Source organism: Variovorax flavidus, from assembly GCF_030317145.1.
In the GTDB taxonomy this organism is placed as follows: Bacteria; Pseudomonadota; Gammaproteobacteria; order Burkholderiales; family Burkholderiaceae_C; genus Variovorax; species Variovorax flavidus.
Genome location: NZ_JASZYE010000005.1, coordinates 113,018 through 167,624, shown reverse-complemented (window position 1 = coordinate 167,624; position 54,607 = coordinate 113,018). Strand labels below are relative to the sequence as shown.

61 protein-coding genes and 1 tRNA gene (2 of these 62 cut by a window edge) are annotated in these 54,607 nt (G+C 66.6%); 36 read left to right on the top strand and 26 right to left on the bottom strand.

The features are described from left to right. A protein-coding gene (gene kefC / locus QTH90_RS22525; protein ID WP_286666799.1) for a glutathione-regulated potassium-efflux system protein KefC crosses the window boundary here: on the bottom strand, nt 1-512 show its 5' portion. Its footprint begins 1,333 nt before the window's first position; 512 of the gene's 1,845 nt are visible here — the first part of the coding sequence; it begins with the start codon at nt 510-512; the stop codon falls past the left edge of the window. 2 nt (nt 513-514) lie between these two features. After that, complete coding sequence (kefF, locus tag QTH90_RS22520; RefSeq protein WP_286666798.1) at nt 515-1,156, bottom strand: glutathione-regulated potassium-efflux system oxidoreductase KefF; 642 nt, start codon at nt 1,154-1,156, stop codon at nt 515-517. A 67-nt stretch (nt 1,157-1,223) separates the two neighbouring features. Here kefF and QTH90_RS22515 point away from each other — a divergent pair, with 67 nt between their 5' ends. Continuing rightward, nucleotides 1,224-1,844 carry a ParA family protein gene (locus QTH90_RS22515; protein WP_286667008.1) on the top strand — a complete coding sequence of 207 codons (621 nt, stop codon included), beginning with the start codon at nt 1,224-1,226 and terminating at the stop codon, nt 1,842-1,844. 69 nt (nt 1,845-1,913) lie between these two features. Then, nucleotides 1,914-2,372 carry a MaoC family dehydratase gene (locus QTH90_RS22510; protein WP_286666797.1) on the top strand — a complete coding sequence of 153 codons (459 nt, stop codon included), beginning with the start codon at nt 1,914-1,916 and terminating at the stop codon, nt 2,370-2,372. Between the two features lie 125 nt (nt 2,373-2,497). On the opposite strand, the gene trmL is transcribed toward QTH90_RS22510, so the two are convergent. Together trmL and QTH90_RS22500 are read right to left on the bottom strand one after the other, a co-directional pair. After that, nucleotides 2,498-2,959 (bottom strand): tRNA (uridine(34)/cytosine(34)/5-carboxymethylaminomethyluridine(34)-2'-O)-methyltransferase TrmL, encoded by a 462-nt coding sequence (gene trmL / locus QTH90_RS22505; protein ID WP_286666796.1) that lies wholly within the window; start codon nt 2,957-2,959, stop codon nt 2,498-2,500. 21 nt (nt 2,960-2,980) lie between these two features. After that, nucleotides 2,981-3,697 (bottom strand): ComF family protein, encoded by a 717-nt coding sequence (locus QTH90_RS22500; RefSeq protein WP_286666795.1) that lies wholly within the window; start codon nt 3,695-3,697, stop codon nt 2,981-2,983. A 22-nt stretch (nt 3,698-3,719) separates the two neighbouring features. Here QTH90_RS22500 and QTH90_RS22495 point away from each other — a divergent pair, with 22 nt between their 5' ends. The 8 genes from QTH90_RS22495 to QTH90_RS22460 all read left to right on the top strand — a co-directional run bounded on the left by QTH90_RS22495 (nt 3,720) and on the right by QTH90_RS22460 (nt 10,063). After that, nucleotides 3,720-4,634, top strand: a complete 915-nt coding sequence (locus QTH90_RS22495) for a methyltransferase domain-containing protein (protein WP_286666794.1) — start codon at nt 3,720-3,722, stop codon at nt 4,632-4,634. Between the two features lie 122 nt (nt 4,635-4,756). Continuing rightward, nucleotides 4,757-5,233 carry a DUF2244 domain-containing protein gene (locus QTH90_RS22490; RefSeq protein ID WP_286666793.1) on the top strand — a complete coding sequence of 159 codons (477 nt, stop codon included), beginning with the start codon at nt 4,757-4,759 and terminating at the stop codon, nt 5,231-5,233. 66 nt (nt 5,234-5,299) lie between these two features. Beyond that, nucleotides 5,300-6,478 carry a cytochrome c oxidase subunit II gene (coxB, locus tag QTH90_RS22485; protein WP_286666792.1) on the top strand — a complete coding sequence of 393 codons (1,179 nt, stop codon included), beginning with the start codon at nt 5,300-5,302 and terminating at the stop codon, nt 6,476-6,478. A 41-nt stretch (nt 6,479-6,519) separates the two neighbouring features. After that, on the top strand, nt 6,520-8,160 hold the full coding sequence (gene ctaD / locus QTH90_RS22480; RefSeq protein ID WP_286666791.1) for a cytochrome c oxidase subunit I: 1,641 nt from the start codon (nt 6,520-6,522) through the stop codon (nt 8,158-8,160). Nucleotides 8,161-8,173: 13 nt separating this feature from the next. Continuing rightward, complete coding sequence (locus QTH90_RS22475) at nt 8,174-8,284, top strand: cytochrome oxidase small assembly protein (protein ID WP_444814753.1); 111 nt, start codon at nt 8,174-8,176, stop codon at nt 8,282-8,284. Between the two features lie 8 nt (nt 8,285-8,292). Next, on the top strand, nt 8,293-8,925 hold the full coding sequence (locus QTH90_RS22470; RefSeq protein WP_286666789.1) for a cytochrome c oxidase assembly protein: 633 nt from the start codon (nt 8,293-8,295) through the stop codon (nt 8,923-8,925). Next, a complete protein-coding gene (locus QTH90_RS22465; RefSeq protein ID WP_286666788.1) occupies nt 8,922-9,131 on the top strand; it encodes a DUF2970 domain-containing protein in 210 nt (69 codons plus the stop codon). Before QTH90_RS22470 ends, QTH90_RS22465 begins: the two co-directional genes overlap by 4 nt. 50 nt (nt 9,132-9,181) lie before the next feature. Next, a complete protein-coding gene (locus QTH90_RS22460; protein ID WP_286666787.1) occupies nt 9,182-10,063 on the top strand; it encodes a cytochrome c oxidase subunit 3 in 882 nt (293 codons plus the stop codon). Between the two features lie 71 nt (nt 10,064-10,134). Here QTH90_RS22460 and QTH90_RS22455 read toward each other — a convergent pair whose 3' ends face one another. Beyond that, entirely contained in the window at nt 10,135-10,365 is a 231-nt protein-coding gene (locus QTH90_RS22455; RefSeq protein ID WP_286601275.1) for a twin transmembrane helix small protein, read from the bottom strand. A 27-nt stretch (nt 10,366-10,392) separates the two neighbouring features. Here QTH90_RS22455 and QTH90_RS22450 point away from each other — a divergent pair, with 27 nt between their 5' ends. The 6 genes from QTH90_RS22450 to QTH90_RS22425 are packed head-to-tail and all read left to right on the top strand — an operon-like array spanning nt 10,393 to nt 15,421. Further along, a complete protein-coding gene (locus tag QTH90_RS22450; protein ID WP_286666786.1) occupies nt 10,393-11,187 on the top strand; it encodes an SURF1 family protein in 795 nt (264 codons plus the stop codon). Beyond that, nucleotides 11,129-11,854 carry an SCO family protein gene (locus tag QTH90_RS22445; RefSeq protein ID WP_286666785.1) on the top strand — a complete coding sequence of 242 codons (726 nt, stop codon included), beginning with the start codon at nt 11,129-11,131 and terminating at the stop codon, nt 11,852-11,854. The genes QTH90_RS22450 and QTH90_RS22445 overlap by 59 nt, the downstream gene beginning before the upstream one ends. A gap of 7 nt (nt 11,855-11,861) precedes the next feature. Next, nucleotides 11,862-13,049: a COX15/CtaA family protein gene (locus tag QTH90_RS22440; protein ID WP_286666784.1), complete on the top strand. Its 1,188-nt coding sequence runs from the start codon at nt 11,862-11,864 to the stop codon at nt 13,047-13,049. After that, a complete protein-coding gene (gene cyoE, locus QTH90_RS22435; protein ID WP_286666783.1) occupies nt 13,046-13,951 on the top strand; it encodes a heme o synthase in 906 nt (301 codons plus the stop codon). Before QTH90_RS22440 ends, cyoE begins: the two co-directional genes overlap by 4 nt. A gap of 8 nt (nt 13,952-13,959) precedes the next feature. After that, complete coding sequence (locus QTH90_RS22430; protein WP_286666782.1) at nt 13,960-14,577, top strand: SCO family protein; 618 nt, start codon at nt 13,960-13,962, stop codon at nt 14,575-14,577. 10 nt (nt 14,578-14,587) lie between these two features. Beyond that, on the top strand, nt 14,588-15,421 hold the full coding sequence (locus QTH90_RS22425; RefSeq protein WP_286666781.1) for a DNA alkylation repair protein: 834 nt from the start codon (nt 14,588-14,590) through the stop codon (nt 15,419-15,421). Nucleotides 15,422-15,472: 51 nt separating this feature from the next. Here the strand turns inward: QTH90_RS22425 and rpoH are convergent, their stop codons facing one another. The 3 genes from rpoH to ftsY form a co-directional block, all read right to left on the bottom strand. Next, entirely contained in the window at nt 15,473-16,414 is a 942-nt protein-coding gene (rpoH, locus tag QTH90_RS22420; RefSeq protein WP_286666780.1) for an RNA polymerase sigma factor RpoH, read from the bottom strand. 147 nt (nt 16,415-16,561) lie between these two features. Then, complete coding sequence (locus QTH90_RS22415) at nt 16,562-17,023, bottom strand: Mpo1 family 2-hydroxy fatty acid dioxygenase (RefSeq protein ID WP_286666779.1); 462 nt, start codon at nt 17,021-17,023, stop codon at nt 16,562-16,564. Nucleotides 17,024-17,093: 70 nt separating this feature from the next. Further along, on the bottom strand, nt 17,094-18,353 hold the full coding sequence (gene ftsY, locus QTH90_RS22410; protein ID WP_286666778.1) for a signal recognition particle-docking protein FtsY: 1,260 nt from the start codon (nt 18,351-18,353) through the stop codon (nt 17,094-17,096). A gap of 29 nt (nt 18,354-18,382) precedes the next feature. Between ftsY and QTH90_RS22405 the strand changes: the two genes are divergently transcribed. From QTH90_RS22405 to pcp, 8 genes are all read left to right on the top strand, one after another. After that, on the top strand, nt 18,383-19,840 hold the full coding sequence (locus QTH90_RS22405) for a M16 family metallopeptidase (protein ID WP_286666777.1): 1,458 nt from the start codon (nt 18,383-18,385) through the stop codon (nt 19,838-19,840). A 17-nt stretch (nt 19,841-19,857) separates the two neighbouring features. After that, nucleotides 19,858-21,213, top strand: coding sequence for a M16 family metallopeptidase (locus tag QTH90_RS22400; protein ID WP_286666776.1), 1,356 nt, complete (start codon nt 19,858-19,860; stop codon nt 21,211-21,213). Nucleotides 21,214-21,243: 30 nt separating this feature from the next. Then, entirely contained in the window at nt 21,244-21,888 is a 645-nt protein-coding gene (locus QTH90_RS22395) for an RsmD family RNA methyltransferase (protein ID WP_286666775.1), read from the top strand. 42 nt (nt 21,889-21,930) lie between these two features. Next, nucleotides 21,931-22,434, top strand: coding sequence for a pantetheine-phosphate adenylyltransferase (coaD, locus tag QTH90_RS22390; RefSeq protein WP_286601294.1), 504 nt, complete (start codon nt 21,931-21,933; stop codon nt 22,432-22,434). 85 nt (nt 22,435-22,519) lie between these two features. Beyond that, complete coding sequence (gene pxpB / locus QTH90_RS22385) at nt 22,520-23,182, top strand: 5-oxoprolinase subunit PxpB (protein WP_286666774.1); 663 nt, start codon at nt 22,520-22,522, stop codon at nt 23,180-23,182. Then, nucleotides 23,182-24,225, top strand: coding sequence for a 5-oxoprolinase subunit C family protein (locus tag QTH90_RS22380; protein WP_286666773.1), 1,044 nt, complete (start codon nt 23,182-23,184; stop codon nt 24,223-24,225). The genes pxpB and QTH90_RS22380 overlap by 1 nt, the downstream gene beginning before the upstream one ends. After that, nucleotides 24,215-24,955: a 5-oxoprolinase subunit PxpA gene (gene pxpA / locus QTH90_RS22375; RefSeq protein ID WP_286666772.1), complete on the top strand. Its 741-nt coding sequence runs from the start codon at nt 24,215-24,217 to the stop codon at nt 24,953-24,955. The genes QTH90_RS22380 and pxpA overlap by 11 nt, the downstream gene beginning before the upstream one ends. Nucleotides 24,956-24,969: 14 nt before the next feature. After that, on the top strand, nt 24,970-25,617 hold the full coding sequence (gene pcp / locus QTH90_RS22370; RefSeq protein WP_286666771.1) for a pyroglutamyl-peptidase I: 648 nt from the start codon (nt 24,970-24,972) through the stop codon (nt 25,615-25,617). 12 nt (nt 25,618-25,629) lie between these two features. Here pcp and QTH90_RS22365 read toward each other — a convergent pair whose 3' ends face one another. Continuing rightward, nucleotides 25,630-26,340, bottom strand: a complete 711-nt coding sequence (locus QTH90_RS22365) for an alpha/beta fold hydrolase (RefSeq protein WP_286666770.1) — start codon at nt 26,338-26,340, stop codon at nt 25,630-25,632. A 63-nt stretch (nt 26,341-26,403) separates the two neighbouring features. Here QTH90_RS22365 and QTH90_RS22360 point away from each other — a divergent pair, with 63 nt between their 5' ends. The 7 genes from QTH90_RS22360 (at nt 26,404) to glxR (ending at nt 33,795) form a co-directional block, all read left to right on the top strand. Beyond that, nucleotides 26,404-27,075 (top strand): histidine phosphatase family protein, encoded by a 672-nt coding sequence (locus QTH90_RS22360; RefSeq protein ID WP_286666769.1) that lies wholly within the window; start codon nt 26,404-26,406, stop codon nt 27,073-27,075. A 119-nt stretch (nt 27,076-27,194) separates the two neighbouring features. Then, nucleotides 27,195-28,577 (top strand): amidase family protein, encoded by a 1,383-nt coding sequence (locus QTH90_RS22355; RefSeq protein ID WP_286666768.1) that lies wholly within the window; start codon nt 27,195-27,197, stop codon nt 28,575-28,577. A gap of 39 nt (nt 28,578-28,616) precedes the next feature. Next, nucleotides 28,617-29,648, top strand: coding sequence for a LacI family DNA-binding transcriptional regulator (locus QTH90_RS22350; RefSeq protein ID WP_286666767.1), 1,032 nt, complete (start codon nt 28,617-28,619; stop codon nt 29,646-29,648). Between the two features lie 96 nt (nt 29,649-29,744). After that, complete coding sequence (locus QTH90_RS22345) at nt 29,745-30,707, top strand: Bug family tripartite tricarboxylate transporter substrate binding protein (RefSeq protein ID WP_286666766.1); 963 nt, start codon at nt 29,745-29,747, stop codon at nt 30,705-30,707. Between the two features lie 27 nt (nt 30,708-30,734). Beyond that, entirely contained in the window at nt 30,735-32,066 is a 1,332-nt protein-coding gene (gudD, locus tag QTH90_RS22340) for a glucarate dehydratase (protein WP_286666765.1), read from the top strand. Between the two features lie 42 nt (nt 32,067-32,108). Further along, entirely contained in the window at nt 32,109-32,897 is a 789-nt protein-coding gene (locus QTH90_RS22335; RefSeq protein ID WP_286666764.1) for an HpcH/HpaI aldolase family protein, read from the top strand. 19 nt (nt 32,898-32,916) lie between these two features. Beyond that, nucleotides 32,917-33,795: a 2-hydroxy-3-oxopropionate reductase gene (glxR, locus tag QTH90_RS22330; protein ID WP_286666763.1), complete on the top strand. Its 879-nt coding sequence runs from the start codon at nt 32,917-32,919 to the stop codon at nt 33,793-33,795. Nucleotides 33,796-33,806: 11 nt separating this feature from the next. Here the strand turns inward: glxR and QTH90_RS22325 are convergent, their stop codons facing one another. Then, nucleotides 33,807-35,162, bottom strand: a complete 1,356-nt coding sequence (locus QTH90_RS22325; RefSeq protein ID WP_286667007.1) for a tetratricopeptide repeat protein — start codon at nt 35,160-35,162, stop codon at nt 33,807-33,809. Nucleotides 35,163-35,220: 58 nt separating this feature from the next. After that, nucleotides 35,221-35,619, bottom strand: coding sequence for a tautomerase family protein (locus tag QTH90_RS22320; RefSeq protein WP_286666762.1), 399 nt, complete (start codon nt 35,617-35,619; stop codon nt 35,221-35,223). A gap of 110 nt (nt 35,620-35,729) precedes the next feature. Between QTH90_RS22320 and QTH90_RS22315 the strand changes: the two genes are divergently transcribed. Continuing rightward, nucleotides 35,730-36,605: a LysR family transcriptional regulator gene (locus tag QTH90_RS22315; RefSeq protein ID WP_286666761.1), complete on the top strand. Its 876-nt coding sequence runs from the start codon at nt 35,730-35,732 to the stop codon at nt 36,603-36,605. Between the two features lie 24 nt (nt 36,606-36,629). Here QTH90_RS22315 and QTH90_RS22310 read toward each other — a convergent pair whose 3' ends face one another. The 6 genes from QTH90_RS22310 to QTH90_RS22285 all read right to left on the bottom strand — a co-directional run bounded on the left by QTH90_RS22310 (nt 36,630) and on the right by QTH90_RS22285 (nt 43,316). Next, nucleotides 36,630-38,042 (bottom strand): amidase, encoded by a 1,413-nt coding sequence (locus QTH90_RS22310; RefSeq protein ID WP_444814752.1) that lies wholly within the window; start codon nt 38,040-38,042, stop codon nt 36,630-36,632. After that, a complete protein-coding gene (locus QTH90_RS22305) occupies nt 38,033-39,523 on the bottom strand; it encodes an ABC transporter substrate-binding protein (protein WP_286666760.1) in 1,491 nt (496 codons plus the stop codon). Before QTH90_RS22305 ends, QTH90_RS22310 begins: the two co-directional genes overlap by 10 nt. 84 nt (nt 39,524-39,607) lie before the next feature. Continuing rightward, the gene (locus tag QTH90_RS22300; protein WP_286666759.1) at nt 39,608-40,441 is read right to left on the bottom strand and encodes an ATP-binding cassette domain-containing protein; all 834 of its coding nucleotides are present in this window, start codon (nt 40,439-40,441) and stop codon (nt 39,608-39,610) included. Further along, the gene (locus QTH90_RS22295; RefSeq protein WP_286666758.1) at nt 40,438-41,427 is read right to left on the bottom strand and encodes an ABC transporter ATP-binding protein; all 990 of its coding nucleotides are present in this window, start codon (nt 41,425-41,427) and stop codon (nt 40,438-40,440) included. Before QTH90_RS22295 ends, QTH90_RS22300 begins: the two co-directional genes overlap by 4 nt. Nucleotides 41,428-41,434: 7 nt before the next feature. Further along, nucleotides 41,435-42,316, bottom strand: coding sequence for an ABC transporter permease (locus QTH90_RS22290; protein ID WP_286666757.1), 882 nt, complete (start codon nt 42,314-42,316; stop codon nt 41,435-41,437). A gap of 49 nt (nt 42,317-42,365) precedes the next feature. Next, a complete protein-coding gene (locus QTH90_RS22285; protein ID WP_286666756.1) occupies nt 42,366-43,316 on the bottom strand; it encodes an ABC transporter permease in 951 nt (316 codons plus the stop codon). Nucleotides 43,317-43,466: 150 nt separating this feature from the next. Here QTH90_RS22285 and QTH90_RS22280 point away from each other — a divergent pair, with 150 nt between their 5' ends. Further along, on the top strand, nt 43,467-43,778 hold the full coding sequence (locus tag QTH90_RS22280) for a YfhL family 4Fe-4S dicluster ferredoxin (protein ID WP_286666755.1): 312 nt from the start codon (nt 43,467-43,469) through the stop codon (nt 43,776-43,778). Here the strand turns inward: QTH90_RS22280 and QTH90_RS22275 are convergent. The 8 genes from QTH90_RS22275 to QTH90_RS22240 form a co-directional block, all read right to left on the bottom strand. Next, nucleotides 43,775-44,089: a hypothetical protein gene (locus QTH90_RS22275; protein WP_286666754.1), complete on the bottom strand. Its 315-nt coding sequence runs from the start codon at nt 44,087-44,089 to the stop codon at nt 43,775-43,777. The genes QTH90_RS22280 and QTH90_RS22275 overlap by 4 nt on opposite strands. 185 nt (nt 44,090-44,274) lie before the next feature. Further along, nucleotides 44,275-44,907, bottom strand: a complete 633-nt coding sequence (gene pth, locus QTH90_RS22270; protein WP_286666753.1) for an aminoacyl-tRNA hydrolase — start codon at nt 44,905-44,907, stop codon at nt 44,275-44,277. 162 nt (nt 44,908-45,069) lie between these two features. Continuing rightward, on the bottom strand, nt 45,070-45,726 hold the full coding sequence (locus QTH90_RS22265) for a 50S ribosomal protein L25/general stress protein Ctc (RefSeq protein WP_286666752.1): 657 nt from the start codon (nt 45,724-45,726) through the stop codon (nt 45,070-45,072). Between the two features lie 97 nt (nt 45,727-45,823). Next, a complete protein-coding gene (locus QTH90_RS22260; protein ID WP_286601412.1) occupies nt 45,824-46,801 on the bottom strand; it encodes a ribose-phosphate pyrophosphokinase in 978 nt (325 codons plus the stop codon). Between the two features lie 77 nt (nt 46,802-46,878). Next, a tRNA-Gln gene (locus QTH90_RS22255) sits at nt 46,879-46,955 on the bottom strand. A gap of 67 nt (nt 46,956-47,022) precedes the next feature. Further along, the gene (gene ispE, locus QTH90_RS22250; RefSeq protein ID WP_286666751.1) at nt 47,023-47,883 is read right to left on the bottom strand and encodes a 4-(cytidine 5'-diphospho)-2-C-methyl-D-erythritol kinase; all 861 of its coding nucleotides are present in this window, start codon (nt 47,881-47,883) and stop codon (nt 47,023-47,025) included. Then, nucleotides 47,880-48,380, bottom strand: a complete 501-nt coding sequence (locus QTH90_RS22245) for a lipoprotein insertase outer membrane protein LolB (protein WP_444814751.1) — start codon at nt 48,378-48,380, stop codon at nt 47,880-47,882. The genes ispE and QTH90_RS22245 overlap by 4 nt, the downstream gene beginning before the upstream one ends. Continuing rightward, on the bottom strand, nt 48,377-50,203 hold the full coding sequence (locus QTH90_RS22240; RefSeq protein WP_286666750.1) for a tetratricopeptide repeat protein: 1,827 nt from the start codon (nt 50,201-50,203) through the stop codon (nt 48,377-48,379). Before QTH90_RS22240 ends, QTH90_RS22245 begins: the two co-directional genes overlap by 4 nt. An 81-nt stretch (nt 50,204-50,284) precedes the next feature. Between QTH90_RS22240 and mutM the strand changes: the two genes are divergently transcribed. The 3 genes from mutM (at nt 50,285) to mutY (ending at nt 54,306) form a co-directional block, all read left to right on the top strand. Beyond that, complete coding sequence (gene mutM, locus QTH90_RS22235) at nt 50,285-51,100, top strand: bifunctional DNA-formamidopyrimidine glycosylase/DNA-(apurinic or apyrimidinic site) lyase (protein ID WP_286666749.1); 816 nt, start codon at nt 50,285-50,287, stop codon at nt 51,098-51,100. Between the two features lie 74 nt (nt 51,101-51,174). Continuing rightward, nucleotides 51,175-53,136 carry a dynamin family protein gene (locus tag QTH90_RS22230; RefSeq protein ID WP_286666748.1) on the top strand — a complete coding sequence of 654 codons (1,962 nt, stop codon included), beginning with the start codon at nt 51,175-51,177 and terminating at the stop codon, nt 53,134-53,136. Nucleotides 53,137-53,268: 132 nt separating this feature from the next. Further along, a complete protein-coding gene (gene mutY / locus QTH90_RS22225; RefSeq protein WP_286666747.1) occupies nt 53,269-54,306 on the top strand; it encodes an A/G-specific adenine glycosylase in 1,038 nt (345 codons plus the stop codon). A 17-nt stretch (nt 54,307-54,323) separates the two neighbouring features. Here the strand turns inward: mutY and rapZ are convergent, their stop codons facing one another. Beyond that, a protein-coding gene (gene rapZ / locus QTH90_RS22220; protein WP_286666746.1) for an RNase adapter RapZ crosses the window boundary here: on the bottom strand, nt 54,324-54,607 show its final stretch. Its footprint extends 592 nt past the window's final position; only the last 284 of its 876 coding nucleotides appear in the window; its start codon lies off the right edge, out of view; its stop codon occupies nt 54,324-54,326.

Here is a 54,607-nt window from a genome sequence, read left to right as displayed (position 1 = left end):
AGCAGCGGGAGCAGCGCCAGGATCGGGATGGCCGCGACGTCCTGGAACAGGAGGATCGAGAAGCCGGCCTGCCCGCTGGAGGTCAGCAGCAGGTTGCGCTCGCCCAGCACCTGCAATGCGATCGCAGTCGACGACAGGGCGAGCCCCAGAGCCGCCACCAGCGCGACGCGCCAGTTCGCACCCGCCGCCCATCCGGCCATGAACAGCACCGCGGCGCAGGCCAGCACCTGCGCCGAACCCCAGCCGAAGATCGGCTGGCGCAGGCTCCACAGGCGCTTGGGCTCCAGTTCGAGTCCGACCAGGAAAAGCATCAACACCACGCCGAACTCGGCGAAGTGCAGGATGTCTTCGACGTTGGTCACCAGCCCGAGCCCCCAGGGCCCGATGGCGATGCCGGCGGCCAGGTAGCCAATGATCGAGCCGAGCCCGAGCGCTTTCGACAGCGGCACTACCAGCACGGCCGCGCCAAGATAGATCAGGGAATTGACGAGCCAGCCCGGGGCGTGTTCCATGATCAGGCCTCCCCGTGGACGACGGGCCTGTCGACCTCGGGCACGGCGCAGCTCACGCAGCTGTCCAGGTCTTCGAGTTCGGGCCAGTTCGGGTAGGTGGACAGCCGATCCTTGAACACCGCGACGTGCGCCGCCACTTCGCCGGCAGGCGCGCTGCGCGCGCCATGGAACAGCAGCGGCGGCAGAAAGCGCATGCCGCAGAGCGCGGCGGTCTGCTCGTAGGGTGGCAGGAAGGCGTCGAAGAAATAGCGGTTGTAGCTTTGCGGGTGGTAGCTCGTCTCGGGGCCACCGGTGGTGGCGGCCAGCCAGAAATCCTTGCCCTCCAGCGCCGTTCCGCCCGTGCCGTAGGCCCATCCGTAGCCCAGCACCTCATCGAGCCAGAGCTTCTGCAGCGCCGGCATCGAATACCACTGGATCGGGTGCAGCAGGACCAGCAGGTCGGCGCGCGCCAGTCGAGCCTGCTCGGCGCCGACGTCGATCGCGTAGTCGGGGTAGGTGTCGTAGAGATCGTTGACGTCGACGCCCGGCACGGCTTGCGCCGCTTTCAGCAACTGGAGATTGACGCGCGAGTCCCGCCAGCGGGGGTGAGCGGCGATCAGGTAGATGCGAGGGGCGGCGCTTTCCGTGCTTGTTGTTGTCGGCATGCCGCGAACATAGCGCACTCCGTGCACCGCTACCATGACGCCTGTCTTCAGCTTCGAGGAGCTTCATATGCCGGTGGTCCTGGTCGCCAACCCCAAGGGCGGAGTTGGCAAGTCCACGCTCGCGACCAACATCGCGGGTTACTACGCCAGCCGCGGCCACGCGGTGATGCTGGGCGACATCGACCGCCAGCAGTCGTCGTGCCTGTGGCTCAACCTGCGACCGCCGCAGGCGCGCGAGATCCGAACCTGGCACGCTTCCGAGGACGGCGAGGTCGTGCGGCCGCCGCGCGGAACGACGCACGCCGTCGTCGACACCCCGGCCGGCTTGCACGGCTCGCGCTTCAAGGAGGTCGTGGCATTGGCCGACAAGGTGCTGGTGCCCTTGCAGCCCAGCATCTTCGATATCTATGCGACGCGCGATTTTCTCGACAAGCTGCTGTCGCACCGCCATGCGGACAAGACGAAGGTGGCCCTGGTCGGCATGCGCGTGGACGCACGCACGCTCGCGGCCGACCGGCTGCGCGAGTTCGTCTCCGGGCTCGACGTGCCGGTGCTCGGGGAACTGCGGGACACGCAGAACTACGTTCAGCTCGCAGCCCGCGGACTCACGCTGTTCGATATCGCGCCCGGCCGTGTGCAGCGTGATCTGGAGCAGTGGGAGCCGATTCGGCATTGGCTTGACGCCTGAGGTTTTTCCCTAGTTCCCATGTCGCCGCGTGGACAGGCGCGCCGGCACCGCCCCGATACAGTGAATCGCATGAAAAAGACCTTCCAGACCCTCCAGGATCTCGCCGCATGCGTCGGCCAGGAAGTCGCCGTGAGCGACTGGATCACCATCACGCAGGAGCAGGTCAACCAGTTCGCCGAGGCAACCGGGGACCACCAATGGATCCACGTGGACGTCGAAAAGGCCAAGGCCGGGCCGTTCGGCGCGCCGATCGCCCATGGCTTCCTGACCTTGTCGCTGCTGCCGCGCATCTACGAAACGGCCATGAGCGTCGTCGAGTCGCGCATGGGGGTGAACTACGGCCTGAACCGCGTCCGGTTCATGTCGCCGGTGCCGGTGGGCGGGCGCGTACGGGGGCGGATGAAGCTCCTGAGCTCGGAGCCGATCGCCAACGACGGTCTGCAGATGACCTGGGAAACCACCATCGAACTCGAAGGTTCACCCAAGCCGGCCTGCGTCGCCGAATCGGTGGTGAGAAGGTATCCGTAGCTCGCCCCCAGGCTTGCTCACTTCGTGTAGCCGCCTACCCCCTGCCGGGGGCACCACCGGTGGACCGGCGGAGCCGGATCCTCGGTGGTTCACGCAGGGCGGCGCTCGCCGCCTTTTGCGCTTGATCAGTGGAAATCGTTCTGGCGCCAGGCTTCGAACACGGTGACGGCCACGGCGTTCGACAGGTTGAGGCTGCGCTGGCCTTCCTTCATGGGAAGGCGCAGCCGCTGCGGGGCCGGAAAGCGCTCGCGCAGTTCTGGCGCGAGGCCGCGCGTTTCCGAGCCGAAGACGAGCCAGTCACCGGGGCGGAAGGCGACGTCGTGCACCGCCTGCGTGCCGCGCGTCGTGAGGGCGAACATCCGGTCCGGCGCAGGATGCTCGGTGTCGAGCAGGGCCTGCCAGTCGCGGTGGCGCAGGACCTTGGCGTACTCGTGATAGTCCAGGCCGGCGCGGCGCAACAGCCGGTCGTCCATTGAAAAGCCGAGCGGCTCGACCAGATGCAGGGTGCAGCCCGTGTTGGCGGCCAGGCGGATGACGTTGCCGGTATTGGGCGGGATCTCGGGTTCGACGAGGACGATGTGAAACATGGCGCTGATTGTCGGTGGCGCTCAGCCGGATGCCTCCGTGCGGGCGAGCACGATCGCCGTGATGTGCGATGCGCCACCCGCGCGCAGCACCTCGGCGGCAGCGAAGAGGGATGCGCCGCTGGTCATCACGTCGTCGACCAGCGCGACCCGGCGGTCGCGGACGGCCGACGCGCGAAGCGGCTCCAGGGCAAATGCTCCCCGCAGGTTGCGCAGGCGCTCGGACCGCGCCAGCCCGCTTTGGGCCGTGGTCTCCCGTATCCGCAGCAGCAGGGTCGGGTCGGTCTTCCGTGGCGACAGGCGTCGTGCAAGCTCGTGCGCCTGGTTGAAGCCGCGCTCGCGCAATCGCGCCGGCGCGAGGGGCATCGGCAGGACGATGTCCGCCTTCTCGAGCGCAGGCTCGACCCATGGCGCGCTGCGCAGCAGGGTCGCCAGCGGTGCGGCCCGCCCCGCATCGCCTCGAAACTTGAACTCCGCGATGCATTCGGGCCACGGCCAGACGTAGGCGCAGGCCGCGAGGCAGGCATCGAGCGGTGGAGGGGCCCGCGTGCACTCGCCGCACCGTGAAACGCCGTCGGGAACCTGCAGCGCGCAGGTCGCGCAGCGCGGGGTCGGCGGAGCGAAGCGCGCCACGCACGCGTCGCATACGGGCTGCGCCGGCCACGCGCGGCAAACGACGCATTGGCTGGGCAGGCGATTGAGCAGGCCCGGGAAAGGCCGTTCGATCCAATGGCTGAACATCCCTCAATATACTGAGCGCCCCATGTCCACCGAGCCCGCACACCGCCCGCCGACCATCGACGCCACGGCGGCCGCGCGATGGGCCCAACTCGCGCCGGAAGCGGCATCTCCCTGGCTGCACGAGGAGGTCGGTCGCCGCATGGAGGACCGGCTGCAATGGATCAAGGCCAAGCCGCGCCACTGGGTCGACTGGGCACCCTTGCGCGGCGGCCTGGAGGCGCACGCCCTGGTCGCGCGCCGCTACCGTGACGCCGCATCGTTCGTGATCGAGCCAGAAGCCGCATTGATCCCGCCGACCGGAAAGGCGCTGGCCGCGCCGTGGTGGTCCGCCCGGCGCTGGCAGGGGTCGCAGGCCAGCTTCGACGCGCCGCCCGAAGATGGCGTGGATCTGCTCTGGGCCAACATGGCGCTGCACATGGCCGCCGATCCGGAGACGCTGATCGCCGAATGGCATCGCCGGGTCGCGACCGACGGTTTCCTGATGTTCTCGTGTTTCGGCCCCGACACCTTGATGGAACTGCGTGCCCTGTACCGCCGGCTGGGCTGGCCGGCCGCCAGCCACGAGTTCACCGACATGCACGATTGGGGCGACATGCTGGTCGGCGCTGGCTTCGCCGAACCCGTGATGGACATGGAACGCATCGTGCTTACCTGGCCCAACGCCGATGCCGCGCTGGCCGAGTTGCGCGGCATCGGGCGCAACCTGCATCCCGGTCGTTTTCCGGCGCTGCGCGGCAAGGCCTGGCGCAGCGCGCTGGCGGAGGCATTGCCCGAACTGGCACCGGCCGAAGAGGGCGGCGGGCGGATCGCGCTGACCTTCGAGATCATCTACGGACACGCCTTCAAACCGCCCCCGCGGGTCGCCCTTTCCATCGAAAGCGCCGTGTCGCTGCGCGAGATGCGAACAATGCTTCAGCGCAACCGCCAGGGCTTGTGAGTGATTGTTGCGTGACCCGCTACAATCCGGCGCTGCGTGAACTCCCGGGTATTGTCCCGTGATCGAGGCCTGTCGGACATGGGTTTGACAGCGATCGACGCACCGATTTGCTGAACTCGCCCGTGTCGAATTCCGTGTTTCGTTTTGCCACTGTTTCAGGCCAGAGCATCCATTGGTTCCTGAAGCGCAACTGCTCGGTCACGCCGAGCCAGCTTGGCTGGCTCTACGCGTCGCTTTGCGTCGTGTCTCTTGGCATCGGAACCGTCTTCTGGCTGAACGGTGCACGACTCGTGCTGCCGTTTGCCTGGCTCGAAATCGCCGCGGTGGGTTTCGCGTTCGTGCTCTATGCACGGCACGCGACCGATGGCGAGAAGATCGCCTTGCAGGGTGGGCGGTTGGTGGTCGAGCTCGAGAACGGTGGGCACTATGAGCGCACGGAATTCTTGCCGCACCAGGTGCGGGTCGAGCCACAGGACAGCGATCGCTCGCTGATCGAGGTCTCGGGTCAAGGTCGTTCGGTCAGGGTGGGGCGCTATGTGCGCCCGGAGTTGCGCGCGGCGTTGGCGCGCGAGATTCGCATGGCATTGCGCAGTGCCTGAGGGGGCAGGCGCAATGCGGCACCGTGGGGACCGGTGGGGTTAACAGGAAATGAAGAAGTGAACACGATGAAGAGCAATTGGCGGAACAAGACCTGGCCGGCGAATCTGCTGCTGGCTGCCGGCGCGGCGTTCAGCGGCGCGGCGCATGCAGTCAATGACCTTCCCGGCGGGCCATCCGTTCGCCAATTGAATCTTCCGGTGGGCGTCACCAAGATCGCCCAGGAGCAGCATTTCCTGCACACGGTGATGATGATCCTGTGCACCGTGATCTTCGTGGCGGTGTTCGCCGTCATGTTCTATTCGATCTGGAAGCACCGCAAGTCGGTCGGCCACAAGGCGGCCAACTTCCATGAATCGGTGGTGGTCGAGGTCATCTGGACCATCGTTCCCTTCATCATCGTCATCCTGATGGCCCTCCCGGCGACCCGGGTGCTGGTGGCCCAGAAGGACACCACCAACTCCGACCTGACCATCAAGGTCACGGGTTACCAGTGGAAGTGGGGCTACGACTACCTCAAGGGCGAGGGCGAGGGCCTGGGCTTCATCTCCACGCTCGACAGTTCGCATCGCGCCCTCTCCGATGCCGGCGCCCGGGGCGACGTGCCCGACAACTTCCTGTTCAAGGTCGATAACCCCTTGGTCGTGCCGGTCGACACCAAGGTGCGCATCATCACCACCGCGAACGACGTGATCCATGCCTTTGCAGTGCCCCAGTTCGGCATCAAGCAGGACGCGATCCCCGGCTTCGTCCGCGACACCTGGTTCCGCGCCGAGAAGGTGGGTGACTACTACGGGCAGTGCCAGGAACTCTGCGGCAAGGAACACGCCTTCATGCCGATCCACGTGAAGGTGCTCGCCAAGGCCGACTACACCGCATGGGTGGACGGCAAGCGCAAGGAAGCGGCCGCCAAGCAGGATGATCCGAACAAGGTCTGGACGCTGCCGGAAATCCTGGCTCGCGGCGAAAAGGTCTATGCCGCCAACTGCGCGGCCTGCCACCAGGCCAACGGCAAGGGCGCAGGTCCGATCAAGCCGCTCGACGGCTCGGCAACCGTGCTCAACGCAGACCACAAGCTGCAACTCCACGTGGTGCTCAACGGCCAGAACAACGGCGCCATGCCCGCATGGAAGCAACTGAGCGACACCGACATCGCCGCCGTGGTGACCTTCACCAAGAACAGCTGGTCGAACAAGACGGGTCAACTGGTGCAGCCGGCTGAAGTGCTCGCGGAGCGCGGCAAGTAAGCCGCCGCCCCCACGACGAAGAGTTTGCAAGGAATACCAAGATGAGCGCAGTCCTCGATCCCCACGGCCACGCACCCGGCCACGGCGACCATGCCCACGACGATCACCACCACCACGCGCCGTCCGGCTGGCGCCGCTGGGTGTTCGCGACCAACCACAAGGACATCGGCACGCTGTACCTGCTGTTCTCCTTCACCATGCTGATGGTCGGCGGCATCCTGGCGCTGCTGATCCGCGCCGAGCTGTTCCAGCCCGGCCTGCAACTGGTCAACCCCGAACTGTTCAACCAGTTCACGACCATGCACGGTCTGATCATGGTGTTCGGCGCGATCATGCCGGCCTTCGTGGGCTTCGCGAACTGGATGATCCCGCTGCAGATCGGTGCATCCGACATGGCGTTCGCCCGCATGAACAACTTCAGCTTCTGGCTGCTGATCCCGGCGGCGCTGATGCTGGTGGGCTCGTTCTTCATGCCCGGCGGCGCACCCGCCGCTGGCTGGACGCTCTACGCGCCGCTCACGCTGCAGATGGGCCCCTCGATGGACGCCGGCATCTTCGCGATGCACATCATGGGCGCGTCGTCGATCATGGGCTCGATCAACATCATCGTCACCATCCTCAACATGCGCGCCCCCGGCATGACGCTGATGAAGATGCCGATGTTCTGCTGGACCTGGCTCATCACCGCCTACCTGCTGATCGCCGTGATGCCCGTGCTCGCAGGCGCCATCACGATGACGCTGACCGACCGCCACTTCGGCACCAGCTTCTTCAACCCCGCCGGCGGCGGCGACCCGGTGATGTACCAGCACATCTTCTGGTTCTTCGGCCACCCCGAGGTGTACATCATGATCTTGCCGGCCTTCGGCATCATCAGCCAGATCGTCCCGGCCTTCTCCCGCAAGAAGCTCTTCGGCTACGCCTCGATGGTGTACGCCACCTCGTCGATCGCGATCCTGTCGTTCATCGTGTGGGCGCATCACATGTTCACGACCGGCATGCCGCTGACCGGCCAGCTGTTCTTCATGTACGCGACCATGCTGATCGCCGTGCCGACGGCCGTGAAGATCTTCAACTGGATCGCGACCATGTGGCAGGGCTCGATGACCTTCGAGACGCCGATGCTGTTCGCCGTGGGCTTCATCTTCGTGTTCACGATGGGCGGCTTCACCGGCCTGATCCTCGCGGTCGCGCCGATCGACACCCAGCTGCAGGACACCTACTACGTCGTGGCCCACTTCCACTATGTGCTGGTGGCCGGCTCGCTGTACGCGATGTTCGCCGGCTACTACTACTGGGCGCCGAAGTGGACCGGCGTGATGTACAACGAAGCGCGCGGCAAGATCCACTTCTGGTGGTCGCTGATCGCCTTCAACGTCACCTTCTTCCCGATGCACTTCCTGGGTCTGGCCGGCATGCCGCGTCGCTACGCCGACTACCCGATGCAGTTCGCCGACTTCAATGCGGTCGCCACCGTGGGCGCGTTCGCCTTCGGTCTTGCGCAGGTCTACTTCTTCGTCTTCATCGTGCTCCCCACCATGATGGGCAAGGGCGAGAAGGCTCCGCAGAAGCCCTGGGAAGCCGCCGAAGGCCTCGAATGGGAAGTGCCTTCGCCCGCTCCATTCCACACCTTCGAAAACCCGCCCAAGCTCGATGCCACCGCCACCAAGGTGATCGGCTGAAGCGCGTAGCGTGATGACACCCGAACAGAAACGAAGCAACCGGCGGATGGGGCTCACGCTGGCCTCCATCGCCGTGCTGTTCTTCATCGGCTTCATCGTCCGCATGGTCTGGATCGGCCACTAGGCGGGATCATGGGCATCGGTCAACGCATCCGCCGCGAAAACGTCCGCATGGTCGGCAAGCTGGCCGTCGTGGCCGCCGGCATGTTCGCGTTCGGCTATGCGCTGGTGCCGATGTATCGGGCCATTTGCGAGATGACCGGCATCAACATCCTGGCCCTGTCCGAGTTGCAGGTGCCGGGCGGTGCGTCCGGCGGCGACAAGGTGCGCCTGCCCGACAACACCCAGGTCGACACGAGCCGCACGATCACCGTCGAGTTCGATGCCAACGTGCGCGGGCTGTGGGATTTCAAGCCCGAGACACGGTCGATGCAGGTGCATCCCGGCCAGCTCAACACGGTGATGTACGAGTTCCAGAACGTGCAGAACCGCCGGATGGCCGCGCAGGCCATCCCGAGCTACGCACCGCAGCAGGCCGCGCCGTACTTCAACAAGCTCGAGTGCTTCTGCTTCAACCAGTACACGCTCGACGCGGGCGAGAAGAAGCAGTGGCCGGTCGCCTTCGTGATCGACCCGAAGATCTCCAAGGACGTCAAGACGATCACGCTGTCGTACACCTTCTTCGAGGTGGGCGGCAAGACGCCCGCGGCGCCCGTCGCCGCCAATTCGGCCGTCGTGCCGCCCGTGACGGAGCCGCGCACATGACCGCACCCGAGGCGTCGAACAAGGGATCGCTCTGGCGGACGGCCAGGGCCGTGGGCTGGTCGTTCTTCGGCGTGCGCAAGAACAGCGCATTCCAGGACGACGTCTCCAAGCTCAACCCCTTGCACATCATCGCGGTCGGCCTGATTGCCGTGATGCTGTTCGTCGGCGGCCTGATCCTGCTCGTGCGCTGGGTTGTCGCGACCTGAAGAACACGTCCCACAGAATTTGAATCGAGAGAAGAAAGCCAGGACCTGATATGAGTTCAACGACCCACGGCACCACGCCCTACTACTTCGTGCCCGGGCCATCGGCCTACCCGGTCATGGCTGCGACCGGCCTGCTCTTCGTCATCCTTGGGGCCGCCCAGTGGATCAACGGCCACCAGTGGGGCGCCTGGGCGCTGCTGGTGGGCATGGTGGGGTGGCTCTCGACATTGTTCGTCTGGTTCCGGCAGTCCATCCGCGAAAGCGAGGGTGGCATGTACGGCTACAAGATCGACCTCTCCTACCGCTGGAGCATGAGCTGGTTCATCTTCTCGGAGGTGATGTTCTTCGGCGCATTCTTCACTGCGCTGTGGTGGGCGCGCTCCCATGCGCTGCCGTCGCTCGGAAATCTCGACAACGCCCTGCTGTGGCCCGATTTCAAGGCAGTGTGGCCGACCATGGTGGCCGGTGCGACCGGTTCGCCGGCCGACATCGTCGAGCCCTTCCAGACCGTCGGGCCGTTCTGGCTGCCGACCATCAATACCGCGCTGCTGCTGAGCTCAGGTGTCACGCTCACGATCGCCCACCACGCGCTGCGCGCCGGCCATCGTGCACAGACCGTGCGCTTCATGTGGCTCACCGTGCTGCTGGGCCTGATCTTCCTGTTCGTGCAGGGCTACGAGTACCACCACCTGTACACCGAACTGAACCTCAAGCTCAGCTCCGGCACGTACGGCTCGACCTTCTTCATGCTGACCGGCTTCCACGGGCTGCACGTGTTCATCGGCATGCTGATGCTCTTCTTCATCACCTTGCGCATCCGCAAGGGGCACTTCACGCCGGAGCGTCATTTCGGCTTCGAGGGCGCCGCCTGGTACTGGCACTTTGTCGACGTGGTGTGGCTCGGCTTGTACTTCACGGTCTATTGGCTTTGAGCATTACCGACGGCACAACAAAAAAGCGCCGCAAGGCGCTTTTTTCATGGTTCTCCTGGAACGAGCACAACCTACTTGCCGACCGGCAGGCCCCCAGGCTGGATGTAGCCCAGCTTCCAGGCCACCAGGACGCACAGGAACAAAACGACCGACAGCCCGATCCGAACGGTGAGCGCGCGCACCATGCCGCCACTTTTGGCGCGGCCGTTGCGCCCGTCCTTGAGCATGAAGAACAGCGCAAACCCGAGACTCGCCAGGATGCCCAGGAAGGCGAGGGCGACAAAGTATTTCATGACCCTCATTATCGGCCGCCGGCGCCACCCCACGGCATGAACGCGGACTCTGCGGCCGTTCCGCGCGCATCGCGGCGCTGGCGCTTCTGGCTGGTCACCGCGATGGCGGTGATCACGATCTCGGCGACGGTTTCGCTGGGCCGGTGGCAGCTCTCGCGGGCTGCGCAGAAGGAAGCCATCCAGGCCGAGATCGACACGCAGAAGAGCCTGCCGCCGCTCGATCAGCAGGCCTTCCTTGCCTTGGACAAGCCTTCGTCCACGCTGAATCGCCCGGTACGGCTGCGCGGCCTCTGGCTGACGCCGCACACGGTCTATCTGGACAACCGCCAGATGCACGGCGTGCCGGGCTTCTACGTGGTGACGCCCCTCGCTCTCGAAGGCACGGACAAGACCGTGCTGGTCCAGCGCGGCTGGGTGCAGCGCAACTTCACCGACCGGACCCGGCTGGAGCCGGTCGAGACGCCCCCCGGCCTGGTTGAGGTGACCGGCCGAATCGCACTGCCGCCGGCACACCTGCTGGAGTTGGGCAAGGCGGACGCCGCGGCGCCAACGCCGGGATCCGCGGGGTCTTCTGTCATCCGGCAGAATCTGGACCTTGAAGCGTTTCGCGCCGAAACCGGTCTGCCATTGCGGACCGACGTCTCCTTGCAGCAGACCGGTCCGGCGTCCGAGGGTCTGCAGCGGGATTGGCCGGCCCCCGCGCTGGGTGTTGAAAAGCACTACGGCTATGCATTCCAGTGGTTCGGCCTCTCGGCCCTCGTCGCAATCCTCTATGTCTGGTTCCAACTCATCGCCCCCTTCCGCCGCGCACGCGCTGCACGCCGTGGCTGACGAGCCGCTCGGGCTGACCGTGCACTCGATGCCGTCGCCGCGGCAGGCGCTCGCGGGCGCGGAAGGCCGGCGGACGGTGCTCGGCCGCTGGAAGATGATCGCTGTGCTGCTGTGCTGTGCGGCACCGGTGATCGCTTCGTACTTCACTTATTACGTGATCCGGCCCGAAGGCCGCAGCGTCTACGGAGAACTCGTCGACCCGCAACGCCCGGTACCGAACATCGCCGGCACGTTGCGCGACGGCAAGCCGGTCCAGTTGTCCTCCTTCAAGGGGCAATGGCTGTTGGTTGCAGTGGGCGATGCAGGATGCGACTCGCTGTGCGAGCAGCAGCTGTACCTGCAGCGCCAGTTGCGCGAAAGCCTGGGACGCGAGAAGGATCGGCTCGACCGCGTCTGGATCGTCAGCGATGCGGCGCCGATCCCCGAGCGCCTCGACAACGGCCTTCGCGGCGCAACCGTGGTGCGCGTGCCGGCCGCGCAGATCGCGCAGTGGCTCGCTCCCAGCCCCGGGCATGCACTGGCGGAACACTTCTTCGTGGTCGATCCCATGGGCAACTGGATGATGCGTTTCCCCGCCCGCATGGACACAGCCGGCGCCGGCCGCGCCAAGCGCGACCTCGATCGCCTGTTGCGCGCATCCGCCTCGTGGGACGAGCCGGGCCGCTGATCTCGCCATGGACACGACTTCGCTCTACGACCTCACTCCCATCGCCTGGCTGATGGCGGTCGGCGTGCTGATCGCGCTGGGGCCGCTGCTCTGGGTCTGGCGCCGCAATGCCGGCAGCGGCCCGGCGCGGCGGCTGCATGCGCTGACCGTGCTGACGCTGTTCCTGACGTTCGACCTGACCCTTTTCGGCGCCTTCACCCGCCTGACCGATTCGGGCCTCGGCTGTCCGGACTGGCCCGGTTGCTACGGCAATGCCAGCCCGCTCGGCGCGCGCCATGACATCGCCATGGCGCAGGCGGCGCAGCCGACCGGTCCGGTCACGCACAGCAAGGCGTGGGTCGAAATGGTTCACCGCTACCTGGCGACCGGCGTCGGGGTGCTGATCCTCGCGCTGGCCATCGCCACCTGGGTCGCGCGGCGACGCCAGCGCATGGCCGACCACGTCGGAGAAAAGCCGCTCAGCGCATGGTGGCCCGCCGCCACGTTGGCGTGGGTGTGCCTGCAAGGTGCGTTCGGCGCCATGACGGTGACCTGGAAGCTCTACCCGGCGATCGTCACCCTCCATCTGCTGGGCGCCGTCGTGCTGCTGGCGCTGTTGTGCATCCAGGCCGTCCGCTACCAGCAGGCGGCGGCGCAACGCATGCCCACGGCCGTGCCTTCCGGGCTGCGCACCCTCCTGATCGCGACGACCGCGTTGTTGGCACTGCAGATCGCCTTGGGCGGCTGGGTCAGCACCAACTATGCGGTGCTCGCTTGCACGCAATTCCCGACCTGCCAGGACAGCTGGTGGCCCCCCATGAACTTCGCACAGGGCTTTCAGATCTGGCGCCAGCTCGGCGAGACGTCGGGCGGCGCGCCCATCGACTTCGCGGCGCTGACCGCCATCCACTATGCGCACAGGCTCATGGCCTATGTCGTGTTCCTCGCCATCAGCGTGCTGGCCTGGCGGCTCCACGGCATCGGTTCGCTGCGAGCCCAGGCGCGCTGGCTGGGAGGCCTGGCCCTGCTTCAGCTCGCGACCGGACTGGGGAACGTGCTGCTCGGCTGGCCCCTCGCCGCAGCGGTGCTGCACACCGGCGGCGCCGCGGCGCTTGCGGTGGTGCTCACCTGGACGATCTGCGAAAGCCGGCGCGAGCGTGCCACGGCGATCGCATCGGCAGGTGCTCGCAGCCGCGGGATGGAGGTCGCCCGATGAGCGCACCCGCTTCCGTCCACGGCCCGACGACCGCCAGCGTCCTGCGCCAGTTCTATGCGCTGACCAAGCCGCGCGTGGTGCAACTGATCGTCTTTTGCGCGCTGATCGGCATGGTGCTCGCGGTGCCCGGCGTACCGACCCTCGGCGACCTGCAGCAAGGCGCGCTGGCCTGTCTCGGCATCTGGCTGGTCGCGGGCGCCGCCGCGGCCTTCAACTGCCTGGTCGAAAAGGGCATCGATGCCAAGATGAAGCGGACCGCATGGCGGCCGACGGCACGCGGGCAACTGAGCGACCGGCAGGCGCTGATCTTCTCCGCGGCGCTTTGCGCCATCGGTTCGGCGCTGCTGTGGTTCACCGTGAACCCGCTGACCATGTGGCTGACCTTTGCGACCTTCGTCGGCTACGCGGTGGTCTACACCGTGATCCTGAAGCCGCTCACGCCGCAGAACATCGTGATCGGCGGCGCGTCCGGCGCGATGCCGCCAGTGCTGGGTTGGGCTGCGATGACCGGCGAAGTCGGGCCCGAAGCACTGATTCTTTTCCTCATCATCTTCCTGTGGACGCCGCCGCACTTCTGGGCCCTGGCGCTGTACCGCGTCGAGGACTATCGCAAGGCCGGGCTCCCGATGCTGCCGGTGACGCATGGCAATGAGTTCACGCGCCTGCAGGTGCTGCTCTACACCTTCATCCTGTTCGCGGCCTGCCTGATGCCCTTCATCTACGGCATGAGCGGCTGGCTTTACCTGGCGGTCGCCATCGGCGTGAGCATCGGTTTCACGGGCTATGCCTTCGCGCTGTGGCGAAATTACTCCGATGCGCTGGCGCGCAAGACTTTCCGTTTTTCACTGATCCACCTGAGCGTGCTGTTTGCGGCGCTCCTGGTCGATCACTACCTGCGATGAAGCATTCGATGAACAAGCGGCAAGCTCTCCAATGGATGGCAAAGACAGCGGCCTGGGCCGGCGTGGCAACAGTCGCGGGGGTGAATCTCGCGGCTTGCACCGAGTCCAAGCCCAACTTCAATGCGGTCGACATCACCGGTGCGGACTACGCGAAAGACTTCTCGCTGACCGACGCCGAGGGCCGCGTTCGGACGATGGCCGACTTCAAGGGCAAGGCAGTCGTGCTGTTCTTCGGCTACGTCCAGTGCCCGGACGTCTGCCCGACGACCATGTCCGAAATGGCGCAGGTCAAGCAGCAGTTGGGTGCGGACGGCGACAAGTTGCAGGTGCTGTTCGTGACCGTCGACCCGGCGCGCGACACGCCGGAGGTGATGAAGGCCTACATGGGTGCGTTCGACCCCTCCTTCATCGCGCTGATTCCGACGGCCGACCAACTTGCGGCCATGACGAAGGACTTCAAGGTCTACTACAAGAAGGTGGACGGCAAGACGCCCACCAGCTATTCGATGGACCACTCGGCGGCCAGCTTCGTCTACGACCCGCAGGGCCGCCTGCGCCTCTACGCGCGCTACGGCGCGGGCGTGCCGGCGATGGTGTCCGACATCAAGGCCCTGCTGAAGTCCTGAGCCGGACGCCGTGGGCAGCGTCGACCATCTCAGGGAGCGCAAGGGCGCCTTTCGCATCGCCCTGATTCCGCCTGAAGTGCTGGAGGCCCTCAATGAGGGGCTGATGGAAACCGTCAATCTGAACGAGTTCCTGGCGCTCGAACTGCCACGCCTGGCGCGCAGTGTGGCGACGCACATCGGGCTCGACGCCAGCAGCGAGCGCCTGACCGATACCTTCGCGATGCTGGCGGCCTTCAAGCCGATGCAGCGCCACGGCCACATCGCCCGCGCGCTCTATGACCTGACTGCGCAACATCCGGAACGCGATGCCGTGGCCCATCTGCTCGCCACGCATCCCAGCGACGTGGCACGCTGTTGGGCGACGCAGTGGATCTCCATGTCGAGGCTTCCCTTGCCGGAGCAACTGGCCTCGGTTCGCCGCTTTGCCGCGGATTCGCATTTCGGCGTGCGCGAAATGGCGTGGATGGCAGTGCGGGATGCAACGATCCAGTCGCTCGACGAGGCGCTGCGACTCCTTCAACCTTGGGCAATGGATCCCGATCCGAACATCCGCCGCTTTGCGAGCGAACTCACGCGGCCCCGGGGCGTCTGGTGCGCGCAGGTCGAACGGCTGAAGGCCGAGCCCTGGGCTGGCGTGGAACTGCTGGAGCCGCTGCGGGCGGATCCCAGCCGGTATGTGCAGAACTCGGTCGCCAACTGGCTCAACGACGCCAGCCGGACCCAACCCGCCTGGGTCGAACAAACCTGTGCGCGCTGGCTGGCGGAGAGCGACGCGGCCGAGACGCGCTACATCGTGCGGCGCGCGCTGCGCACCCTGTCGAAGCGGACGGCCGAAGAGCCCTGAAAGCAAAAAGCCCGGCGCGGGCCGGGCTTTTCGGGGAGGGGACGGCCTGGATCAAGCGTATTCCGCGAGCGCCTTCTTCATCTTCTTCATCGCCGCCACTTCGATCTGGCGGATGCGCTCGGCGCTCACGCCGTAGACCGCCGCCAGGTCATGCAGCGTCATGCCGCCCGATCCGTCGTCGTTGACCTTGAGCCAACGCTCTTCCACGATCCGGCGGCTGCGATCGTCCAGGGCTTCCAGGGCCGTCGAGATGCCGTCGGTCGACAGGCGGTCGCGCTGCTGCGATTCGAGCTGAGCCGTCGGCTCCTGGGTCGCGTCCGCCAGGTAGGCGATGGGGCCGAACCCTTCGTCGCCGTCGTCGGACGGACTCGGGTCGAGCAGGACGTCGCCACCGGAGAGGCGTGTTTCCATCTCCAGCACTTCTTCCGGCTTCACGTTCAACCGGGTCGCCATTTGCGAGACCTCGTCAGGGCTCAGCGTTTCACGGTGCGTGCCGCCGTCGGCAGCGGCCGAATCGGCCTTGAAACCCTGCTTCATCGAGCGCAGGTTGAAAAACAGCTTGCGCTGCGCCTTGGTCGTCGCGACCTTGACCATGCGCCAGTTCTTGAGGATGTACTCGTGAATCTCGGCCTTGATCCAGTGCATGGCGTAGCTCACCAGCCGAACGCCCTGGTCGGGGTCGAAGCGCTTCACGGCCTTCATGAGGCCGACATTGCCTTCCTGGATCAGGTCGCCGTGCGGCAGCCCGTAGCCCAGGTATTGACGCGAAATGGAGACGACGAGGCGCAGGTGCGACAGGATGAGCGCACTGGCGGCTTCAAGGTCGTTGTTGTCGCGCAATTTGCGCGCGAAGCCCTGCTCTTCCTCGAGCGTCAGCAGCGGCAAGCGGTTGGCTGCCGAAATGTAGGCGTCCAGGTTGCCCAGCGGGGGCACCATCGACCATGGATTGGCGACGGCGAGCTGGTTGGCAGAGGCTCCAGACAGTGTTGTCATGCGGGAAACTCCTTCGTTCTTGGCCATATGCTGACCATATTAGCACTCGGTTAGAGGGAGTGCTAAGGTAAGGGTTCCCACCTATTTTCTATCGGGTTGATAGCGTCTGCCCATGGGCAAACGCCCTGTTCGGGGGAAGGAGCCGGCTTACCAGCGCATTCCGAGCCGCAGGAAGATCCTCGACAGGACGAACAGCGGGCCGACCCAGAGGTATTGGATGTCCTCGAAGAAGGAAGGTTTCCTGCCCTCGATCTTGTGGCCGACGAACTGAAAGATCCACGCCACGACAAAGATGGTGGCGGACACCGGCAGCACAAGATCTCCCAGAGCCTGGACCGCCGCCAGAAGCGCGACGGTGCCCACGAGCATCGTGATCAGGAAGGCGGGGGAACGCAGCATCGCGTAGTACACGAGGCTGGCCGCCACGAATGCGTAGGCCACCCAGGGATGCAGCGCGAACAGCAGCCCGACGATGCTGAACATGATGGCCGGGATCGCCACCATGTGAATCGCCTCGTTGGTGGGGTTCTGGTGGCTTTCGCCATAGTGGGCGAGCAGGCGGTCGACTTTCCTGTCGGTGCTCGTCAGCGGCGCGGCTGCGGTGTTCATGCTGTCTCCTCGGCTCGTTTTTTGCGCCAAAGATGATGCCAGATCGCCGGCGCCCCGTCGCTTGGGACTTCTACCCCAGAAGGGCCTGGGCGAACTCCCGGGCATCGAATGTTTCGAGGTCTTCCAGCTTTTCGCCCACGCCGATGAAATACACGGGAATCGGCCGCTCGCGGGCGATGGCGCACAGCACGCCACCCTTGGCCGTGCCGTCCAGCTTGGTGACGACCAGTCCCGTGAGGCCCAGGGCTTCGTCGAAAGCCCTGACCTGTGCCAGCGCGTTCTGCCCGGTGTTGCCGTCGATCACCAGCAGGATCTCGTGCGGCGCGGTCGCGTCCGCCCGGGTGACCACGCGCTTGATCTTCTTCAGTTCGTCCATCAGATGGATCTGGGTCGGAAGCCGGCCGGCCGTGTCGACCAGAACCACGTCCTTGCCGCGTGCCTTGCCGGCGTTGACCGCGTCGAAGCTCACGGCCGCGGGGTCGCCGCCTTCCTGGCTGACGATTTCCACCGTGTTGCGATCGGCCCAGACCAGCAATTGCTCGCGCGCAGCCGCGCGGAAGGTGTCGGCAGCGGCTAGCAATACCGAAGCACCTTCATTGGCCAGATGCTTGGTGAGCTTGCCGATCGAAGTGGTCTTGCCGGCGCCATTGACGCCGGCGACCATGATCACGGTCGGCGTGTACTGGCCGATCACCAGGGACTTTTCCAGCGGGCGCAGCAAGTCCGCGATCGCGTCGGCCAGCAGCACCTTCACCTGCGCGGCGTCCGTGGCCATGTTGCTCTTGACCCGGCGGCGGAGGTCCTCCAGGAGGTGCTCCGTCGCCTTGACACCCGTATCGGCCATCAGGAGGGCCTCTTCGAGCTCTTCGTACAGTGCGTCGTCGATCTGGGCATTGACGAAGGCCGCCGTGATGCTGTTGCCGGTCTTGCGCAGGCCATTCTTGAGCTTGCCGAGCCAGCCGGTCCGTTCAGGCACGGGCTCGGGTGCCGGTGCTGGTGCCGGTGTTGGTGTTGGTGCCGGCACCGGGACAGGCGCGGGCGCGGGCGGCTGAACAGGGACCGGCGCGGCGGATACAACCGGGGCAGGGGCGGGTGGGGTCGGCGGGGCGACAGCCGGCGCCGGTTCTGGCGCCGCAACGGGCGCGGCCACCGGCGGTGGCGCTGGCGGCGGCTCGGCCACCGCTGGCTTGCCGCCAAACCATGTAGAGGGCGAAAAGACCGACTTCGCAGGCGCCGGCGGCTCTGCGGGGGCCTCGGACGGCGTCTCCGCGGGCGCCGCAGACGGCATTTGTGCCTCGGATGGCGGTTTTTTCTTGAAGAAACTGAACATTGCGTGGTTTTTACAATCCGAGCCATTCTATGAAACACCCCTCGCCACGCCGCGCTGCGTTTGGTGCGGTGCTGGCCTCGGTGCTCATGGCACCCTGGGTTCTGCCCGTCCACGCGCAAACTCCTCCCTCGTCGCCTCCATCCGCAGCGGCATCCACCGCCCCGGTTCCGGCAGAGCAATTCACCCTCGCCAACGGCATGACCCTGATCGTCAAGCCCGACCGCCGCGCGCCGACCGCCGTCCAGATGCTCTGGGTTCGGGTCGGCTCGGTGGACGAGGTCGACGGCACCTCGGGCGTCGCGCACGTGCTCGAGCACATGATGTTCAAGGGCACCAAGGACCTGAAGCCCGGCGAGTTCTCCCGCCGCGTGGCCGCGCTCGGCGGGCGCGAGAACGCCTTCACCACCCGCGACTACACCGGCTACTACCAGCAGATCCCCGCCGACAAGCTCGAACAGGTGATGAAGCTGGAATCGGATCGTTTCGCCAACAACCAGTGGGCGGACGACGAATTCAAGCGCGAGATCGAGGTCGTCAAGGAAGAGCGCCGCATGCGCACCGAAGACCAGCCGCGCTCCCTGCTCGGCGAGCAGCAGAACGCCGCCGTCTTCACCGCCTCGCCGTACCACCGTCCTGTGGTCGGCTGGATGAGCGATCTCGATGCGATGACGCCGGACGACGCCCGTGCCTTCTTCAAGCACTGGTACACGCCGGCCAACGCGGCGATCGTCGTGGCTGGCGACGTCGATGTAGCCAAGGTGCGTGCCTGGGCCGAGAAGTACTACGGCTCGATCCCGGCGCGCGCGGTGCCGGCCCGCAAGCCGCGCGTCGAGCCCGTTCAGCGCGGTGTCCGCCGCATCGAGTTCAAGGCGCCCGCCGAGCAGGCGTACGTGTCGCTCGCATACCGCGTCCCGCAGATCGACCCCGCAGACAAGTTCAAGGGTGATATCGATCCCTATGCGCTGGTGGTTCTGGCGGCTGTACTCGACGGCTACCCAGGCTCCCGGCTCGATCGTGCATTGACGCAGGGGCCCGATCGCGTGGCCGATTCGGCCGGCGCCTACTCGGGCTTCGTCGGTCGCGGCCCTCAGTTGTTCGTGCTGGATGGCGTTCCCGCAGCCGGCAAGACAACGGAAGCGGTCGAAGCCGCACTGCGCGCCGAAGTGGCGAAGATCGCCCGCGAGGGCATCGGCGAGGCCGAGCTGGCCCGCGTGAAGACGCAATGGGTCGCCAGCGAAACCTACAAGCTGGACTCCGTGATGTCGCAGGCGCGCGAACTCGGAAGCAACTGGGTGCAAGGCCTGCCGCTCGACGCGAGCGAGCGCATCATCGAACGGCTCCAGGCCGTGACGGCACAGCAGGTCCAGGCCGTAGCCGCCAAGTACTTCGGCGACGACCAGCTCACCGCAGCCGTGCTGCGGCCCCTGCCGCCCGAAACCGCCCGCCGTCCCCGCGGCCCTGCAGCGCCGGCCGGCGATCTGCGCTGAAAGAAGGCTGAATCCGCATGTTCATCCCATTCGATATCCGACGCGTCTCGCGTCGTGCCGTTCTTGCCGTTGCCGCGGCCGTCTTGACTGCCGGCGCCCACGCGGCGATCCCGATCCAGCACTGGACGCTGCCGAGCGGCGCGAAGGTCTATCTTGCCGCCACCAACGCGCTGCCCATCGTCGATGTCCAGATCGACTTCGATGCGGGCGGGCGACGCGATCCTCCCGCGCAAGCGGGTCTCGCGTCCGTGACTGCGGACATGGTCGAAAAGGGCATTCGCGCCAGCGGCAGCGAACCCGCAATGGACCAGAACGCCCTTGGCGAAGCGTGGGCCGACCTGGGCGCCGACTTCGACGCGGGCGCCGGTTCGGACCGCACCAGTTTCACGCTCCGTACGCTCTCCAACCCGGCATTGCTCGACAAGGCCGTACGTCTTGCCGCGCGCGAGATCGGCGAGCCGGCGTTCCCTGAAGACGTGTGGAAGCGCGAGCGCGAACGCATCAACGCCGCCATCCGGGAAGCCAACACGAAGCCCGCGACGATCGCCGAAAAGGCGTTCTCGCAGGCGGTGTACGGGACGCATCCCTACGGGCTGGACACCACCGAAGCCACGCTGGCGCGGATCGACGTCGCCACGATGCGACGCCGCTACGAGCAGCTGATCGTGCCGTGCCGCGCCAAGGTCAGCATCGTCGGCGCGGTGACGCGCGAGCAGGCCGGGGAGATCGCGACAGCGCTGCTGTCCCGCCTGCCGTCGTCGTCTGCATGCACGGAACTGCCTCCCGTGCCCGAGGTGGCACCGCTCGCTGCCGCGAAGGAGGAACGCATCGCGCATGATTCCGCGCAGGCGCACGTGATCATCGGCCAGCCCGGCTACCGGCGTGCCGACCCGGACCATTTCGCGCTGACCCTCGGCAACTACGTTCTCGGGGGCGGCGGCTTCGTCTCGCGCCTGACCGAACAGGTGCGGGAAAAGCGGGGCCTTGCATACAGCGTCTACAGCGGCTTCTCGCCGGGGCTGCATGCGGGCGCGTTCCGCATCGGCTTCCAGACGCGGCCCGACCAGGCGGACGAAGCGGTCAAGGTTTCGCGCGACGTGCTCGCGAAGTTCGTCGCGGAGGGCCCGACCGCTGCCGAATTGAAGGCGGCCAAGGACAACCTCATCGGCGGCTTCCCGCTGCTGCTCGACAGCAATCGCAAGCTGCTGGGCAACGTCGCGAACATCGCCTGGAATGACTTGCCGCTGGACTACCTCGACACCTGGACCGCCCGCATGAACGCCATCACGGCGGCGGACATCAAGGCGGCGTTTGCCCGCAAGCTGCAGCCGGACCGCATGGTCACCGTGGTCGTGGGCGGCGGCAAGCCCTGAAATTCGCGCGGCTGCCGTTAAGCTCGGGGCGTGAAACCAACGCCTCGAAAATCTGTCAGTTCCGCGCCGGCCAAGCTTGCCAAGGCACCGCATTTCGTACGAATCATCGGAGGCCAATGGAAGCGCACGCGCCTGGCCGTCGCCGACAAGCCCGGCCTGCGTCCCACGCCTGATCGGGTGCGCGAAACGCTCTTCAATTGGCTGGCGAGCCTGGCCGGTGCCGGCGGCGGCGAACTACCGGACTGGCATTGCGTCGATGCCTTCGCCGGCACGGGCGCGCTGGGCCTGGAAGCTGCATCGCGCGGAGCGGCTTCGGTGCTGTTGTGCGAACAGGATCCGGCGCTCGTCGCCCAGTTGACGACGCTCAAGACCAAGCTCGCTGCCGACGCCGTGCGGGTGGAGCGGGGCAATGGCGTGACCGCCATCGAACGTGCGCCTGCCGGCAGCCTGCATGTCGTTTTCCTCGACCCGCCTTTCGAGAACACCGCCCTCTATGCGCCGGCGCTGCGCGCCGCCGCGCGTGCCTTGCGGCCCGAAGGCGTGGCTTATCTCGAAGCGGCTCGCCGATGGAGCGACGACGAGCTGTCCGCGCTCGGCTTGATCGGCTACCGCTATCTGAAGGCGGGCGCCGTCCACGCCCACCTTCTCCAGCGCGCGCCGGACGCGGCTGCATAATCCGCCGGACCAGTCGAAGCGTCTGTAAAGGAGGAAGCAAGCATGTCCAACAATGTGATCGCGGTATACCCCGGCACCTTCGACCCCATGACGCTAGGCCACGAAGACGTGGTGCGTCGTGCAACCCAATTGTTTTCGCGGGTCATCGTCGCCGTGGCGGCCGGCCATCACAAGAAGGCGCTCTTCACGCTGCAGGAGCGCATCGACATGGCGCGCGATGCGGTGCGCCCCTTCAGCGACCAGGTCACGGTCGAAAGCTTTTCGGGGCTGCTGCGAGATTTCGTGGTGGCGCGCGGCGGCAAGGCGATGGTGCGCGGCCTGCGTGCCGTGACCGACTTCGACTATGAATTCCAGCTCGCCGGCATGAACCGTTCGCTGATGCCGGAGGTGGAGACCGTGTTTCTCACCCCGAGCGACAAGTACCAGTTCATCTCCAGCACCTTCGTGCGCGAGATCGCGATGCTGGGCGGCGAGGTCGACAAGTTCGTGTCGCCGAATGTTCAAGACAGCCTGATGGCGAAAGTCCGTAGTCTCGGACGGGAATGATGCCCCCCGGCTTGTCGCTTCGCGTACTTCGCCACCTCCTTGAGGGGAGGCTCGCCAGCCTTGGGGCGGCCCGGCGGCTGGCGATATGACCCACGCAGCGTCGCCCCGACTCCACTCCCTCGGCGAAGCGGCGCTCCTGTGCGAGTTGCCTGCACCCGCAACGTTGGCGCAGCAGCAGCAGATCTGGGCGCTGGCGACGGAAGCCATGCAGTGGCGCGGCATCCGCGAAGTGCTGCCGGGCATGAACAATCTGACCTTGCTTTTCGAACCTGCGCAGATCGATGGCGTCGAGCTGGAGATGCAGGTGCTGTCGGCGTGGCCGCAGTTGGCAGCGGCTTCGATTCAGGGGCGCCGTATCGAGATCCCGGTGGCCTACGGCGGCGAGGCGGGGCCCGACCTCGCCGATGTCGCCGCGCACACCGGCCTCACGCCGTCCGAGGTCGTCCGGCGCCACAGCGAGGGCGACTACGTGGTGTACCTGCTCGGCTTCCTGCCCGGCTTCGCGTTCATGGGCGGGCTCGCTCCGGAGTTGGCGACGCCACGGCGGGCCGAGCCGAGAGTGGCGGTGCCGGCCCGCTCGGTGGGCATCGGCGGCGAACAGACGGGCATCTATCCGCTGGTTTCGCCGGGAGGATGGCAACTGATCGGACGAACCTCGCTCGAACTCTTCGATCCGGCCGCTGCGGAACCCACCTTGCTGCGCCCCGGCGACCACGTTCGTTTCGTCGTCGAAAGCGTGGAACTCTGATGACGGCACGCGCAAGCGTCACGGTGCTGCGGCCGGGGATGATGGCCTCGGTTCAGGACATGGGCCGCTACGGTCATCGGCAATTGGGCATCTGCCCGGGCGGCGCCCTCGACACGCTCGCGCTCGCGCTGGCCAATCGTCTCGTCGGCAACGCCGATGGCGCGGCGGGCCTGGAACTCACCATGGGCGCATGCGAGCTGCGCTTCGACACGGCCACGCGTATCGCCATCGCAGGCGACGACTTCGATGTCCGCCTGGATGGCGTGCCGCTGTGGCCATGCTGGAGCGTCGCGGTGAATGCAGGGCAGATCCTCAAGCTGGGCCGCGCCAATCGTTCGAGCACCAAGCAGGGCCTGCGCACCTGGTTGGCCGTCGCGGGCGGCATCGACGTCCCGCTGGTCCTCGGCTCCCGCAGCACGGACCTGAAAGCCGGATTCGGCGGGCACGAAGGCCGGGTGCTGAAAGCAGGCGATCAGTTGATGCTGGGCGCGCCGGCCCTCAACGCGGCCCAGTTGGCGCGGCGCCCCTTTGGCTTGCGGATGCCCGAGTGGAGTTTCCACGCCGACGACCAGGCGATCGTGCTGCGCGTCATGCCCGGCCCCGAGTTCGAGCAATTCACCGTCGCATCGCGCGACCTCCTGTGGCGCGAGCCCTGGCGCATCACGCCGCAGAGCAACCGCATGGGCAGTCGGCTGGAAGGCCCCGAACTGAAGCGCAAGCGCAGCGCCGACATGCTCTCGTCGGCCGTGATTCCGGGCACGATCCAGGTGCCGCCGTCCGGCCAGCCGATCATCCTGATGGGCGACGCGCAGACCACCGGTGGCTATCCCCGCATCGGCGTGGTCATCCGTGCCGATCTCTGGAAGCTGGCGCAGGCGCCCCTGAACGGGCGGCTGCGCCTTCAGCCGGTGGATGCGGCAGAGGCGCTCGCGGCCTGGGACGGGCAGCGGCGCTACCTGTCGCAGGTGGCGCAAGGCCTTGCGTCCGCCGGATGGATCGCTCCGGCGCAGAATTCCGTCGAAGGAGTAACTCATGCAGATTGACCTCAACGCCGACCTCGGCGAAGGCTGCGACAACGACGAGGCCCTGCTCGGCCTCGTGAGCTCGGCCAACATCGCCTGCGGCTGGCATGCCGGCGACGCCAACACGATGCGGCAGTGCGTGCGCTGGGCCATCGACAACGGCGTCGCGATCGGTGCGCACCCCAGCTTTCCCGATCGCGAGAACTTCGGCCGCAGCACGATGAATCTGCCGCCCGAGGAGATCGTGGCCGGCGTGCTCTACCAGGTCGGTGCGCTCGCGGCGATCGTCAAGGCCGAAGGCGGCACGCTCGCCCACGTCAAGCCGCACGGGGCGCTCTACAACCAGGCCGTGAAGGACCCGGTGCTTGCCGAGGCGATCTGCGAGGCAGTGCGGCGTTTCGACCCCGGGCTGCGCTTCTTTGGCCTGGCCGGCAGCGGCATGATCAGCGCCGCCGAGCGCGCGGGGCTGAAGCCGGTCGAGGAAGTGTTTGCCGATCGCGGCTACCAGCCCGATGGCAGCCTCGTCCCGCGCAGCCAACCCGGTGCGCTGATCGAGGACGAGGAGCAGTCGCTCGCACAGACGCTGTCGCTCGTGCGGGACCACAAGGTCACCGCCATCGACGGCAGCGTGGTGGACGTCAACGCGCAGACCGTCTGCCTGCATGGCGACGGCGCGCATGCACTGGCCTTCGCGCGCCGCATCCGCGAGCGGCTCACGGCCGAAGGCATCGCCGTGGTCGCCACGGCTTGAACCGTGCAAGTGTCGTGAATGTCCTGCTGACCGGCTTCGAGCCCTTCGACAAGGACGCCATCAACCCCTCGTGGGAGGCCGTGCGCGCGCTTGACGGCTGGCGCTGCGAAGGGGCGGTGGTGCATGCGCGCCGTGTGTCCTGCGTGTTCGGCGCTGCATTGCGCGAACTCGATGCGGCCATCGACGAGTTGCAGCCGCAACTGGTGCTCGGCATCGGCCAGGCGGGAGGGCGCAGCGAGATCACGCCCGAGCGCGTGGCGATCAATGTCGACGATGGCCGCATCTGCGACAACGCGGGTTGCCAGCCGATCGACATGCCCGTGGTGGCGGGCGCGCCTGCCGCCTACTTCTCGACGTTGCCGATCAAGGCCATCGTGCGCGACCTGCGCGCGGGCGGCATTCCGGCATCGGTGTCGAACACCGCCGGCACCTTCGTCTGCAATCACCTGTTCTTCGGCCTGATGCATCGCATCGCGACCCGGCCGGTGCCCGGCATGCGCGGCGGCTTCATCCACATCCCGTACTTGCCCGAGCAGGTCGCGCGTCTTCCGGGATTGCCGAGCATGGCGCTGGAGACCGTGATCTCCGCGCTGCGCGTCGCCGTCAGGACGTCACTGTCCGTTCGGGAAGACGTGCGCGAGACTGGCGGCCAGCTGCATTGAGCCGTCGCCGGCTCATGCGCCTGCGAGCAGGCGCTGCAGCCAGGGCGCGAGGGTGGTGTTGACGAACTCGGGCTTTTCCATCGTGAGCATGTGGCCGCACTGTGCGACCCACACCAGCTCGGCATGGGGCATCAGCGCAGCGATCTCGCGCGAGCACTCGGGTGGCGTGAGGCGGTCGCTGTCGCCACACAGCACGAGCACCGGGCAGCGCAGGCTGGAAAGATGCGGCCGCGCGTCGGGCCGTTCCATCAGCGCACGGTTCTGGCGGATCAGCTGAGTCGCGCCGGCATCGAGCACCAGCTCGACGTAGCGCTGCACCAGAGCGGCGTCGCCGGCTTGCTTGGGGTGAAAGGCGAATCCCGCGTTGAGCTCGATCACGTCGCGCGCCTCGCCGCGTTCGAACAGCTCGATCGCCGATTCGCGCAGCTTGTACATGTCGGGCGTTTCCGGCCGTGCATTGGTGCCGAGCAGGGCCAGCCCCACGACGCGTTCGGGCGCTTGCCGTGCGGCTTCCATGGCGATCATCCCGCCCATCGAGGCGCCGCACAGGATCAGCGGGCCGGGGTGTTCCGCGAGCACGGTCGCGGCCATGGCCTCGATGCGGTCGTGGCGCATATGCACATCGCTCACGCGAACATCGAGCGTCGAGGGCAGGGCGGGCAACTGGGCTTGCCACAGGCGCTCGTCGCAGGCGAGCCCGGGCAGCAGAACAAGAGTAGGCATCGGCGGATTCTCGTTGAACGGCGGCTACATGAAGCGGACACGCCCGAGGGTGACAATCGGCCAATGCCCAGCACCGACCTCATCCTGATCCGCCATGGAGAAACCGACTGGAACCGCGAACTGCGCTTCCAGGGCCACATCGACGTGCCCCTCAACGACATGGGCCACGAGCAGGCACGCCGGCTCGGGCTCCGGATGGCGGGCGAGCCGGTGCAGCACCTGATCAGCAGCGACCTCATGCGGGCGCAGCAGACGGCCGCACCGGCTTCGCGACAGCTCGAACTGGAGATCGCGACCTCGGCCGCGCTGCGCGAGCAGAACTTCGGCGTCGTCGAGGGCATGCGCGCCGACGAAATCCAGAACCTGCATCCGCGCGCCTGGGAGGACTGGCTCCAGTTCCGCGAGGACCATGCCATGCCCGAGGGCGAATCGCCGCGCCAGTTCCACGCCCGCATCATGGAGGCCCTGGGCAGTATCGCCGTCGAGCATTCGGGGCAGACCGTGCTGGTGGTCACCCACGGCGGCGTTCTCGACATGGTCTGGCGCACGGCGCGGGGGCTGGGCCTGAACGGGCCACGCCAGAGCGACATTCCCAATGCGGGTTTCAACCGCATCCGCATCGCCGACGCCACGGCGCCTTCACTGATCGAGATCGTGGACTGGGCCGATATCCGGCATCTGGCCGACCTGCCCGCGCAACCCACCTACGACCAGCGCCGACACCTGAAGAAGTGATGCGCGGCGCGTGACGCCGGTCTGCGCAAGATTCGTCAAGCGCATCGCAACGAAGATCAAGCAGGTGCGCGGGCGCGCCGGCATCATGGCTGCGTGTGCCATCAACCGGCCAATTGCCCATGGACTATGCAAGCACCAGCGACCTCGTGGCCGCCCTTCGGACCGGCAAGGTCTCGGCCGTCGAGCTGCTGAGCCGGTCGATCGATCGCATCGAGAAGTTCGATCCGCAGCTCAACGCGGTCGTCGTGCGGGATTTCGGGCGCGCCAGGACGGCGGCGGCTGCGGCCGACGCGGCGCTCGCGCGCGGCGAGCAGCTTCCGTTGCTGGGCGTTCCGCTCACGGTCAAGGAGGGCTTCCATGTTGCAGGCCTGCCGACGACCTGGGGCATTCCCGGCACCGAGACGATCGAGGTCACCGACGACGCAGTCGTGGTTCGCCGCCTGAAGGCTGCCGGTGCCATCGTCATCGGCAAGACCAATGTCGCGATGCATCTGGCGGACTGGCAGAGCTCGAACCCGCTCTTCGGCACGACAAACAATCCGTGGGATCCGGCGCGAACGCCGGGTGGCTCGTCCGGCGGCGCCGCGGCCGCGCTGGCGGCGGGCTACGTGTCGCTCGAATTCGGCTCGGACCTGGCCGGTTCCCTTCGCGCGCCGGCGCACTTTTGCGGCGTCCTCGCGCACAAGCCTTCGCACGGACTCGTGCCGATGCGTGGCTTCGCACCGCCGGGAACGCCTGCGCTGTCCGTGGGCAGAGACATCGACCTGGGGGTGGTGGGCCCGATGGCGAGAAGTGCAGGCGATCTCGCGCTGGCGCTGGATGTCATTGCCGGTCCCGACGATGCGGAGGCCGTCGCCTACCGTCTCGCGCTGCCGCCTGCGCGCGGGACTGCGCTGCAAGATTTCCGCGTGCTGGTGCTCGATGTGCATCCGATGCTGCCCACGTCTCGTGTTGTGCGGTCATCCCTGCAACGTGTGGTCGAGGGGCTGGAGCGCGCCGGTTGCCATGTCGGGCGGACGAGTCCCTTGCTGCCGGATCTGGGGCGCATTGCGTCGTTGTGGGGCCAACTCCTGTGGGCGGTGATCAGCGCCGACATGCCGGCCGAGGCGGGAGGCATCAGCCATCGCGACTGGATTCGAGCGGATCGCGAACGGATGGGCATCGCGCATCAATGGCGGGCTTTCTTCCGCGAGTGGGATGTGATCCTGTGTCCGGTCATGCCGACACCCGCGTTTCCGCACGACCATCGTGAGATGGAGGCCCGGCGCCTGACGATCGACGACAGGGAGATTCCATACCGCGACCAGGCCGTCTGGTCGAGCATCGCGACGCTCACCGGCCTGCCATCGACGACCATGCCGATCGGGCGCAGCGACGAGGGGCTGCCCATCGGCATGCAGATCATCGGCCCGAGCTTGGAAGACCGCACCACGATCGCCTTCGCACAAGCCGTGGAGCGCGAGTTCGGCGGCTTCGTGCCGCCGCCCGGCTACGCCACCTGACCCGGTGCGGTAGCGCTATCGTCGGCCTAGAATGGCCCGATGAGCAAAGACGGCACCCCTGTTCGACGCGCCCGCCGGGGCAGCGGCGCGGTCACCCTGCACGACGTCGCAAAGCTCGCCGGTGTCGCGCCCATCACCGCGTCGCGCGCATTGAGTTCGCCCAAGCAGGTCTCGGCCGAAGTCCTGAAGAAAGTCACCGACGCCGTGGGCCGCACGGGCTATGTGCGCAATGTGCTCGCGGGCGGGCTGGCATCGACCCGCAGCCGCCTCGTCGCCGCGGTGGTGCCCACGATGACCGGGCCGGTGTTCCTCCAGACCGTGCAATCGCTGACCGAAGCGCTCGCGGAGCGGGGCTACCAGCTGATGCTGGGTCAGAGCGGCTATGTGGATTCGCGCGAAGACGCGCTGCTCGAAGCCATCATCGGCCGCCGGCCCGACGGCATCGTGCTGACCGGCATCATGCATTCGCCCGAGGGCCGCAAGCGTCTGGTGGCCGCCGGCATTCCGGTGGTCGAAACCTGGGACCTGACGCCGACGCCGCTCGACATGATCGTGGGCTTTTCGCACCCTGACGTGGGCCGAGCCGTGGTGGAGTTTCTTTTCCGCAAGGGCCGACGCCGGCTTGCCGTCGTGGCCGGCGACGACGAGCGCTCGCAGCGGCGCCACCAGGCATTCCGGGATGCGGCGCGTGCGGCCGGATTGCGCGATGTTCCCGTCAGGCAGGTGCCTGCGCCGACGACCCTGAAGAGCGGGCGCGGCGCGCTGGCCGAACTGCTGCGCGATTTTCCGGATATCGACGCCGTGTTCTGCAGTTCCGATCTCGTTGCACTGGGCGTGATGATCGAAGCGCAATCGCGAGGCATCGCGGTACCGGAGCAACTGGCTGTCGTCGGCTTCGGAGACCTCGAGTTTTCGGCGGACCTGAATCCCGCCTTGACGACCGTTCGCATCGATGGCGCCACGATCGGCCGCACAGCCGCGCAATTCATCGTGGACCGGGCGGAGGGTCGGCAGACCGGGCCGCAGATCGTCGACGTCGGCTTCACCATCGTCGACCGCGCCAGCGCCTGATCCGTGCAAACCCCTAGACAGACCGCTTGCGCGTTGGAACGGTAGCGCTATCATTCGATCTCCAAAAGATAGCGCTACCATGAAAGAGGCACACCCATGAAGTTCTTGTTGACCTTCCTCGCCATCGGCCTGGCCGCAGCCACTTCCGTTCACGCACAGGACTGGCCGCAGAAGCCGGTGACGCTCGTCGTGCCATTCCCTGCCGGCGGGTCGACCGACATGGTCGCTCGTGCCATCGGTCCCAAGCTCACCGACAAGCTGGGCCAGCCCTTCCTGGTCGACAACAAGGCGGGCGCCACGGGCACCATCGGCGCCGCCCAGGTCAAGCGCTCGGCGCCCGATGGCTCGACCTTTCTCGTGACCTCGCTCGGGCCGCTCGTGATCGCGCCGCACCTCATCAAGGGCATGCAGTACGACGCGCTGAAGGATTTCGATCTCATCACCGTGGCGGTGCAGGCGCCCAATGTGCTCGTGGTGCCCCCGAAGTCGCCGCACAAGACGGTGGCGGACGTGATCGCCTACCTCAAGGCCAATCCCGGGAAGATGACTTTCGCCTCATCGGGCAACGGTTCGAGCGACCACCTCACGGCCGAGTTGTTCTGGCAGCAGACCGGCACCAGCGGCCTCCACGTACCCTACAAGGGCGGCGCCCCGGCCATCACCGATCTGCTCGGCGGCCAGGTGGAAGCCTCCTTCCAGAACGTCAACGCCGTCGTTCAGAACATCAACGCAGGCAAGCTCCGTGCGCTGGCCGTCACCGGCGAAAAACGCTCGCCTGTGCTGCCCGATGTGCCTACCATCGCCGAAGCGGGCGTCAAGAACGTCGAGGTGTATTCGTGGCAGGCCATCGTGGCGCCCAAGGGCCTGCCGCCTGCCGTGCGCACCAAGGCGCACGATGCGATGGCCGCTGCGCTCAACGACCCGGCGGTCAAGCAGCAGTTCGTGGCGATCGGCCTCGAAGTCGTCGCCAACACGCCGGCCCAGTTCGCCGCCTTCCAGCAGCAGGAGTTCGCGCGCTGGAAGAAGGTGATCGAGACCGGCAAGATCACCATTGATTGACAGCCCAACCGTCCTGAGCGAATCCCCATGACCACCTCCACCCCTGTCATCACCGAACTGCGCGTGATCCCGGTCGCCGGCCGCGACAGCATGCTGCTCAACCTCAGCGGCGCGCACGGTCCGTTCTTCACGCGCAATCTGCTGATCCTCACCGACAACGCCGGCCGCACCGGCGTGGGCGAAGTGCCGGGTGGCGAGAAGATCCGCCAGACGCTGGACGATGCCCGCGATCTCGTCGTGGGCCAGCCCATCGGCGCACACCAGCGCGTGCTCCAGCAGGTGCAGCAGAAGTTCGCCGACCGCGATGTTGGCGGCCGCGGCCTGCAGACCTTCGATCTGCGCACGACGATTCATGCCGTGACGGCCATCGAATCCGCGCTGCTCGACCTGCTGGGCCAGCACCTGGAAGTGCCCGTTGCCGCCTTGCTCGGCGAAGGGCAGCAGCGCGACGCGGTCGAGATGCTCGGCTACCTGTTCTTCGTCGGCGATCGCGACAAGTCGGATCTGCCTTACGCGCGCGAGCCGCAGGCCGACAACGACTGGTCCCGGCTGCGCCACGAGAAGGCCATGACGCCCGAAGCCATCGTTCGCCTGGCCGAAGCGGCGCGCGAGCGTTACGGTTTCAACGACTTCAAGCTCAAGGGCGGCGTGCTGCGCGGCGAAGAGGAAATCGAAGCCGTCACGGCGCTGCACGAGCGCTTCCCGGAGGCGAGAGTCACGCTCGACCCGAACGGCGGCTGGCTGCTGAAGGACGCGATCCGCCTGATGCGCGACATGCGCGGCGTCGTCGCCTATGCCGAAGATCCCTGCGGCGCCGAGGAAGGCTTTTCGGGGCGCGAAGTGATGGCCGAGTTCCGGCGCGCCACCGGGCTGCCGACGGCCACGAACATGATCGCCACCGACTGGCGCCAGATGACGCATGCGCTGTCCCTGCAATCGGTCGACATCCCGCTGGCCGACCCGCACTTCTGGACCATGGCCGGCTCGGTGCGCGTCGCGCAGACCTGCCGCGACTGGGGCCTGACCTGGGGCTCGCATTCCAACAACCACTTCGACGTCTCGCTCGCCATGTTCACGCAGGTCGGCGCCGCCGCGCCGGGGCGCGTGACCGCGATCGACACGCACTGGATCTGGCAGGATGGGCAGCGGCTGACCAAGGAGCCCCTGCGCATCGAAGGCGGGCTGGTGCAGGTACCGAAGAAACCCGGCCTCGGCGTCGAACTCGACATGGCCGAAGTCGAGAAGGCGCACCAGCTTTACAAGCAACATGGCCTGGGCGCGCGAGACGACGCGGTCGCCATGCAGAGCCTGATTCCCGGCTGGACCTTCAACCCCAAGCGTCCGGCTTTCGACCGCTGAGCCCGGGGTCGCATACTCACGGACAACACCAAGGAGCGCCCCATGAGAGAGAACCGCTTGCGAACGCTGTGGAAATCAGGAGGGGCGGCCGTCAACGGCTGGCTCGCGATCCCGAACGGCTTTTCCGCCGAGACCATGGCGCACCAGGGCTGGGATTCGCTGACCATCGACCTGCAGCATGGCGTGGTCGACTACCAGTCGATGATCCCCATGCTGCAAGCCATCTCCACCACCGACACCGTGCCGGTCGTGCGCGTGCCCTGGCTCGAGCCGAGTGCGCTGATGAAGGCGCTCGATGCCGGCGCCTACGGCGTCATCTGCCCGATGATCAGCACGGCCGACGAGGCCGCGCGGCTCGTGGCCTACACCCACTACGCGCCACGCGGCACGCGCAGCTTCGGGCCGGTGCGGGCCTTGCTCTATGGCGGGGCGGACTATGCGCAGCACGCCAACGACACCATCGTCACCTTCGCGATGATCGAGACGGCGCAGGCGCTCGAGAACCTCGACGCGATCATGTCGGTGGAGGGGCTGGATGCCGTCTATATCGGTCCCTCGGACCTCTCGCTCGCGCTGGGCTGCCGCCCGGTGTTCGACGATGTCGATCCGCCGGTCGCGCAAGCGATCGACCACGTGCTCGAACGCGCGAAGGCGCACGGCCTGGTCGCCGGCATCCACAATGGCACGCCCGAAGGTGCGCTGGCGCGCGTGGCCAAGGGCTTCCAGTTCGTCACCGTCAGCTCCGACGCGCGGCTCATCGCCGCAGGCGCCCAGCAGGTGCTCTCGAAGATGCGCGCCGCGCCGGCCAAGGCCGGCTCCTCCTCTTACTGATACTGAAAGGGACTTGAACATGAAAATCGGATTCATCGGACTCGGCATCATGGGCGCGCCGATGGCGCAGAACCTCCTGCAGGCCGGCCACGAGATGTTCGTGCGCACGCGCAGCAAGGTGCCTGACGCGCTGAAGACCGCGACTGCCTGCGCCAGCAATGCCGATGTCGCGCGCGCGGCCGATGTCGTGATCCTGATGCTGCCGGACACACCGGATGTCGAGACGGTGCTGTTCGGCGAGGACGGCGTCGCCTCCGGTCTCACGAAGGGCAAGCTCGTGATCGACATGAGCTCTATCGCGCCGATCGAGACCAAGCGTTTCGCCAAGAAGATCAACGAACTCGGCTGCGACTACCTCGACGCGCCCGTCTCCGGCGGCGAAGTGGGCGCCAAGGCGGCGAGCCTGACGATCATGGTCGGTGGCGAGGAGGCGGTGTTCGAACGCGCCAAGCCTCTCTTCGAGGCCATGGGCAAGAACATCACGCTCGTCGGCGGCAACGGCGACGGCCAGACCACCAAGGTGGCCAACCAGATCATCGTGGCGCTCAACATCGCTGCCGTGGGCGAGGCACTGCTGTTTGCCAGCAAGGCCGGCGCCGATCCGGCCAAGGTGCGTCAGGCGCTGATGGGCGGATTCGCGGCTAGCCGCATCCTCGAAGTGCATGGCGAGCGCATGATCAAGCGCACCTTCAACCCCGGCTTCCGCATTGCGCTGCATCAGAAGGACCTGAGCCTTGCACTGGCGGGCGCGAAGTCGATGGGCGTGGCGCTACCGCAGACCGCTTCGGCCGCGCAACTGATGCAGTCCTGCGCCGCCCATGGGTGGGATCAACTGGATCACTCGGCACTCGTCAAGGCGCTGGAGCAGATGGCGGCGCACGAAGTCGCGCCGGACTGACACGGCCGTGTTCAGCGATTGAACGCCGGCAAGCCCAGCCGCGCGTAGACGGCCTCGGCCTGTCGGCGCAGCCGCATGGACTCGGGCTGGCTGTTCACCTGCCGCTGCAGGATGCCTTGTGCGCCGGTCAGCGTGGCCTCGGTGCCGCTTCGGATCAGGGCATCGAGGTAGACCTGTTCGAATAGATCACGCTGCGCGTGGCTGCCGCCGATCTCGATGAGTCGCGGCAGCGCCAGTCCCAGCCCTTCGATCGCCGATTCGAATTCGCCGCGGGCATGGGCGCGCAGCCCGTGCGCAGCCGGGACGCACACGCGTTGCCATGCATCGCGCGCCGACGGCGGTGCTTTCGGCGCAAAGGCTTCGATGTTGCCCATCAGTCGGTCGGCCTCGGGTCGGCCGGCGCGCGCCAATCCGTACAGATACTGCAAATCGAGGAACGGCAGCACGTGGTCGTCGAGCCGCACTGCCACATGGTCGGCGAGATCGTGCCAGCGGTCGCCAACGTCGATACCCGCCAGTTCGAAGCGCGCCAGCAACGAGACGGCCCCGATCTGGTCCTGCGAGTACTCCTTGACCACACCCCACACCTGCCGGTCGTAGATCTCCAGTGCCTCCTTGTCGCGCCCGAGGTCGATCAGGAAGAGGGCCACGTGCCACCAGTTGTGCGTGACCATGAAGGAGTTGAGGCCGACCCAGGTGTCGCTCACGCTGCGCATGAACGCCAGCCCTTCGGTCAGGCGGCCCTCGGTCAGCATCACATGGCCCAGCGCGTGGTGCGCCCAAGGCTCCTTGCGCTCCATCGAAATCGCCCGGCGCGCGCTGGCCTCGGCTTCGCGCATCAGATGGCATTGCTCGTACCCGAAAGCGGCCATGCCGTGCAGGTAGGGCACGTCGCCCGCTGCAGGCAGTGACGCGAGCGCCAGCCGCAGCATGCCGGGACAGTCGCCGGTGTTGAAGCAGTGGTACTGGCCGAGCTTGAGCGAGGCCAGGTCGCGTGGATGCTCGCGCGCCTGCTCGTGATGGAGCGCGATCGCACGGGCGATGTCGCCCTCCGCCCAGGCCGCGATGGCGGCGATGTAGCGCTGCTCGCGGGGCGTGGCGCTTGCGGCTGTGGCCTGTGCGCGTTCGATGAATGGCCGTGCATTGGATGCCGCATCGCGCGATTCCGCAAACAGGTGCAGCGTCGCGCAATAGGCCTGCACGATGGGGCTCGGATCATGGCCGGCGGCGAGCACGTCGACCGCCCGTGCCTCGCACGAGATGAAACCTTCGACAAAGGCGTTGACCGCGTCAACGCTCGTCGGGTCGGCAAGGCTGAGCGGATTGCCGAGGCTGTCGGTGAAGCGGGCGGCTGAACTCAAGGCGATTCCTGGGGCGTGGCTTGGCGTGTGCCCTCATGTTGCCACGCCCCGGATCGGCTTGCGATCAGACGCCGGCTTGCTGGTGCCGGTATTCCTGCGTCTTGCCGCCGTACCCGTAGGCGGCGGCGCGGGCGTCAATCAGGTGGACATACGACACCTCGTGCAGATTGCTCCGCAGCGCCGCCATCGCCGCGTGGATCTCGCGCAGATAGCGCGCCTTCTCCGCCTTGGTGTTGGTCTCGTCGGTGATGCTGATGTCAAGGTGAAACGCCGATTGGCCTAGCTCCGCCAGCGACTGCCCGCCGATGAACCAGGCGTCGGCGGGGATGTATTGCACCGTGATCGCGATCACCGGCAGCTTCTTGTCGAGCACGGTCTGAGTGAGTTCGGCCACCTTGTCGACGACGCGCCGGGTGAGTTGCGCGTCAGGCTGGCCCGAGAGGTGAACGACGATGTGCGGCATGGTGTTGTCCTTTCCTGCAATGAACGAGGTGTCATTGTGGAAAGAATGACGTCATCCGAAAAGCGGGAAGATATGATACTTTCCATCGGTTATACGAATGGATGAATGGCATGCAATCGTTCGACATCGAGCAATTGAAGACCCTGGTCGCCGTCGTCGAGGCCGGGAGCCTGACCGCGGCGGCGCCGATGGTCTTCCTGTCGCAGTCCGCCGTGAGCGAGCAGATGCGCAAGCTGGAGGAGCGGGTCGGGCAGTCCTTGTTGACGCGCAGCAAGGCCGGCGTGATGCCGACGCCCGCAGGAATTCGCCTGGTCGCGCATGCGCGCAGGATTCTTGCGTTGAGCGACGAGGCGTTTCGCGACTTGCGAGGCGAGTCGCTGCAGGGCGAACTCCGGCTCGCGGTCACCGACTACTTCCGCCCTGGAGAGCTGACGCGCCTGCTGAGCCGGCTGGGCGAGAGCTATCCGCAAGTCCGCCTGAATGTGAGCGTCCTGAAGAGCGGTGCCATCGAAGCGGGGTATTCGCGCGGCGATTTCGATGTGGGGCTGTCGATGCGTATCTCGGGCAATTCGGTCGGCTCAAAGTCCGACGATCAGGCGCGCAGCGCCGTGCTGCGCCGCGAGTCGCTCGCGTGGATGGGTGCGGAGGGAAGGCATTTCAAGCGTGACGAGCCGTTGCGGCTTCTCGTCCTGCCCGACACCTGTTCGCTGCACCAGTTCACCGTGAAGTTGCTGCGCCAGCGTGCGGTGCCCTACGTCGTGGCGCATGTGGCGTCAGGCGTCGCCGGCTTGCAGTCGGCGCTGGCGGCAGGCCTCGGCGTGGCATGCCTCAACGAATCGGCGCTGTGCGAAGGCGTGGCGCGTCTCGCGACGCCGCACGGATTGCCGGCGTTGCCGCGGGTCGCCTTTCATTTCCTGCCTGCACGCCGGGGCGAAACGGAGTTCGTGACGCGAGCGCGTGACTTGCTCACATCGCATCTCGTCTGAGCTGCCCGGCGGCGCCAAGCTGCGTCAGTCGCGAGGCGGTTGCGGCCAGGGCCGCTGGGGATCGCGGATCAGCTCGAAAGCCCGTGACACCTGCAGCACGCCGAGGTCGTCGAAGCGATGTCCGGCAATCTGCAAGCCGATCGGCAAGCCGCTCGTGGTGTAGCCGCAGTTGATTGACGATGCTGGCTGCTCCGACATGTTGTACGGCACCGTGAAGCCGATGTGTTCCAGAGGCCTCAGCGGGTCGTTGGTGGGCGAGGGCAGCTCGGCGGCGGCCGGGGCGTTGGGCGCGGTGGGCGAGATCACGTAGTGGTACTTCGCGCACGCTGCCACGGTCGCGACTCTCGTCGTGTGGAACTGGCTGAAGGCGCGGAACACATGCTCACCGCTGAACCCGGAAGCGCTCTCGGCCCACTCGCGGATGTAGGGCAGGACCCTGGCGCGCTGTTCGGGCTTCAGCGCATTCATGTCGACCAGCGAACGCGTGCGCCAGAGATGGTCCATGCCATCGAGCATGGCCTGCGACATGAAGGGCTGCATGGGCTCGACGATGGCGCCGGCCCGTTCGAAAAGGCGCGCCGCGTGCTCGACAGCCGCCTTGATCTCGGGTTCGACGGCCAGGCCGCAGCCGGCATCGAGCAGCAGACCGATGCGCAAGCCGCGCAGGTGATCGATGCCCACGTCGAAGGACGCCCAGGCAATCTCCTGCGCTGGAAGGCTCATGCTGTCGCGTGCATCGGGCTGCGCGAGCGTCTGCATCATCAGCGCGGCGTCACCGACGGTGCGCGTCATGGGGCCCGCGGCCCGGCCCATGTAGGGCGGGTCGATCGGGATACGCCCCAGGCTGGGCTTGAGGGTGAAGATGCCGCACCAGCCGGCCGGCAGGCGCAGCGAGCCACCGATGTCGGTGCCGATATGCAGCGGGCCATAGCCTGCGGCCGCCGCGGCGCCCGCACCGGCACTCGAACCACCGGGGGTCTTCGACAGATCCCACGGATTGCGCGCCAGCTTGTGGAAGCTCGACAGGCCCGAGGACAGCATCCCGTAGTCGGGCATCGTCGTCTTGCTGACGATCACCGCGCCGGCTTCCTTCAGGCGCGCGGCGGGCGGCGCGTCTGCTTCGGCGGGTCGCAGCTCGACGGCGGCCGTGCCGGCCGGCATCGGGTCGCCGCGCGTCGCGATGTTTTCCTTGATGGTCGTGGGCACGCCGTCGAGCGGGCCGAGCGGCTCGCCGCGCCGCCAGCGCGCCTCGGAGGCGCGCGCCTGCTCCAGCGCGGCCTCGGGCCGCAGCAGCCAGGTGGCCTGCAGCCGGGGCTCCCAGCGCTCGATGTGGTCGAGCACGGACTGCGTGACCTCGACCGGCGAGAGGCGCCCTTCGCGGTAGGCGGCGATCAGTTCCTGCGCGGACAGGTCGTGCAGCGCGTTGCTCACGACCACGACAGCGCCGACAGATCGTTGACGAAGATCGGCATGTCCTTCCACAGGCCCTTGACGCTTTTCTTCGCCACGGTCGGCCATTGCGGCTGGAACAGGAAGGCGTTGACCGCGTCGTTGGCAAGCAGGCGTTGCGCTTCGCCCAGGAGCTTGTTGCGTTCCGCCACGTTTCCTGTGTTCTTGATCTTGTCGAACACGGTGTTGAAATCCTTGGACTGGTAGCCCCAGTAGTAGTCCGACTTGGCGTAGTTGCCGAGATCGAAGGGCTCCACGTGCGAAACGATGCTGAGGTCGTAGTCCTTGTTGCCGTAGGTGCCGCTGAGCCACTGCGCCCACTCGACGTTCTGGATCTTCACATTGATGCCGATCTTGGCCAGTTGCGCGGCGATCACCTCGCCGCCCTGGCGGGCGTAGGGCGGCGGAGGCAGCGTCATCGTGAGTTCGATCGGCGTCTTCACGCCGGCCTCGGCCAGCAACTGCTTGGCCTTCTCGACGTTGAAGGGGTTCACGGCCGTGGTGTCGATGTAGCCTGCAGCGCCCGGCACGTAGTGGCTGCCGATGGGCACGCCGAAGCCATCGACCGCGCCTTCGATCACGGCCTTGCGGTCAATGGCCATGGAGATCGCACGCCGCACCCGCACGTCGTCCAGCGGCTTCCTCTTGTTGTTGATGGACAGGATGGTCTTGGCGCGCGAGCCGCTCAAGATCACCTGGAACTGCGGGTTGCTCTTGAACTGCGGCACCACACGCGTCGCGATGCGCGGGAAGGCGTCCACGTCGCCGGCCAGCAGCGAGGCAGCCTGCGCGGCCGGATCGGAAATGAAGCGGAAGGTGACCTTGTTGAGCTTCGTGGCCCCCGGGCTGCGAAAGCCATCCCACTTGCCGAGCACCAGCGAGCTGCCCTTGTTCCAGCCGTCGAGCTTGTAGGGGCCGGTGCCCACGGGCTTGGTGGCATTGGCGTCGGCGCTCTTCGGCTCGACGATGACGGCCGTCGCCTGGCCGAGGACGAAGGGCAGGTCGGGGTCGATTTCCTTGTTGATCAGCACCACCGTGTGTTCGTCGACCACCTGCGTGCTGATGTTGGCAAAGGTGCGCTTGTCCTTGTTGGTGCTCTTTTCGCTGCCGGCGCGGTCGAACGAGAACTTGACCGTTTGCGCATTGAAGGGCTCGCCGTTCTGGAACTTGACGCCGCGCTTCAGCTTGAAGGTGTAGGTGCGCAGGTCGGGCGAGATTTCCCAGCTTTCGGCCAGGAGCGGCGTCACGTTCCCGTCGGAATTGATCTTGGTGAGAGTCTCCAGGACGTTGTACAGGACGACTTCCCCGATGGCAGAGGCGGCGCCGGCGGTCGGGTCCAGCCCCGGAGGTTCGAGCCCCATGCCGAGCACCATCGAATCCTTGCGCCCCTGCGCCAATGCGGCCTGCGGCAGCGCGAGCGGCACGGTGGCGAGTGCGGCGGTGGTCAGGAGGGTGCGGCGATTCAACATGGTCAAGGCTCCAGGGAAAAGCTGAGGGTGTGGAAATACAACGTTACATCATCGCGACCTGCCGCCCGCGCGGCAAGGAATTGCTCATGGCGCGGCCACCGGCTCGGCGCGTGGCACGGCGGCCAGCAGCGCTTGCGTGTAGGGGTGCTCCGCGTGCGCGAAGAGTTGCTGTGGCGCTCCGCGCTCGACCACGAGGCCGCGGTGCAGCACGCAGACTTCATCGCAGAGATGGTTGACGACCGCGAGGTCATGGCTGATCAGCAGGTAGCTGATGCCGAACTGCTGTTGCAGGTCCTGCATCAGGTTGAGCACCTGGGCCTGCACCGAGACGTCGAGCGCGCTCACGGGCTCGTCGGCCACGATGAGCCTGGGGCGCGTGATCAGCGCCCGTGCGATCGCGATGCGCTGCCGCTGGCCGCCGGAGAACTCGTGCGGGTACTTGTGCAGGTCGCTGGTGCGCAGGCCCACGGCGGCGAGCGACTCGCCGGCGCGATCGCGCTGCTCGGCCCGGCTGGTTTCGGCGAGCGCTTCGAGCGGCTCGGCGACGATGCGCGCCACCGTCTGGCGCGGATCGAGCGAGCCGTAGGGGTCCTGGAACACCATCTGCACATCGCGCCGCGCCGCGCGCAATTCGTCCTTGGGCAGTGCGTGCAGGTCGCGCCCGAGCAGCTTCACGCTGCCCGAAGTCGGCCGGTCGAGCGCCATCACCAGCCGCGCGATGGTCGACTTGCCTGAGCCCGATTCGCCGACGATGCCCAGGCTCTGGCCGGGCCGGATGCTGAAGCTCACGCCATTGAGCGCCTTGACCATCGGCGGCGGGCTGAAGAGTCGTTCGCGCGGCAACGTGTAGTGGCGCACGAGGTCGATGACTTCCAGCAGCGGAGCGGATTGGGGATCGGGATCGAAGCGGTCCGTCATGCGGTCGCTCCTTCCTCGGTGGCAATCTCGTCGAGCCGAATGCAGCGCACCTGATGGTCGTGCGGCAGTGGGACGGGCGGTGGCCGTGTCGCAAGGCAGGCGTCGACCGTGTAGCGGCAGCGGCCTGCGAACGGGCATCCCGCCGGCAGGTCGATCAACTCGGGCACGCTGCCCTGGATGGTCGCGAGCTTCACGCCGCGCGGCGCGCCCAGCGCGGGGCGGGCCGCGAACAAGCCCTGGGTGTAGGGGTGGGCACGCTCGGCAAAGACGGCCGAGGTCGGACCGCTCTCCACTACGCTGCCGCCGTACATCACGAGCATCTTCGAGACGCTCTGCGCGATCACGCCGAGGTCGTGCGAAATGAGGATCAGCGCCATGCCGCGCTCCGCGACCAGGCCGCGGATGAGTTCGAGGATCTGCTTCTGGATCGTGACGTCGAGCGCAGTCGTCGGTTCGTCGGCGATCAGCAGGTCCGGTCCGCAGGCCAGCGCCATCGCGATGCCGATGCGCTGGCGCTGCCCGCCGGAGAATTGATGCGGATAGGCGTCGAGGCGCGATGCGGCGTCGGGGATGCCGACACGTTCGAGCAGCGCGAGCGCCTCCTTGCGGGCCTCGGCCTTCGACAGGCCGCGGTGCAGCCGCAGCGGCTCGCCGACCTGCCGTGCGATCGTGTGGACCGGGTTCAGCGCCGTCATCGGCTCCTGGAAGATCATGCCGATGCGGTTGCCGCGCAGCTCGCACATGTCGCGCTCGGGGAGGCCGACCAACTCGGTGCCGTCGAAGCGGATGCTGCCCGTCACCTTGGCGCTGGAAGGCAAAAGCCCCATCAGCGATTGCACCGTGATCGACTTGCCGCAGCCGGATTCGCCGACGATGCCGAGCGTTTCGCCGCGCTCCAGCGTGAAGCCGATGCCGCGCACTGCCTCGGCCGGCCCGCGCTGCGTCTGCAGTTGCACATGGAGATTGTTGACTTCGAGCAGAGGCATGGCGGGTTCAGCGTGCGCGGGCGAGGCGTGGGTCCAGAAGGTCGCGCAGGCCGTCGCCGAGCAGGTTGAGGCCGAGCACCGCGAAGGCGATGGCCATGCCCGGAAACACGGCAAGCAAGGGCGCCTGGAACATCATGGTCTGCGCCTCGCTGAGCATCCGGCCCCAGGACGGTTGAGGCGGCTGCGTGCCGAGCCCCAGGTAGGAGAGGGCCGCTTCGGCGAGGATCGCCACTGCGAAGCGGATGGTGATCTGCACGATCAGCACCGCCGAGATGTTCGGCAGCACGTGCTGCATCGTGATCGCGAACGAGCCCTTGCCGCAGGCGCGCGCGGCGGCGATGTACTCGCGCGACCAGATGGCATTGGCAGATGCACGCGTGATGCGCGCGAAGGTCGGGATGTTGTAGATGCCGATCGCGATGATCGCGTTGACGATGCCCGCGCCAAACACCGCCGTCATCATGATCGCCGACAGGATCGCGGGAAAGGCCATCGAAAAATCGGTGAAGCGCATGATCGCTTCCTCCACCCATCCGCGCCTGGCCGCGGCGAGCAGGCCGAGCGCAGTGCCGACCGTGAGCCCGATGCCGACCGCGATCACCCCGACCAGGATGGACGCGCGCGCCCCGACCAGCAGCAGCGACGCCACGTCGCGGCCGAAGGTGTCCGTGCCCAGCCAGTGCGCGGCGCTGGGCCGCTGGAGCTTGCTGGCCAGATCCATCTCATAGGGCGACCAGGGCGTCCAGACGAGCGACACCGCCGCAGCCAGCAGCAACAGCAAGGTGAGAACGGCGCCGATCGCAAAGCTGCGATGGTGCAACGCACGGCGCCAGAAGCCCGGCACCTTGAACGCAGCCGCGCTCGGCACGCCGACCGGAAGGGCGCTCATGGCGGGAGCCGCCGGGCCGCAGTGAGGCGACGTGAAAAGCCGGGGGGTCTCATATGTCCGATGCCTTGATGCGGGGGTCGATCACGGCGTAGAGCACGTCGACGACGAAGTTGACGATGACGACCATCGCGGCCAGCAGCATCACGCAGTTGCGCACCACGATCAGGTCGCGGTTGCTGATGGCCTGGAAGATCAGCCTGCCCAGACCGGGCAGGTAGAACACGTTCTCGACCACGATCGTGCCGGCGAGCAGCTCGGAGAACTGCATGCCCATCACCGTGATGACCGGGATCAGCGCATTGCGCAGCACATGGCGCCAGAGCACCGCACGCTGCGACACGCCCTTGGCGCGAGCGGTGCGGACGAAGTCCTCGCGCATCACCTCCAGCACCGCCGAGCGCGTGATGCGCGCGAGGATGGCGGCCTGCACCACCGCGAGCGACAGGGCCGGCAGCAGCAATGCCTTCAGGCCGGGGAGGATGCCTTCGTCCCACCCTTCGAAGCCGCCGGCGGAGAACCATTGCAGCTGCACCGAGAAGACGAGGATCAGGAGGATCGCGAACCAGAAGTTCGGGATGGCGATGCCCACCTGCGTCAGCCCCATCAGGCCGACGTCGCCGAGCTTGTTGTGTCGCGCCGCCGCGGTGACGCCGACCACCAGCGCCAGCAGGGTCGTGAAGGTCATCGCAAGCAGTGCCAGCGGCACGGTCAGCGCGAGCCGTTCGAGGATCAGGTCGAGCACCGGCGAGCTGTAGGCATAGCTGTCGCCAAGCTGGCCGGTCAGGAGGCCGCCGATCCAGTGCCAGTAACGGGTCCATGCCGGCTGGTCGAGTCCGAGCTTGGCGGCAAGGGCTGCCACGGCATCGGGCGATGCGTCCGGGCCCATGAGCATCTGCGCAGCGTTGCCGGGCAGGATCTCGAGCACCAGGAAAACGATGATGGAGGCGCCGATCAGGGTGGCGATCAGCGTCACGAGGCGTTTGAAAAGAAACAGGCTCATGGGGCGGGGCGCAGCATAACCCGATTGACGCAACGACCATGCCCGGGAACGTTTGCTCCCGCGTTCGGCGCTCGCACGTCCTCACTGCCCTTCGTGGGGGCTTCGGTCGCCCCGGGGGCGCCCCGGCGGCAGCCGGTCGATAATGCCGGGATGGCCCTCATGATCACCGACGAATGCATCAACTGCGATGTGTGCGAGCCGGAGTGCCCCAACGACGCGATCTACATGGGCGTGGAGATCTACGAGATCGATCCGCACAAGTGCACCGAATGCGTTGGCCACTTCGACGAGCCGCAGTGTGTTCAGGTGTGCCCGGTTGCCTGCATCCCGACCCACCCGCAACACGTGGAGACGCGGGAGACCCTGTGGCAGAAATTCGAGCGGCTCACCGCCGCGAAGCAGGCTGCGCAGGGCGGCGGCGCGGCTGGCAGCGTTCCGCCAGCCGCTGCGTCCGCGTCCTAGCTTTTCTCCGGGGCCCGGTCGCCGGATTTGGAAGACTTCTTCTTCGGCGGTGAAGCCGGGTCTTGCCTGCTGACGTAGACCGGGTCCTTCTGCCTCTTCTTCAGCTTGTAAATGCCGTTCGCGTCCCGATGCGATGGCGTTGCCGCTCTTGGCTGCGGCTTGTTGTCGATCAACGAAGCCTGCCTGCGAGCACTGATGGACTCCAGGTGCAGACGCTCCCGCTCCATGCGATCGGCCGCAGCTCGGACGTCGCGGGTCGTCTGGTCGGCATCGCGCCGCTGATCGGCATGGCGCGCATCTTCGAGATTCACCGCCTTGCCGCCTTCGCAGGGGCGGTCGGTGTAGGTGTTGCCGCAGCGCCAGGTTCCATGGCCGCTCCCGGCGGCGAGAGCGGCCCATTGAAGGCAGGCGCCCGCCATGAAGATGGCGCTCCTTGCTGCGATTCGTGAGTGTGACAGTCTCATTTTTCTAGCTCCCCTTACTTCTTTCTCTTCCGCTAGCCCGCGGCGGGTGCGTCCCCCTCGCCGGGCTCGCGCCTCGGTGGTTTGGGCCGCGGCGGCTTGCTCGTGTGGATGAGCAATGTCGCCTTGTCCATCTCTCCGGCCAACAGCGCCGGGAAGGCGTGCAGGGTGCGGGTGATCGCATCGTCGATCGCCTCGCGTTGTTCCTTGAGAGGCTTCTTCAGCACCCAGCTGACGACCTCCGACTTCACGCCGGGGTGGCCGATGCCCAGGCGCAGGCGCCAGTAGTCGGCCGTGCCGAGTTGGGCGTGGATGTCGCGCAAGCCGTTGTGACCGGCGTGGCTGCCGCCGAGCTTCAGCTTGGCCTGGCCCGGAACCACGTCGAGTTCATCGTGCGCCACCAGGATTTCCTGCGGTTCGATCTTGAAGAAGCGCGCCAGCGCCGCGACCGATTTGCCCGAGAGGTTCATGAAAGTCTGCGGCTCGAGCAGCCACAGGGGCTTGCCGCCAACCTGCGTGCGCGCCACCAGGCCGTGGTAGGACCGCTCGGGCGACAGGGTGAGCTTGAGATCGCGCGCGAGCGCGTCGATCCACCAGAAGCCCGCGTTGTGTCGCGTGGCTTCGTATTCCGGGCCTGGATTTCCGAGGCCCACAAACAGCTTGATCATGGAAGGATCATATTTGTTGCTCGCCCCCAGGCTTCCCGCACTTCGTGTCGGTGCGCCTACCCCCTGCCGGGGGCGGGCCGGCCGCTTCGGGCGGCCGGGCGCGGTGGCCCCCAATGAAAACGGCCCGCACTGGGCGGGCCGTTCTGGGCAAGGCGAAGCTGATTACTTCTTCTTGGCGGGGGCCTTGGCGTCGGCCTTGGCTGCTGCGGGGGCAGCACCTTCGGCGGGGGCGCCTTCGGCTGCAGCCGTTTCTTCGGCGACCAGCGGGGACACGGCCGAGACGACAACGGGGTTGCCCTTGCCGTGGCTCACGTACTTCAGGCCCTTGGGGAGCTTGATGTCGTTGACGTGGATGGTGGCGTTCTTGGTCAGGCCCGAGAGGTCGACTTCGATGAACTCGGGGAGGTCGGCCGGCAGGCAGCTGACTTCGAGTTCGTTCATCACGTGGTTCACGAGGTTGTGGTCGAGCTTGACGGCCACGGACTCTTCTTCACCCTTGAAGTGCAGCGGCACCTTGACGGTCATGCGGGTGCGGGCGTCGACGCGTTGGAAGTCGATGTGCTGCACGAGCTGACGGAACGGGTGGTATTGCACGTCACGGAGCAGCACCTTCGTGGTGTTGCCGGCGAGTTCCATCTCGAGGATGGACGAGTGGAAGGCTTCCTTCTTGAGGGCGTGCCACAGCGCGTTGTGATCGATCTCGATCAGCTGGGGCTGGCCTTCGCCACCGTAGACGATACCGGGCGTCTTGCCCGAGATGCGGAGACGGCGGCTCGCACCCGTGCCCTGCTTTGCGCGCTCAAAAGCGACGAATTTCATAACTGGCTCCTGTGGAAGTCGACCGCGACCAGTGCGACTCCGGTTTCAAAATGGGCTTCGCGAAGGAAGCCCGGCTTTTTGCTCGAAAGGCGAAACCTCAGAAGAGGTTTTCCTGGTCCGAGAACAAACTCATGACCGACTCGCCCTTGGCGATGCGCTGGATCGTCTCTGCGATCAGCGGTGCCACGGAGAGTTGGCGGATCTTTCCGCAGCCTGTCGCGCTGGCGCTCAGCGGGATCGTGTCGGTCACGACCACCTCGTCGAGCGCGGACCCCTGGGCGATCCGCTCGATGGCGGGACCCGAGAAGATCGGGTGCGTGCAATAGGCGTACACCTTCTTGGCACCGCGTTCCTTCAGCACTTCGGCCGCTTTGACCAGCGTGCCGGCCGTGTCGATCATGTCGTCCATGATCACGCAGTTGCGGCCGTCGATCTCGCCGATGACGTGCATGACTTCGCTCACGTTGGCGCGCGGACGGCGCTTGTCGATGATCGCGAGGTCGCAATTCAGTTGCTTGGCCAGTGCGCGGGCACGAACCACGCCGCCGACGTCGGGCGAGACCACGATCAGGTCTTCGTAGTTCTTCTGGCGCAGATCGCCCAGCAGCACCGGCGACGCATAGATGTTGTCGACGGGAATGTCGAAGAAACCCTGGATCTGGTCGGCGTGCAGGTCCATCGTCAGCACGCGGGCCACGCCCACCGTTTCGAGAAGATTGGCGACCACCTTGGCGGAGATCGGCACCCGGCTGGAACGGGGGCGGCGATCCTGGCGCGCATAGCCGAAATAGGGGATCACGGCACTGATGCGCTCGGCCGAGGCGCGCTTGAGCGCGTCGACCATGATGAGCAGTTCCATCAGGTTTTCGTTGGTCGGCGCGCAGGTCGACTGCACGACGAACACATCGCGCGCCCGGACGTTCTGGTTGATCTCGACGGTGACTTCGCCGTCAGAGAAGCGACCGACACGGGCGGCACCGAGCGAAGTGCCCAGGTGCTGCGAAATTTCCGCGGCAAGGCCAGGATTGGCATTGCCGGTGAAAACCATGAAATCAGGGTTGTGAGCAGCCTGCATGAGCGTCCCGGCAAAGTGCATCCGGCAATGCGAAATGGCTCTTGAAGGAGCCGCCAAAAATCTCTTGAATGAAGATTTGGCAGGGGAGAAAGGATTCGAACCTTTGCATGCTGGAATCAAAATCCAGTGCCTTAACCAGCTTGGCGACTCCCCTACACGGGTCGATGACCAATGTCATCAACCGATATATGTCGCATCAGACCGCAGAGCGCTCTGATTATCTAGGCTGCCCAGCCCACGAGGGGATGAACAGCCAAGTTGCTGCACTTGCGAACCTGCCAGCCCTGAGGGGCATCGGCCAATTCCGCTTCGTGCGGCATTGTCGCAAACACCGAACTTCCTGAACCAGTCATGCGGGCACTGAGTCCTTGGTGACCGAGCCATTCGATGGCTTCGGTGACCGCGGGGCAGAGCCGCTGCGCAACCGGCTGCAGGTCGTTATGACCGAAGTCAAAGCGAAAACCTGAAACTTCCGCTTCGCTGTATGCAGCAAAGCCCGAGATTATAGCAGTGGGAGTTGACCGTTGGAGATCATCTGCCGAAAAAATCAGTCGGGTATCGAGTCCGGCGGGTGGTTTCACGACGGCGAAGCGCCCGGCTGGCAGGGTGATGGGCGTGATTTTCTCGCCGATTCCTTCCACCCATGCATTCTGTCCACGCAGGAAGAACGGAACGTCGGCGCCGAGTTGGAGGCCGATCTCCTCGAGCTTTTGCAGAGGCAGATTCAGGTCCCACAGCCGGTTCAGGGCCAGAAGACAGGTCGCCGCGTCGGAGGAGCCGCCCCCCATGCCCGCCTGGGCTGGCACGTGCTTGGCGATCCCGATGTGCGCGCCCTGAGTCGTCTTCGCAAAGTCTTGCAGCGCCTTGGCGGCGCGCACGATCAGGTCGTCCGCGGGGAGTTCTGTCGTCAGGTCCTCGCGCGAGATGATTCCGTCGTCGCGCCGCTCGACGTGCAGCGTGTCGCACCAGTCGATCAGCATGAACACCGACTGCAGCAGGTGATACCCATCCGCCCGCCGGCCGGTGATGTGCAGGAAGAGGTTGAGCTTGGCCGGAGCCGGGAGGTCGTAGATCGCCTTCATGCGCGTTCGAACACGATGCGCAGATCGGCCCGAGGCTCGGGCGACTCGCGGGTCGCCTGCAGACGTCCGGTGCCGACCTGGGAGAGATCCGGACGCCAGCCGGGCACGCGTTCGTCGCGGCCGGCCAGCCATGCGAACAGTGCACCGACCGGTATGGCGGCGCCCGTGGCGGCCTCGATCAGGGCATCGACCGAATCGAAGCGCCGCGTCTCACGGCCATTCTTGAGCAGTGCTTCGCCGGGCGCCCAGTGGAGCTGCGCCAGTGTGCTGCCGATCGGGCTGGTGAGCGTGAGATCGCCGGCTTGCGGTGCGCCGCGCAGTTCGAAAAGCGCCGAAAAAGTCTGTACGGGCTGGCTGTCGACGCGCAGCGAAAGGCGGCCGCTCCATGCCTCGACGGCGTCTGCGCCGATCGGCCTGGTCGGGCTGCCGGTGCTGGCGCAGCCCGCAGCCAGCAATGCACCGGCACAGCCCGCTGCCAGTGCCAGGCGGCGATTCAAAGTTTCACGCGCAGGCGCTTGAGCGTTTCCTGCAGCGTCTCGTTGTCTGCATCGGCCAGGGACGCTTCTTTCCAGATGGTCATGGCGCGGTCGCGCTGGCCGGTTGCCCACAGGACCTCGCCCAGGTGCGCGCCGATCTCCGGATCCGGCCGGCGCCTGTAGGCGTCTTCCAGGATGCGCATCGCTTCGCCTGTGTTGCCGAGCCGGTACTCGACCCAGCCCAGGCTGTCCGCGATGAACGGATCATCGGGTGCGAGTTGCACGGCCTTCTGGATCAGCGTGCGCGCCTCTTCCAGGCGCACCTTGCGATCGGCGAACGAGTAGCCGAGGGCGTTGTAGGCGTTCTGGTTGTCGGGCTTGAGCTCGATCAGGCGGCGCAGCAGGCGCTCCATTTCATCCAGGCGGTTGAGTTTCTCGGCGACCATGGCCTGGTCGTAGATCAAGTCGGTGTCGGTGGGCGCGGCCACGCTGGCCTGCGCCAGCATGTCGAAAGCCGCCTGGTACTGCTTGGCGTCGCGCAGCAACTGGACTTCGGCCAGGAACTTCTGCTTCTTTTCGTCCGCCGTGCGCTCGGGCAGGCTGCGGATGAGTTCGCGCGCTTGCGGCAGCTTGCCTTGCCGGGCGAGCAGCGCGGCACGGCGCACCTGGGCGACGACCAGATCATCCGTGTTGTCGATGCGGGCCAGCCAGGCGTCTGCGCCCGCGAAGTCCTTCCGGCGCTCCGACAGCTGGGCCATCAGCAGATAGGCCTGGGTCAGCCCGCGTTCCTGGGCGTCCGGGTCGCGTTGCGAGCTGGCAAGCGACATGTAGCGCCTGAGCGACGCTTCGGCTGCCGCATCCTGGCGCGCCTGCGCCTGCAGGCTGCCGAGCAGCAGCCAGGGTTCGGGCAGCTCGGGGCGGGCCACGGTAAGCGACGCCAGTTCGGCGGACGCTTCCGAGTAGCGGCGGCCTTCGACCAGTACGCGCGCATAGGCCATGCGCATTTCGGGCTGGACCTTCGGACCGGCCAGGTAGCGCTTGACGATAGGTTCTGCCAAGGGTTGGCTGGGGTCCATCAACTCCAGCGCCAGCATCGCCGGGCCGTCCGACGATGGGTCCAGTTCCTGGCCCTTGATGGCGGCGTCGAGCGCGCCCGCCGTGTCGCCCGCCGCGAGCCGGAGACGGCCCACCGTGCCCCAGGCCGCGCCGCCGGTGGCAGGGCTCTTGAGGTCATCGGCAAGTGCCTGTTCGACGACCGACGCCGCCAGCTTCTTGTCGGTGGCCCGGGCGTAGTTCCGCGCGATCACCGCCATGAGAAAAGGCCGCTCCACCTGCGGCGTGGCGGCCACTTCGGCGCGGAGAGGTTCGACGGTCTCGCCGATACGATTCAGGGCGATCAGGATCTGCAACTCGAAGCGCCGTGCCTCGCGGGAATCGGGCACGCTTTCCTTCCACGCGCGGGCGGCGGCCAGCGCGGCATCGCCCGAGCGGGATTGCAGCGCGATCTCGACGGCGCGCTGGAAAAGCTTGCTGTCGCGGGACCGTCGGGCGGCGTCCAGTACCAGGCCGTAGCCTGAACCGGCGTCGCCGGATCGAGCGGTGAGTTCCCCCATGAGCACTTCGTAGAAGAGCTCGGCCGTCATGGCGGAGGGCTGTGCCTCGGATTTGTCCGTGTCGCCCGACACCGCGGCCGGCGTCACGGCGGGCGCGGCCGGTTCGATGATGGGAGCGGGGCTGGTGGGGGCTGCAGGCGCGGGCGGTTCAGTCTGTGCCTGGGCGGCAAGCCCCGTCAGAGCCAGGAACGCGGCCGCCGCGAGGCGGGATCGGCGGAGCGGGAAGGTCATCGAACCATAATAATCCAAGGCTTTTGCATGATGGTCGCGTGGGGCTTCGGCGCCGGCGTGTTTTCGTGTCAGCCTTCTCCCATGCCCGAACTCCCTGAAGTCGAAGTCACTCGCCGTGGTTTTGCCGATCGCATCGCCGGCGCCCGCATCGACGCGGTGCGCGTGGGCAAGCCCCTGCGATGGGCGCTCGCCGTCGAACCGGGCGCACTCGTCGGTCGCACGGTTCAGACGGTCCGGCGCCGTGGCAAATACCTGCTGGTCGACCTGGACGCAGGCCTGCTGCTGATGCATCTGGGCATGTCGGGCAGCTTGCGCTTCGATGCCGCACTGCCGGCGCCTGCCGCGCACGATCATTTCGACCTGGTCACCAGCCGGGGCACCCTGCGCCTGAATGACCCGCGCCGATTCGGAGCCGTGGTCTACGTGGAAGACGAGGCGTCGCCGCTCGCGATCAAGCTGCTCGGCGGGCTGGGCATGGAGCCGTTGGGCGATGCCTTCGACCTGGACGCCTTCCACGCGGGGCTGCGGCGGCGCACGGCACCCATCAAGCAGGTGCTGCTGGCTGGCGACGTCGTGGTGGGGGTGGGCAACATCTACGCCTCGGAGGCGCTCTTTCTCGCCGGCATTCGGCCAACGCTGTCTGCCTCACGCATCAGCCGGCCGCGGGCCGCGCGCCTGCATGCGGCGGTGCGTGACATCCTGGCGCGGGCCGTGGAGCGAGGCGGCAGCACCTTGCGCGATTTCTCGAATATCGACGGGCAAAGCGGCTACTTTCAATTGGAAGCAACGGTCTATGGCCGCGCCGGAGAGCCCTGTAGAGTGTGCGCAACGCCCATTCGGCAAGTGCGCCAGGGGCAGCGTTCCACATATTTCTGCCCAAACTGCCAAAAGTACTGAATCCCGTTGGGGCGAATGACGCGTCAGAGCCATGCCGATGCTATATTTTGTAAACCGCTCTTACATTTAGCCCATTGACCGCCTCTTTCAACCAGCAGTTCGACCAGCATGGTGCTTGGCGGCGCAACTTTGCGCATCGCCTGAAGTGGCTTTCGCACTGGCTGAATGAGAACGAACTGCTGAACCAGAGCGTCGCGGAGCGTTTGCGCGACGTGGAGTCGCAACTGCGCACCAGCAAGGTCATGGTCGCCTTCGTTGCCGAGTTCTCGCGCGGCAAGTCCGAACTGATCAACGCGATCTTCTTTGCAGGGTACGGCCGCCGCATCATGCCGGCGAGCGCAGGGCGCACGACGATGTGCCCGACCGAACTGGGCTACGACCCCGCGTATGCACCCAGCCTGCGCCTGCTGCCGATCGAAACCAGGCTCGAACCGCATTCGCTCACGCATTGGCGCGACGAACCTGACCGGTGGACCGAGATCGAGATCGACGTCGAAAACGCCGAGCACCTGTCGCAGACGATGAGCAAGGTCGCCGAGGTGCGGTGGGTGCCGAAGGATGAAGCCCGTGCGCTGGGCTTCTGGAGCGACGACGCGCCCGACGACAACCCTGTTCCCGATTCCGACGGCCGCGTCGAGATTCCCCGCTGGCGCCATGCGGTGCTGAACATGCCGCACCCCTTGCTCGAACAGGGGCTGGTGATTCTCGACACGCCTGGCCTCAACGCCATCGGCGCCGAGCCCGAACTGACGGTGAGCCTGATCCCGCAAGCCCACGCGGTCGTGTTCATCCTGGGTGCCGACACCGGCGTGACGCGTTCCGATCTCTCGATCTGGCGCGAGCACCTCGTGACCGAGGGCGACGTCAGCGAAACACGCATCGTGGTGCTGAACAAGATCGACACCATGTGGGACATCCTCAGCACGCCGGCGCAAGTCGACGCGCAGATCCAGCGCCAGCGCAAGGGCGCCGCCGACCTGCTCGGCGTGCCGCTGTCGCAGGTGCTGCCGGTCTCGGCGCAAAAGGGATTGCAGGCCAAGATCCGCCGCGATGTCCCGCTGCTGCAGGCGAGCCGCCTCCCGGCGCTCGAAGCCGTGCTCGGTGAGGGCCTGCTCGGCAAGCGCGAGACGATGCTGCGGCTGGCCGTGGATGCCGGCATCGCGTCGCTTCGCACCGAGGCGGCGCGCATTCTCAACGTTCGCCAGCGCGACTTGTCCGAGCAGGCGCTCGAACTGCAGGGTTTGCGCGGCAAGAACGGTTCCGTCATCCGGCACATGCGAACGCGCATCGAGCAGGAACAGACCGAATTCGAAGGCAGCAACACCCGCATCCTGGCCTTGAGGTCGGTGCAGGGCAAGCTGCTGCGCGAGGTGTACGCAGTGCTCGGCAGCACTGCGCTCAAGGCGGACATGGGGCACCTCGCAGCAGCCCTCAAGCGGCGCGGCATCAAGTTCAACGTGCGCAAGGTGTACGGCGAAACCTTCGATTCGCTGCGCAACAACCTGCGCGAAGTCCAGGCGACGACCGCCGAGATCCAGTCGATGCTGCATGCGACCTTCCGGCAGCTCAATGCGGAGCACGGCTTCACCCTGCAAGCGCCGGCCGAGCCGGACCTGTCGGGCTTCGAGCAGCAACTGACCCAGATCGAGCGCAGCCACGTTCACTATCTCGGCGTGGGCAACCTGCTCAAGCTGGCGCAGCCGGATTTCTGCGACAAGCTGGTGCGCGCGCTGGCGAGCCGGCTTCGCGTGGTCAACGAGGCGGCCATGACGGAGGTCGAGCGCTGGAGCAAGGGCGCGGGCGCCCAGCTCGACGCGCAACTCAAGGAACGCCGCCGTACTTTCACCAAGCGCATCGAAGCGGTCGAACGCATCCAGGGCGCGGCGGGCAATCTCGACGAGCGCCTGGCCGAACTCGCCGCGCAGGAGGCCAATCTGGCCGAACTGCATCGCCGGCTGGGCGAATTGACTTCGGTGCTCGCGAGCAACGAGGCGCCGAATGTGCCTGCAGCTCGCAGTGAACTCAGTGCGGCATGAGGCTCTCCCCCAGGTTGGCTCACTTCGAGTAGCCGCCCACCCCCTCACCGGGGGCAATACCGGCGGCCCGGCAGAGCCGGTTCCGCGGTATTTCTGGTTTTGAGCGGGGCGGTTTCAGCTCGCGCGCTGGCGTTGGCGCCGGTTTTTGCGGGGCGCATTGTCGGGTGGCAGCAAAGTCACGGGCGCAGTGAGTTGCCTTGGCAGAACACGCAGGATCCCTATCGGGTCTGGTTGTCGGAGGTGATGCTCCAGCAGACCCAGGTTTCGACTGTTCTGGGGTACTTCGCGCGGTTTCTCGATCGGTTTCCTACGGTTCTGGAGCTTGCGGCCGGCACCGAGGACGAAGTCTTTGCGCTGTGGAGCGGCCTGGGCTACTACAGCCGCGCACGCAACATGCACCGGTGCGCGCAGGAAGTCGTGGCGCGCTTTGGTGGGGAGTTTCCGCGCACAGCGGCCGAGCTCCAGACCCTGCCTGGCATCGGCCGGTCAACCGCTGCGGCGATCGCTGCTTTCTGCTTCGGGGAGCGGGTGGCAATCCTCGACGGCAATGTGAAACGGGTGCTCACGCGGGTGCTGGGCTTCGATGGGGATCTGTCTTCCGGTGCGCAGGAGCGTGCCTTGTGGAACGAGGCGACCGAGTTGTTGCCGCCCGCGACGCAGCGGAAGGCGATCGCCGGTTACACGCAGGGGTTGATGGACCTGGGCGCGACCGTCTGTCTGCCGCGCAAGCCGAGCTGCATCATTTGCCCGGCCAACGACCTGTGTGCCGCGCGGCAGGAGGGTACGCCGGAGAAGTACCCCGTCAAGACACGGAAGCTGCGGCGCAGCGCCCATTCGTTCTGGATGCTGCAGGCGCGCGACGCCAAAGGCCGCGTGTGGCTGGAAAAGCGTCCGTCGCGGGGCATCTGGGCCGGTCTCTACTGCCTGCCGATCTTCGAGACGCGGGAGAGCTTGCTGGAAGGGCTGATGCCCGAGGTCCGCGAAACCGCGCGCGACGACGCGGCCTTTCTTCATGTGCTCACGCACAAGGATCTTCATCTGCACCCGGTGTCCGTCGTGTGCCGGGATGAGCGAGCGCTGGGCGAGGGCGGCGGATGGTTTGATGGCGACGAATGGCCGGCGCTGGGCCTGCCCGCGCCGGTGCGCAAACTGCTGGCGAACGGCGGCTGAGGCCGCTGCCCGGGCCGTCAGGCGCCGTCGAGTTCGCGATGCCGCTTGAGGGCGGCCCACTTCGCGCCGAAGCCGCGCGCCAGCTGTTCCACCAGGAACACCGAGCGATGCTGCCCGCCGGTGCAGCCGATGGCCACGGTCACGTAGCTGCGATGGTCTCGCGCGAGCGCATCGAGCCATCGCCCGAGAAACTGTTCGATGTCGCCGTACATGCGGGCGACGTCGTCGTGCTCGCGCAGCCACTCGACCACCGGGGCATCGCGGCCGGTCAGGGGCCGCAGCGCGGGTACGTAGTGGGGAT

Bases quoted from the DNA above. Each gene is read 5' to 3' on its own strand.
- kefF (WP_286666798.1), bottom strand. From the start codon at position 1,156: ATGCCGACAACAACAAGCACGGAAAGCGCCGCCCCTCGCATCTACCTG.
- QTH90_RS22515 (WP_286667008.1), top strand. From the start codon at position 1,224: ATGCCGGTGGTCCTGGTCGCCAACCCCAAGGGCGGAGTTGGCAAGTCC.
- QTH90_RS22510 (WP_286666797.1), top strand. From the start codon at position 1,914: ATGAAAAAGACCTTCCAGACCCTCCAGGATCTCGCCGCATGCGTCGGC.
- trmL (WP_286666796.1), bottom strand. From the start codon at position 2,959: ATGTTTCACATCGTCCTCGTCGAACCCGAGATCCCGCCCAATACCGGC.
- QTH90_RS22500 (WP_286666795.1), bottom strand. From the start codon at position 3,697: ATGTTCAGCCATTGGATCGAACGGCCTTTCCCGGGCCTGCTCAATCGC.
- QTH90_RS22495 (WP_286666794.1), top strand. From the start codon at position 3,720: ATGTCCACCGAGCCCGCACACCGCCCGCCGACCATCGACGCCACGGCG.
- coxB (WP_286666792.1), top strand. From the start codon at position 5,300: ATGAAGAGCAATTGGCGGAACAAGACCTGGCCGGCGAATCTGCTGCTG.
- ctaD (WP_286666791.1), top strand. From the start codon at position 6,520: ATGAGCGCAGTCCTCGATCCCCACGGCCACGCACCCGGCCACGGCGAC.
- QTH90_RS22475 (WP_444814753.1), top strand. From the start codon at position 8,174: ATGACACCCGAACAGAAACGAAGCAACCGGCGGATGGGGCTCACGCTG.
- QTH90_RS22470 (WP_286666789.1), top strand. From the start codon at position 8,293: ATGGGCATCGGTCAACGCATCCGCCGCGAAAACGTCCGCATGGTCGGC.
- QTH90_RS22465 (WP_286666788.1), top strand. From the start codon at position 8,922: ATGACCGCACCCGAGGCGTCGAACAAGGGATCGCTCTGGCGGACGGCC.
- QTH90_RS22460 (WP_286666787.1), top strand. From the start codon at position 9,182: ATGAGTTCAACGACCCACGGCACCACGCCCTACTACTTCGTGCCCGGG.
- QTH90_RS22455 (WP_286601275.1), bottom strand. From the start codon at position 10,365: ATGAGGGTCATGAAATACTTTGTCGCCCTCGCCTTCCTGGGCATCCTG.
- QTH90_RS22450 (WP_286666786.1), top strand. From the start codon at position 10,393: ATGAACGCGGACTCTGCGGCCGTTCCGCGCGCATCGCGGCGCTGGCGC.
- QTH90_RS22445 (WP_286666785.1), top strand. From the start codon at position 11,129: ATGTCTGGTTCCAACTCATCGCCCCCTTCCGCCGCGCACGCGCTGCAC.
- QTH90_RS22440 (WP_286666784.1), top strand. From the start codon at position 11,862: ATGGACACGACTTCGCTCTACGACCTCACTCCCATCGCCTGGCTGATG.
- cyoE (WP_286666783.1), top strand. From the start codon at position 13,046: ATGAGCGCACCCGCTTCCGTCCACGGCCCGACGACCGCCAGCGTCCTG.
- QTH90_RS22430 (WP_286666782.1), top strand. From the start codon at position 13,960: ATGAACAAGCGGCAAGCTCTCCAATGGATGGCAAAGACAGCGGCCTGG.
- rpoH (WP_286666780.1), bottom strand. From the start codon at position 16,414: ATGACAACACTGTCTGGAGCCTCTGCCAACCAGCTCGCCGTCGCCAAT.
- QTH90_RS22415 (WP_286666779.1), bottom strand. From the start codon at position 17,023: ATGAACACCGCAGCCGCGCCGCTGACGAGCACCGACAGGAAAGTCGAC.
- ftsY (WP_286666778.1), bottom strand. From the start codon at position 18,353: ATGTTCAGTTTCTTCAAGAAAAAACCGCCATCCGAGGCACAAATGCCG.
- QTH90_RS22405 (WP_286666777.1), top strand. From the start codon at position 18,383: ATGAAACACCCCTCGCCACGCCGCGCTGCGTTTGGTGCGGTGCTGGCC.
- QTH90_RS22400 (WP_286666776.1), top strand. From the start codon at position 19,858: ATGTTCATCCCATTCGATATCCGACGCGTCTCGCGTCGTGCCGTTCTT.
- coaD (WP_286601294.1), top strand. From the start codon at position 21,931: ATGTCCAACAATGTGATCGCGGTATACCCCGGCACCTTCGACCCCATG.
- pxpB (WP_286666774.1), top strand. From the start codon at position 22,520: ATGACCCACGCAGCGTCGCCCCGACTCCACTCCCTCGGCGAAGCGGCG.
- QTH90_RS22380 (WP_286666773.1), top strand. From the start codon at position 23,182: ATGACGGCACGCGCAAGCGTCACGGTGCTGCGGCCGGGGATGATGGCC.
- pxpA (WP_286666772.1), top strand. From the start codon at position 24,215: ATGCAGATTGACCTCAACGCCGACCTCGGCGAAGGCTGCGACAACGAC.
- QTH90_RS22365 (WP_286666770.1), bottom strand. From the start codon at position 26,340: ATGCCTACTCTTGTTCTGCTGCCCGGGCTCGCCTGCGACGAGCGCCTG.
- QTH90_RS22360 (WP_286666769.1), top strand. From the start codon at position 26,404: ATGCCCAGCACCGACCTCATCCTGATCCGCCATGGAGAAACCGACTGG.
- QTH90_RS22355 (WP_286666768.1), top strand. From the start codon at position 27,195: ATGGACTATGCAAGCACCAGCGACCTCGTGGCCGCCCTTCGGACCGGC.
- QTH90_RS22350 (WP_286666767.1), top strand. From the start codon at position 28,617: ATGAGCAAAGACGGCACCCCTGTTCGACGCGCCCGCCGGGGCAGCGGC.
- QTH90_RS22345 (WP_286666766.1), top strand. From the start codon at position 29,745: ATGAAGTTCTTGTTGACCTTCCTCGCCATCGGCCTGGCCGCAGCCACT.
- gudD (WP_286666765.1), top strand. From the start codon at position 30,735: ATGACCACCTCCACCCCTGTCATCACCGAACTGCGCGTGATCCCGGTC.
- QTH90_RS22335 (WP_286666764.1), top strand. From the start codon at position 32,109: ATGAGAGAGAACCGCTTGCGAACGCTGTGGAAATCAGGAGGGGCGGCC.
- glxR (WP_286666763.1), top strand. From the start codon at position 32,917: ATGAAAATCGGATTCATCGGACTCGGCATCATGGGCGCGCCGATGGCG.
- QTH90_RS22320 (WP_286666762.1), bottom strand. From the start codon at position 35,619: ATGCCGCACATCGTCGTTCACCTCTCGGGCCAGCCTGACGCGCAACTC.
- QTH90_RS22315 (WP_286666761.1), top strand. From the start codon at position 35,730: ATGCAATCGTTCGACATCGAGCAATTGAAGACCCTGGTCGCCGTCGTC.
- QTH90_RS22305 (WP_286666760.1), bottom strand. From the start codon at position 39,523: ATGTTGAATCGCCGCACCCTCCTGACCACCGCCGCACTCGCCACCGTG.
- QTH90_RS22300 (WP_286666759.1), bottom strand. From the start codon at position 40,441: ATGACGGACCGCTTCGATCCCGATCCCCAATCCGCTCCGCTGCTGGAA.
- QTH90_RS22295 (WP_286666758.1), bottom strand. From the start codon at position 41,427: ATGCCTCTGCTCGAAGTCAACAATCTCCATGTGCAACTGCAGACGCAG.
- QTH90_RS22290 (WP_286666757.1), bottom strand. From the start codon at position 42,316: ATGAGCGCCCTTCCGGTCGGCGTGCCGAGCGCGGCTGCGTTCAAGGTG.
- QTH90_RS22285 (WP_286666756.1), bottom strand. From the start codon at position 43,316: ATGAGCCTGTTTCTTTTCAAACGCCTCGTGACGCTGATCGCCACCCTG.
- QTH90_RS22280 (WP_286666755.1), top strand. From the start codon at position 43,467: ATGGCCCTCATGATCACCGACGAATGCATCAACTGCGATGTGTGCGAG.
- pth (WP_286666753.1), bottom strand. From the start codon at position 44,907: ATGATCAAGCTGTTTGTGGGCCTCGGAAATCCAGGCCCGGAATACGAA.
- QTH90_RS22265 (WP_286666752.1), bottom strand. From the start codon at position 45,726: ATGAAATTCGTCGCTTTTGAGCGCGCAAAGCAGGGCACGGGTGCGAGC.
- QTH90_RS22260 (WP_286601412.1), bottom strand. From the start codon at position 46,801: ATGCAGGCTGCTCACAACCCTGATTTCATGGTTTTCACCGGCAATGCC.
- ispE (WP_286666751.1), bottom strand. From the start codon at position 47,883: ATGAAGGCGATCTACGACCTCCCGGCTCCGGCCAAGCTCAACCTCTTC.
- QTH90_RS22240 (WP_286666750.1), bottom strand. From the start codon at position 50,203: ATGACCTTCCCGCTCCGCCGATCCCGCCTCGCGGCGGCCGCGTTCCTG.
- mutM (WP_286666749.1), top strand. From the start codon at position 50,285: ATGCCCGAACTCCCTGAAGTCGAAGTCACTCGCCGTGGTTTTGCCGAT.